This window comes from Oceanivirga miroungae (assembly GCF_902505095.1).
GTDB classification, from domain to species: Bacteria; Fusobacteriota; Fusobacteriia; order Fusobacteriales; family Leptotrichiaceae; genus Oceanivirga; species Oceanivirga miroungae.
Window position 1 is genome coordinate 1,038,086 of sequence record NZ_CABWIB010000001.1, and the last position, 57,671, is coordinate 1,095,756.

Annotated in this window: 58 protein-coding genes and 1 tRNA gene (2 of these 59 running past the window's edge); 2 read left to right on the forward strand and 57 right to left on the reverse strand. The window is 26.1% G+C overall.

Translation table 11 applies throughout. From position 1 onward, the window contains the following. From OMES3154_RS05055 to OMES3154_RS05105, 11 genes are all read right to left on the reverse strand, one after another. Window positions 1-638, reverse strand: the start of a protein-coding gene (locus OMES3154_RS05055) for a hemolysin family protein (protein ID WP_156683701.1). The gene continues 643 nt to the left of window position 1, outside the view; only the first 638 of its 1,281 coding nucleotides appear in the window; its start codon is at window positions 636-638; its stop codon lies off the left edge, out of view. A 17-nt stretch (window positions 639-655) separates the two neighbouring features. After that, window positions 656-1,552 carry a site-specific tyrosine recombinase/integron integrase gene (xerA, locus tag OMES3154_RS05060; protein WP_156683702.1) on the reverse strand — a complete coding sequence of 299 codons (897 nt, stop codon included), beginning with the start codon at window positions 1,550-1,552 and terminating at the stop codon, window positions 656-658. Further along, window positions 1,552-3,774 (reverse strand): type I DNA topoisomerase, encoded by a 2,223-nt coding sequence (topA, locus tag OMES3154_RS05065; protein ID WP_156683703.1) that lies wholly within the window; start codon window positions 3,772-3,774, stop codon window positions 1,552-1,554. Before topA ends, xerA begins: the two co-directional genes overlap by 1 nt. Further along, on the reverse strand, window positions 3,771-4,601 hold the full coding sequence (locus OMES3154_RS05070) for a DNA-processing protein DprA (protein ID WP_156683704.1): 831 nt from the start codon (window positions 4,599-4,601) through the stop codon (window positions 3,771-3,773). The genes topA and OMES3154_RS05070 overlap by 4 nt, the downstream gene beginning before the upstream one ends. 7 nt (window positions 4,602-4,608) lie before the next feature. After that, window positions 4,609-5,307: a tetratricopeptide repeat protein gene (locus tag OMES3154_RS05075; RefSeq protein ID WP_156683705.1), complete on the reverse strand. Its 699-nt coding sequence runs from the start codon at window positions 5,305-5,307 to the stop codon at window positions 4,609-4,611. A gap of 8 nt (window positions 5,308-5,315) precedes the next feature. Further along, the gene (gene asnS / locus OMES3154_RS05080) at window positions 5,316-6,686 is read right to left on the reverse strand and encodes an asparagine--tRNA ligase (RefSeq protein WP_156683706.1); all 1,371 of its coding nucleotides are present in this window, start codon (window positions 6,684-6,686) and stop codon (window positions 5,316-5,318) included. A gap of 59 nt (window positions 6,687-6,745) precedes the next feature. Next, a complete protein-coding gene (locus OMES3154_RS05085; RefSeq protein WP_156683707.1) occupies window positions 6,746-8,467 on the reverse strand; it encodes a DUF2207 domain-containing protein in 1,722 nt (573 codons plus the stop codon). A gap of 339 nt (window positions 8,468-8,806) precedes the next feature. After that, the gene (locus OMES3154_RS05090) at window positions 8,807-9,109 is read right to left on the reverse strand and encodes a hypothetical protein (RefSeq protein ID WP_156683708.1); all 303 of its coding nucleotides are present in this window, start codon (window positions 9,107-9,109) and stop codon (window positions 8,807-8,809) included. Window positions 9,110-9,150: 41 nt separating this feature from the next. Next, the gene (locus OMES3154_RS05095; RefSeq protein ID WP_156683709.1) at window positions 9,151-9,609 is read right to left on the reverse strand and encodes a DUF441 domain-containing protein; all 459 of its coding nucleotides are present in this window, start codon (window positions 9,607-9,609) and stop codon (window positions 9,151-9,153) included. 1 nt (window position 9,610) lies between these two features. Next, entirely contained in the window at window positions 9,611-10,741 is a 1,131-nt protein-coding gene (locus tag OMES3154_RS05100; RefSeq protein ID WP_156683710.1) for a pyridoxal phosphate-dependent aminotransferase, read from the reverse strand. Window positions 10,742-10,878: 137 nt separating this feature from the next. Beyond that, window positions 10,879-12,576, reverse strand: a complete 1,698-nt coding sequence (locus OMES3154_RS05105) for an AAA family ATPase (protein ID WP_156683711.1) — start codon at window positions 12,574-12,576, stop codon at window positions 10,879-10,881. 125 nt (window positions 12,577-12,701) lie between these two features. On the opposite strand from OMES3154_RS05105, the gene OMES3154_RS05110 reads away from it, so the two are divergent. Then, window positions 12,702-14,027, forward strand: coding sequence for an alanine/glycine:cation symporter family protein (locus tag OMES3154_RS05110; protein WP_156683712.1), 1,326 nt, complete (start codon window positions 12,702-12,704; stop codon window positions 14,025-14,027). A 42-nt stretch (window positions 14,028-14,069) separates the two neighbouring features. Here OMES3154_RS05110 and OMES3154_RS05115 read toward each other — a convergent pair whose 3' ends face one another. The 34 genes from OMES3154_RS05115 to OMES3154_RS05280 form a co-directional block, all read right to left on the reverse strand. Beyond that, window positions 14,070-15,248 carry an MFS transporter gene (locus tag OMES3154_RS05115; protein WP_156683713.1) on the reverse strand — a complete coding sequence of 393 codons (1,179 nt, stop codon included), beginning with the start codon at window positions 15,246-15,248 and terminating at the stop codon, window positions 14,070-14,072. An 82-nt stretch (window positions 15,249-15,330) separates the two neighbouring features. After that, window positions 15,331-15,570: a hypothetical protein gene (locus OMES3154_RS05120; protein ID WP_156683714.1), complete on the reverse strand. Its 240-nt coding sequence runs from the start codon at window positions 15,568-15,570 to the stop codon at window positions 15,331-15,333. Window positions 15,571-15,630: 60 nt separating this feature from the next. Beyond that, window positions 15,631-16,326: a GH25 family lysozyme gene (locus OMES3154_RS05125; RefSeq protein WP_156683715.1), complete on the reverse strand. Its 696-nt coding sequence runs from the start codon at window positions 16,324-16,326 to the stop codon at window positions 15,631-15,633. Further along, complete coding sequence (gene serS / locus OMES3154_RS05130) at window positions 16,323-17,597, reverse strand: serine--tRNA ligase (protein ID WP_156683716.1); 1,275 nt, start codon at window positions 17,595-17,597, stop codon at window positions 16,323-16,325. Before serS ends, OMES3154_RS05125 begins: the two co-directional genes overlap by 4 nt. A 12-nt stretch (window positions 17,598-17,609) precedes the next feature. Further along, window positions 17,610-18,254 carry a hypothetical protein gene (locus OMES3154_RS05135; RefSeq protein WP_156683717.1) on the reverse strand — a complete coding sequence of 215 codons (645 nt, stop codon included), beginning with the start codon at window positions 18,252-18,254 and terminating at the stop codon, window positions 17,610-17,612. 67 nt (window positions 18,255-18,321) lie between these two features. Then, window positions 18,322-19,194, reverse strand: coding sequence for a DNA-binding protein WhiA (whiA, locus tag OMES3154_RS05140; RefSeq protein WP_156683718.1), 873 nt, complete (start codon window positions 19,192-19,194; stop codon window positions 18,322-18,324). Continuing rightward, a complete protein-coding gene (locus OMES3154_RS05145) occupies window positions 19,187-20,533 on the reverse strand; it encodes an MATE family efflux transporter (RefSeq protein ID WP_156683719.1) in 1,347 nt (448 codons plus the stop codon). The genes whiA and OMES3154_RS05145 overlap by 8 nt, the downstream gene beginning before the upstream one ends. A 43-nt stretch (window positions 20,534-20,576) precedes the next feature. After that, a complete protein-coding gene (locus OMES3154_RS05150; RefSeq protein WP_197271510.1) occupies window positions 20,577-21,128 on the reverse strand; it encodes a PTS sugar transporter subunit IIA in 552 nt (183 codons plus the stop codon). Continuing rightward, window positions 21,106-21,537, reverse strand: a complete 432-nt coding sequence (dut, locus tag OMES3154_RS05155; protein WP_156683721.1) for a dUTP diphosphatase — start codon at window positions 21,535-21,537, stop codon at window positions 21,106-21,108. Before dut ends, OMES3154_RS05150 begins: the two co-directional genes overlap by 23 nt. Further along, on the reverse strand, window positions 21,537-22,571 hold the full coding sequence (mreB, locus tag OMES3154_RS05160; RefSeq protein ID WP_156683722.1) for a rod shape-determining protein: 1,035 nt from the start codon (window positions 22,569-22,571) through the stop codon (window positions 21,537-21,539). The genes dut and mreB overlap by 1 nt, the downstream gene beginning before the upstream one ends. A gap of 8 nt (window positions 22,572-22,579) precedes the next feature. After that, complete coding sequence (gene frr / locus OMES3154_RS05165) at window positions 22,580-23,137, reverse strand: ribosome recycling factor (protein WP_156683723.1); 558 nt, start codon at window positions 23,135-23,137, stop codon at window positions 22,580-22,582. 12 nt (window positions 23,138-23,149) lie between these two features. Beyond that, window positions 23,150-23,854 carry a UMP kinase gene (gene pyrH / locus OMES3154_RS05170; RefSeq protein WP_156683724.1) on the reverse strand — a complete coding sequence of 235 codons (705 nt, stop codon included), beginning with the start codon at window positions 23,852-23,854 and terminating at the stop codon, window positions 23,150-23,152. Window positions 23,855-23,900: 46 nt separating this feature from the next. Then, window positions 23,901-24,806, reverse strand: coding sequence for a translation elongation factor Ts (gene tsf / locus OMES3154_RS05175; RefSeq protein ID WP_156683725.1), 906 nt, complete (start codon window positions 24,804-24,806; stop codon window positions 23,901-23,903). Between the two features lie 2 nt (window positions 24,807-24,808). Next, the gene (gene rpsB / locus OMES3154_RS05180; protein WP_156683966.1) at window positions 24,809-25,546 is read right to left on the reverse strand and encodes a 30S ribosomal protein S2; all 738 of its coding nucleotides are present in this window, start codon (window positions 25,544-25,546) and stop codon (window positions 24,809-24,811) included. Between the two features lie 133 nt (window positions 25,547-25,679). Then, on the reverse strand, window positions 25,680-31,952 hold the full coding sequence (locus tag OMES3154_RS05185) for a S6 family peptidase (RefSeq protein WP_156683726.1): 6,273 nt from the start codon (window positions 31,950-31,952) through the stop codon (window positions 25,680-25,682). A gap of 97 nt (window positions 31,953-32,049) precedes the next feature. Continuing rightward, a complete protein-coding gene (locus OMES3154_RS05190) occupies window positions 32,050-33,357 on the reverse strand; it encodes a C1 family peptidase (RefSeq protein WP_156683727.1) in 1,308 nt (435 codons plus the stop codon). Window positions 33,358-33,366: 9 nt separating this feature from the next. After that, window positions 33,367-33,930, reverse strand: a complete 564-nt coding sequence (locus OMES3154_RS05195; protein ID WP_156683728.1) for a hypothetical protein — start codon at window positions 33,928-33,930, stop codon at window positions 33,367-33,369. Then, entirely contained in the window at window positions 33,909-35,057 is a 1,149-nt protein-coding gene (tgt, locus tag OMES3154_RS05200) for a tRNA guanosine(34) transglycosylase Tgt (RefSeq protein WP_156683729.1), read from the reverse strand. Before tgt ends, OMES3154_RS05195 begins: the two co-directional genes overlap by 22 nt. Before the next feature lie 12 nt (window positions 35,058-35,069). Next, the gene (locus tag OMES3154_RS05205) at window positions 35,070-35,561 is read right to left on the reverse strand and encodes an NUDIX hydrolase (RefSeq protein WP_156683730.1); all 492 of its coding nucleotides are present in this window, start codon (window positions 35,559-35,561) and stop codon (window positions 35,070-35,072) included. 3 nt (window positions 35,562-35,564) lie between these two features. Then, window positions 35,565-35,963: a hypothetical protein gene (locus OMES3154_RS05210; protein WP_156683731.1), complete on the reverse strand. Its 399-nt coding sequence runs from the start codon at window positions 35,961-35,963 to the stop codon at window positions 35,565-35,567. A 4-nt stretch (window positions 35,964-35,967) separates the two neighbouring features. Next, window positions 35,968-36,552 carry a TetR/AcrR family transcriptional regulator gene (locus OMES3154_RS05215; protein WP_156683732.1) on the reverse strand — a complete coding sequence of 195 codons (585 nt, stop codon included), beginning with the start codon at window positions 36,550-36,552 and terminating at the stop codon, window positions 35,968-35,970. Between the two features lie 16 nt (window positions 36,553-36,568). Next, window positions 36,569-37,798 carry a branched-chain amino acid transport system II carrier protein gene (brnQ, locus tag OMES3154_RS05220; protein ID WP_156683733.1) on the reverse strand — a complete coding sequence of 410 codons (1,230 nt, stop codon included), beginning with the start codon at window positions 37,796-37,798 and terminating at the stop codon, window positions 36,569-36,571. Between the two features lie 9 nt (window positions 37,799-37,807). After that, window positions 37,808-38,998 (reverse strand): sodium/glutamate symporter, encoded by a 1,191-nt coding sequence (gene gltS / locus OMES3154_RS05225; RefSeq protein WP_156683734.1) that lies wholly within the window; start codon window positions 38,996-38,998, stop codon window positions 37,808-37,810. Then, a complete protein-coding gene (gene acpS / locus OMES3154_RS05230; protein WP_156683735.1) occupies window positions 38,995-39,330 on the reverse strand; it encodes a holo-ACP synthase in 336 nt (111 codons plus the stop codon). Before acpS ends, gltS begins: the two co-directional genes overlap by 4 nt. After that, a complete protein-coding gene (locus tag OMES3154_RS05235) occupies window positions 39,321-40,088 on the reverse strand; it encodes a TatD family hydrolase (RefSeq protein WP_156683736.1) in 768 nt (255 codons plus the stop codon). The genes acpS and OMES3154_RS05235 overlap by 10 nt, the downstream gene beginning before the upstream one ends. Further along, a complete protein-coding gene (locus OMES3154_RS05240) occupies window positions 40,088-40,711 on the reverse strand; it encodes a C40 family peptidase (protein ID WP_156683737.1) in 624 nt (207 codons plus the stop codon). The genes OMES3154_RS05235 and OMES3154_RS05240 overlap by 1 nt, the downstream gene beginning before the upstream one ends. Window positions 40,712-40,723: 12 nt before the next feature. Continuing rightward, window positions 40,724-41,170: a D-aminoacyl-tRNA deacylase gene (gene dtd, locus OMES3154_RS05245; RefSeq protein WP_156683738.1), complete on the reverse strand. Its 447-nt coding sequence runs from the start codon at window positions 41,168-41,170 to the stop codon at window positions 40,724-40,726. Next, window positions 41,170-42,498: a ribosome biogenesis GTPase Der gene (gene der / locus OMES3154_RS05250; protein ID WP_156683739.1), complete on the reverse strand. Its 1,329-nt coding sequence runs from the start codon at window positions 42,496-42,498 to the stop codon at window positions 41,170-41,172. Before der ends, dtd begins: the two co-directional genes overlap by 1 nt. Before the next feature lie 10 nt (window positions 42,499-42,508). Continuing rightward, complete coding sequence (locus OMES3154_RS05255) at window positions 42,509-43,087, reverse strand: IMPACT family protein (protein ID WP_156683740.1); 579 nt, start codon at window positions 43,085-43,087, stop codon at window positions 42,509-42,511. After that, entirely contained in the window at window positions 43,075-43,785 is a 711-nt protein-coding gene (locus tag OMES3154_RS05260; RefSeq protein WP_156683741.1) for a site-2 protease family protein, read from the reverse strand. Before OMES3154_RS05260 ends, OMES3154_RS05255 begins: the two co-directional genes overlap by 13 nt. Beyond that, window positions 43,778-44,242, reverse strand: a complete 465-nt coding sequence (locus OMES3154_RS05265; protein WP_156683742.1) for an STAS domain-containing protein — start codon at window positions 44,240-44,242, stop codon at window positions 43,778-43,780. Before OMES3154_RS05265 ends, OMES3154_RS05260 begins: the two co-directional genes overlap by 8 nt. Window positions 44,243-44,254: 12 nt before the next feature. After that, on the reverse strand, window positions 44,255-45,118 hold the full coding sequence (locus OMES3154_RS05270) for an Hsp33 family molecular chaperone HslO (RefSeq protein ID WP_156683743.1): 864 nt from the start codon (window positions 45,116-45,118) through the stop codon (window positions 44,255-44,257). A gap of 259 nt (window positions 45,119-45,377) precedes the next feature. Then, window positions 45,378-46,379 carry a nucleotidyl transferase AbiEii/AbiGii toxin family protein gene (locus OMES3154_RS05275; RefSeq protein WP_156683744.1) on the reverse strand — a complete coding sequence of 334 codons (1,002 nt, stop codon included), beginning with the start codon at window positions 46,377-46,379 and terminating at the stop codon, window positions 45,378-45,380. A 2-nt stretch (window positions 46,380-46,381) separates the two neighbouring features. After that, entirely contained in the window at window positions 46,382-46,981 is a 600-nt protein-coding gene (locus tag OMES3154_RS05280; protein ID WP_156683745.1) for a DUF6088 family protein, read from the reverse strand. A 449-nt stretch (window positions 46,982-47,430) separates the two neighbouring features. On the opposite strand from OMES3154_RS05280, the gene mscL reads away from it, so the two are divergent. Next, a complete protein-coding gene (mscL, locus tag OMES3154_RS05285) occupies window positions 47,431-47,862 on the forward strand; it encodes a large-conductance mechanosensitive channel protein MscL (protein WP_156683746.1) in 432 nt (143 codons plus the stop codon). 4 nt (window positions 47,863-47,866) lie between these two features. Here mscL and OMES3154_RS05290 read toward each other — a convergent pair whose 3' ends face one another. The 12 genes from OMES3154_RS05290 to OMES3154_RS05345 form a co-directional block, all read right to left on the reverse strand. Beyond that, window positions 47,867-48,076, reverse strand: a complete 210-nt coding sequence (locus OMES3154_RS05290) for a zinc ribbon domain-containing protein (RefSeq protein ID WP_156683747.1) — start codon at window positions 48,074-48,076, stop codon at window positions 47,867-47,869. After that, window positions 48,066-48,668: a ribonuclease HII gene (locus OMES3154_RS05295; protein ID WP_156683748.1), complete on the reverse strand. Its 603-nt coding sequence runs from the start codon at window positions 48,666-48,668 to the stop codon at window positions 48,066-48,068. The genes OMES3154_RS05290 and OMES3154_RS05295 overlap by 11 nt, the downstream gene beginning before the upstream one ends. Beyond that, complete coding sequence (locus tag OMES3154_RS05300) at window positions 48,655-49,554, reverse strand: RluA family pseudouridine synthase (protein ID WP_156683749.1); 900 nt, start codon at window positions 49,552-49,554, stop codon at window positions 48,655-48,657. The genes OMES3154_RS05295 and OMES3154_RS05300 overlap by 14 nt, the downstream gene beginning before the upstream one ends. Window position 49,555: 1 nt before the next feature. Then, a complete protein-coding gene (locus OMES3154_RS05305; protein ID WP_156683750.1) occupies window positions 49,556-50,341 on the reverse strand; it encodes an SDR family NAD(P)-dependent oxidoreductase in 786 nt (261 codons plus the stop codon). Beyond that, the gene (locus OMES3154_RS05310; protein WP_156683751.1) at window positions 50,341-51,135 is read right to left on the reverse strand and encodes a MetQ/NlpA family ABC transporter substrate-binding protein; all 795 of its coding nucleotides are present in this window, start codon (window positions 51,133-51,135) and stop codon (window positions 50,341-50,343) included. The genes OMES3154_RS05305 and OMES3154_RS05310 overlap by 1 nt, the downstream gene beginning before the upstream one ends. A gap of 1 nt (window position 51,136) precedes the next feature. Continuing rightward, entirely contained in the window at window positions 51,137-51,778 is a 642-nt protein-coding gene (locus tag OMES3154_RS05315) for a methionine ABC transporter permease (protein WP_156683752.1), read from the reverse strand. Then, window positions 51,771-52,742: a methionine ABC transporter ATP-binding protein gene (locus tag OMES3154_RS05320; RefSeq protein WP_156683753.1), complete on the reverse strand. Its 972-nt coding sequence runs from the start codon at window positions 52,740-52,742 to the stop codon at window positions 51,771-51,773. Before OMES3154_RS05320 ends, OMES3154_RS05315 begins: the two co-directional genes overlap by 8 nt. Before the next feature lie 240 nt (window positions 52,743-52,982). Continuing rightward, entirely contained in the window at window positions 52,983-54,059 is a 1,077-nt protein-coding gene (locus tag OMES3154_RS05325; RefSeq protein ID WP_156683754.1) for a M24 family metallopeptidase, read from the reverse strand. Between the two features lie 12 nt (window positions 54,060-54,071). Beyond that, window positions 54,072-55,643, reverse strand: a complete 1,572-nt coding sequence (gene rny / locus OMES3154_RS05330) for a ribonuclease Y (RefSeq protein WP_156683755.1) — start codon at window positions 55,641-55,643, stop codon at window positions 54,072-54,074. 12 nt (window positions 55,644-55,655) lie between these two features. After that, entirely contained in the window at window positions 55,656-56,036 is a 381-nt protein-coding gene (locus tag OMES3154_RS05335; protein WP_156683756.1) for a hypothetical protein, read from the reverse strand. A gap of 56 nt (window positions 56,037-56,092) precedes the next feature. Next, window positions 56,093-56,167 (reverse strand) — tRNA-Cys (locus OMES3154_RS05340). A gap of 92 nt (window positions 56,168-56,259) precedes the next feature. Continuing rightward, window positions 56,260-57,671, reverse strand: partial view of a hypothetical protein gene (locus OMES3154_RS05345; RefSeq protein WP_156683757.1) — the 3' portion only. 688 nt of this gene lie beyond the right edge of the window; the window shows 1,412 of its 2,100 coding nt (coding positions 689-2,100); its start codon lies off the right edge, out of view; the stop codon is at window positions 56,260-56,262.

Below are 57,671 nucleotides of genomic sequence, written 5' to 3' on the forward strand. Positions count from 1 at the left end.
ACCTCTCTTGCTGATTTTTCATCAAACTCTATAACATTTTCAAGTATCTCTTTTTCTGTTTCTTGTAAATCTCCTGTATTTAATACAGCTTTCATTTCTTCTCTACTTAAATCCTCTGATTCATTTTTATTATTTAATCTTAGTATAAATATTACAAAGTTAGTTGAGTATGTAAGAACAGCAATTAGTGGTGTAAATATTATAGATATTAAATTTAATATTCCTACAACTTTTAATGATATTTTAAGCGGATTTTGAAGTCCTATTCTTTTTGGAACCAATTCTCCAAAAACTAATGTAATATATGAAAGTAGTAAGGTGATAACTACTAACGAAATTTGACTAGAATAAGCAATATTTAATTTATCTAAAACTTTACTTAAATGTTCTGATAAACTAACAGCAGCTGATGCTGATGCAAAAAAACCTGCTAATGTTATTGCTACTTGTATTGTTGATAATAACTTACTAGGAGAATCTATCATTTTTTGCAATTTAATTGCCTTTTGATTATTTTCCTCTATAAGTGGTATTAATTTAGTCTTGTTTACTGAAACAATAGCTATTTCAGAACAAGAAAAGAACGCGTTTACTAGTACTAATATAACTATTAAACTAAGCTGCGGTAAAATGTCCATTTTTCCTCCATTTATTTTTATTCTTCATTTGCAAAAGGATGTGTTTTTAAATACATATCTCTTAATTTTTTCTTACTTACATGTGTATAAAACTGTGTGGTTGCTATACTTTGGTGTCCTAATAGTTCTTGAACATATCTAATATCAACTCCACTGTTTAATAATTCTGTTGCAAAGCTATGTCTAAATGTATGCGGTGATACTTCTTTTTGTATTCCACTTTTTAGTGAATAAGCTTCTATTATTCTTCTTAAAGATCTTGTAGTTAACTTCCCACCTCTTGCATTTGAAAATAATATATCTTTATTATATTTATTATTTGCCTTTTTTACTCCTATATACTCCTCTAAATATTTTTTAGCAGTTACACTAAAAAAGGTTATTCTTTCTTTATTCCCTTTTCCTATTACTCTTAATTCCCTATTTTTAAAATCTATTGTAGTCTCTACTAAATCAAGTAACTCAAAACTTCTTAAGCCACTACTATATAAAAGTTCAATTATAGCTCGATCTCTTAGTCCTATTATTGAATCTAGACTAATGACCTCTCTTAGTTTTTCCATATCTTCTTTAGTTAAATAATTAGGTAACTTATTCTCAAACTTAGGTGTATTCACATAAATTGCAATGTTTTCTTCTAATTTATCAACACTTACTAAGTAATCAAAAAAACTTCTAATCGCTGATATTTTTCTATTTATCGTTCTTTTCGATGACTTTTTAGAATAACTCAGATAAGCTATATATGATCTTAAGGTCATTAGCTCTACTTCATTAAAACTAACTATACCTTCATTATTACCTAGATATTCTATTAACTGAGATAAATCATTTTTATATGATCTAATTGTATTTGGGCTTTTTCCTAATATTACCTCATTGTAGTAAAGAAAATCATTTAATAACTTTTCCATTATTTTTTACCTTTTTTTATATTTTTTATATTATTACAATTTGGATAATTACTACATGCAAAAAACTTACCATATCTACCTTTTTTTATAGTAAAGTCTGACGAACATTTTTCACATTTACCAATAGCTTTTAATAGAGCACTATCACTTTTTATTTCTTTTTCTATTAAATCTTTTAGGATATATTTATCATCTATAATTTTTACTTCCCCTTTTTTTAGAAGATTTCTTATACTAGCACTTAAAGATTTTCGTATATTATCAGTCTCATAATTCTTACTTTCAAGATATTCGCCAAATCTTCCTTTTTTTAATAGAAATTCTACACCATTTTCTGTGTAATCTGTTTTGTGCCCATTTTTTTCTTTTAATACTTTTTCTAATTTATCTTTAACAAATACTTTACCTGCATTTATTTCATCATTACTAACTTCAACTGCTTTTAGTGATAACTTTTCATCCTCATTAGTTGTAGATATTAAATATTTTCCAAATCTACCAGATTTTAAAATCATGGCTTTCCCATTTTTATCTAGTACATCTGATAATATTATTCTATCTTTTAGCTTATCAATTTCTTTTTTGTATTTATTAACATCATTTTCTATATTTTCATAATACTTTTCTAATACATTAATATATGTTTTTTTACCATCTGCTATTTCATCTAAATCAGATTCCATTTCACTTGTAAATTCAGTATTCATAATATTTGAAAAGTTTGATACTAATTCATTTTTTACTTCGTACCCTAAAATGCTAGGTACTAATTTTTTATCCTCTTTTGTCACATATTCTTTATTAACTAATGTATCTATTATATTAGCATATGTTGATGGTCTTCCAATACCCAAGCTTTCTAGTTTTTTTACTAAGCTAGCTTCAGTAAATCTACTTGGAGCTTTTGTTATACCATCTTTTACATTTAATTTTTCAATTTCTAATTTATCATCTTTTTTAATATCTGGTAAATCACTAGTTTTAATATCCTCTTCGTCTTTTTGATATTTATAGTAACCATCAAATACTACCTTATTTACTGTTCCACTAAATTCCAGGTTTTTATCATTAGCTGTTATTTGTAATTGTTCATATTTCATATCAGCAAATTGAGAACATATAAATCTTTTCCAAATTAGTGTATATAGCTTATATTGATCACGACTTAAATATCCTGCTATTTTATCAGGCTCTAATTCTAAATAAGATGGTCTTATACCTTCATGGGCATCTTGACTCCCTTTTTTATTATTAAATACATATTTACCTACATACTCTTTACCATAATTATTTTCTATATACTCTTTAGCTTCTTTCATAGCTTCACCTGAAACTCTTACTGAGTCTGTTCTCATATAGGTAATTAAACCTTTTGTAACTCCTGCAATATCAAGTCCTTCATATAGTTGCTGCGCTATTCTCATAGTTTTAGATGCACTAAAACCTAAATACGAAGAAGCTAGTTGTTGTAATGTACTTGTTTTAAATACCATAGGTGGTCTTTGAGATTTATTTTTAATCTCAACGCTAGTTGCTAATAAGTATTTATCTAAATCAACATTAAAATTTTTATCAAATATTTTATCTACTTTTTTATTATCTACTTTTGATAATTTAAGTTCTATACCATTTTTTAAAAGAACTGAAAATTCTCTGTATTCTTCTGGTGTAAAGTTTTTTATTTCATCTTCCAAATCACATATTATTTTTAAACTTACCGACTGAACTCTACCTGCACTTGCATTTTTATTTACAGTTCTCCAAAGTAGTGGACTTATTTCATATCCTACTAATCTATCTAATAATCTTCTTGCTTGCTGAGAATCCACTAAATTTATATCAATATCTCTTGGTTCTTTTATAGCTTTTTTTATAGCAGTAGCTGTTATTTCATTAAATACTATTCTTCTTATTTTTTCATTTTCTTTAATAGCATTTGATATATGCCAAGCTATTGCTTCTCCCTCTCTATCTAAATCGGATGCAAGATATATAACATCAGATTTTTTAGCTTCTTTTTTTAATTCTGCTAGTATAGGCCCTTTCCCTTTAATTGTAGTATATTTAGGTTTAAATCCATTTTCAATATCTATACCTAAGCTTGTTTTAGGTAAGTCTACTAAATGACCAAAAGAAGCTTTAACTTTATAGCTTTTACCTAAAATCTTTTCTATAGTTTTAGCTTTTGATGGGGATTCTACTATTACTAAATTTTTTTTCACTTTAACTTCCTCCAAGCATATTCACTTGCAATATCATCTGCTGATAATACAAGTTTTGCCTTATTTTCCATTATTAGTTTATTACATAATTCACTCGATTTATTTAAAATACTCCCAGGAATTGCATAGATTTCTCTTTCATATTCTAGGGCATAGTTTACTAAAATATTTGATTTTCCTTTAATATATGATTCTGTTATACACACTGCTCGACTTAGCCCTACTATTATTCTATTTCTTTTAATAAAATCTTCTTTTTTTATTCTCTTTTCAATTGGAATTTCACTAATTATACACCCATTTTCACATATTAAATCCTTTAAATATGTATTTTCATAAGGATAAAATGATAAAATATTTGTGGGTATAACTGCTATTACAGGTATATTTTTGCTAATTGCCCTTTTTACAGCAATTGTATCAATACCATTTGAAACTCCATTTACGATAGAAACTCCTTCATAATTTGATAATTCATCAACTATTTTTTCTGTACTAATTTTACCTATTTGGCTATTAATACGTGTCCCACTTACCGTTACTATATTTTCAATATTTATTTCATTTCCAATATAGTAAAGATATGGTGGAAAATCAGAAATTTCTTTTAAATACTTTGGATAATTACTATCCATATATGACATTATCTTATACGGTTTATCTTCTATTTTAAAACTATTTTTATACGCATATTCTAATTCATATTTTATTTTATCTTTGTATAGATGTTGCTTTTGTAATAATTCATCTACACTACTATTTTCAAGCATTAAAGCTCTTATTTGGTCTTCACTTAATTTTGAACAAATTAAATCTTCCCATTTCATACATCCTCTATTCTAGGGTTTCTAATTCTTCGATTTGTTTTAATATTTCTGGGGAATTAACATAGCTTGCATATTTTTTTAAATTTCTACTAGCTCTGTAGAAATCTTCTTTTTGCTTATAGGATATAGCTATTCCTAAGTACGCTTTATATACACTGCTATCTTTATTTAATACTTTTTCATAAAGAGCTATTGCTTTATCATAATCTCCCATCATTCTTCTAGCAGTTGCTGCTATAAAAAGATTTTCTATATCTTCACTTGGGTCTTTTTCAGATATATTTGCTGCTCTTTCTATAAGCCCTAATCTTATATAGTACCTAGCTAATTCATTTATTATCATAGAATCAGGTTCAATCAATATTTGCTCTTCATATTCATTTAACTTATAGAAAGTTTCTTTGTCTTTTTGGTATACAACGGGACTTACTGGTAAATTTACTTTTTTATCTTTATCTTCAATTTTTTTTACTTCTACATTTTCATCTTTTTGGGGTAGTTTTTCTTCTATAGTTTGTAAAATAGAATCTAGTATTAGTATATTGTCCTCTGTTAATTCTGTTTTATCTACGTTCATTGCAATTTCATATGCTTTTTCATACTCATTTTTTTGCATTAATTTATCTATATTAGTTAAATCATCTAAAAAATTAGAAAAACTAAATAAGGATAGTAGAAGCGAAAAAATCAAACTAATTTTTTTCATTTTTTCTCCTAGTATTCTAGTTGTCTTGTTGTTCTAGCAAAAGGTATTACATCTCTAATATTTGGTATTCCTGTAATATACATTAGAATTCTTTCAAATCCTAGACCAAATCCTGAATGCGGTACTGATCCATATTTTCTTAAATCTAAATACCATTCGTATTCAGCGTAATTTAATCCTTTTTCATTTATTACTTTCATTAATTTATCGTAGTCTTCTTCTCTTTGTGATCCACCTACTATTTCTCCTATACCTGGAGCTAATAAGTCAACAGCTCTTACTGTCTTATTATCGTCATTTAATTTCATATAGAATGCTTTTATGTCTTTTGGATAATCAGTTACAAAAACTGGTCTTTTAAATATTTGTTCTGCTAAATATCTTTCGTGTTCAGTTTTTAAATCCATTCCCCATTCAACATCTATTTCAAATTTATTTTTTGATTCTTGTAATAATTTTATTGCTTCTGTATATGTAACTCTTGCAAAACCATTATCTAAAATATTATTTAATTTATCATGTAATCCTTTTTCGATAAATTTATCAAAAAAATCCATTTCATCTTTAGCATTATCATAAACATATTTTATTACATATTTTATCATTTCTTCTATAATATCCATGTTTACTTCTAAATTTGCAAATGCAATTTCTGGTTCTAACATCCAGAATTCAGCAGCATGTTTTGTTGTATTTGAGTTTTCTGCTCTAAATGTTGGTCCAAATGTATATGTGTTTCTAAAAGCTGAGTTGAATGATTCAACATGTAATTGACCTGTAACTGTTAAAAATGCAGGTTTTGCAAAGAAATCATCTTTATAGTCTAACTTTTTATTCTTGTTCATAAAGTCTAATGTTGTTATTTGGAACATTTCTCCAGCACCTTCAGCATCAGTTCCAGTTATTATTGGAGTATGTACATATATAAAGCCTTTTTCTTGGAAAAATTTGTGTAGTGCATAAGCTAATATTGATCTAACTCTAAATACAGCATTAAATGTATTTGTTCTAGGTCTTAGATGTGATATTGTTCTTAAATATTCAAAACTATGTCTTTTATTTTGAAGTGGATACTCAAGCGGTGTTTTATTTAACACTTCTATTTTGTTTGCTTTTATTTCATAATTTTGTCCACTACCTATTGATTTTACCAATTTCCCTTCTACTATTATTGATGAGTAAACATTTAACTTAGAAACTTCTGTAAAGTTATCTAACTGTTTATCATAAACAACTTGTATAGGATTAAAAGCTGTACCATCATTAAATTCTATAAATCCAAATTCTTTTTGGTCTCTATTTTTCTTTACCCAACCTTCTAATTTTACTGTTTTATCTTCATATTTAGAAATTTCTTTTGCTAAGATTCTTAATTCCATTTTTCCTCCTAAATTTTGTTTTAATTAAATATTATATCATAAATTCTACATTATGTATATCACCAGCTACTTCCACCGCCTCCAGAAAATCCTCCACCTGAAAATCCAGAGCTTGAAAAGTTACCTGAATTACTGTGTCTTATATTTTTATTTTCTAACTTTGTATTTTTAAATATATCCTCTTTTATTCTATTATCTATATACGAAAGATTATAAATGTATGGATAATATATATATGGATATGCATATTTAATATCCTTATTAAAGCTTATTAATTTTTTATCTAAATCATTTAAAAATTTTGTAGTAAGCCCTATTGCTATCATATATGGCAACATTTTTTTGGCATGATTTATTACGTCTTTTTCAGTATTAAATTCATCAAATATATTTTTTTCTACATTTTCATAAAACATTATATATCCTAATATATTTTGATATACTTTTATACCTTCACTTGTTTTTGTCTCAATTTTAGAACTAAGGTAAAAAGAAATAAGAAAGCTAATAAGCAGTATAAATATACTTATATAATCAAGTACCTCTGTACTAAAGATATTAAATAATATGGTGATAAAAGCTAAAAGTATTGTAATTATTCTATATGATATATTTTTTTTAGCTATATTTTTTTCATAAATTTTATCAATTAAATTATCTAGTGATTCACTTAGCCTAGCTGTATTTTTAATGCTTTTAAAAATATCTTCACTATATTTACTAAAACTATTTAAAGCTAGTTTTTCACTAGGGGATATATTCTCTAATTTTTCAAATTCCATATATTCATCTTTTATATAGAAGATTTTTTCCTTATCATAAACCCATTTTTCATCTTCTAAAAAGACATTTTCATTTTTTTCGTTTAAACTTTTCACATATTCTACTTCTTCATATTTATCTTTTTTATCTAAAATTCCTTTTGTTATTAAAGACATGAAAACTATGGTTAAAGTACTATAATTAGTATTATTTGCTATTTTTTTTGCTAGTTCTGGACTTATTTTTTCATCTATTCTAAACTCTGGTTTTATTACAAGTCTACTTTTTTCACTTTTTATTTTTAAAATCATAAGTATTATTAGTATTATTACTATTACAAATATACCAATATTATACTTAATATTTTCATATGTTTTTAGTATGTTTAAAGTTCTATCATACTTTGTAAATGTTGGAGAATTTAGATTTAATAAAAAGGTTAATCCTTCACCTTCTAAAAACTTATCCTTATTTCTTATATTATTATTATTTACTATATAATTATTTGTGTTAGCCTTATATGGACCTGTATATACTTTTAAATCATTTATTTGATTAGAGCTAAAGTATAAATCCACATTAACATTTTTAATAGGCATAGACCAAAAATTACCTACAGCATTTAAGTATATTTGACTTAATTTACCATCTGTTCTCACTATATTATATATATCATACTCAAGCACATATTTTTTTATTTTATTTTTTTCTAGGTATTTATTTTTATCACCTAATACATATGTATTGTATCTATTATGTTTTATAGTAAAACCATTTGTGTTTGACTTAAAATTTTTTATTCCTAATTTATTATACCCTAATATTGAATCGGTATTATCATATATTATATCTAATTTTATTCCATGTCTTAACTCGTCTTCTGGATTATATTCTATTATCTTTTTTATATGAACACTTTTATCATTATTTAATGAAACTTTAACATCCATATTTTCTATATATTCAGAGTAAGTTAAACTAGATATAAATATAAGTAAAAAATATACTATTTTTTTCATATACCCACCTTTTTAACTTTTTTTATATTCTACAATTTATACTACATTTTGTCAAAATAAAAGAAGATAGGTCTTTCTCCTACCTTCATATTATAGTTGTTATTTTCTCTTTTTTAATAAATTATTTATTTTAAATACTTCTTTTCTATTTATAGCTAATGCTAAATAATTTAATATACTTTTAAAATCTAACTTTAATTTTACTTATTCTATCTTGTTCTAATAAAGAGATTAAGTCTTTTTTTGTCTTTATAGTAATTTCTGTTTCTTTTATATCTTTATCAATAGATATTACTACCTTAATTTCTTACTCCTCCCTTTATCTAAAACCATTTCTAATTAAAGATAAGTCGTCTGATTTTCAATCCACTTTTCTATTATTCTTATATCATTTATAAATATATGAATATTTTTAAATTGACCTAATTTTTTTAATTTAATATCTGTATTATTTGCATAAACTACTAAATATGGCTTTAAAATGTCTTTTAATTCAATTTCTAAATTCTTTGAAAACATTACAATAATAAAGTCTGCTTTATCTATATCATCTACAATATCATAGTTTTTAGATAACTTTATTTTCAGCATCAAATAATATTTATAGTCTTTTTTATTATGGTAAATATATATTTTTATCATTTTTCTCCTTTAAAAAAAGTTATTAGATAAATTCTAATAACTTAGTTTGTAATATATTCTATTATCTTTAAAACAATATATGTAAGTCCGCTAGCAACAATTGGACCAACTGCAGATCCTCCTATAAATACAACTCCAGCTACTACACCTAATGATACAAATACAACTATTTGTGGTTCAATTTGCTGTAAGTGTATTCCCTTAGTAGCTACATAAGCTGCAAACATACCTACTAGTATTGCAATTATTCCTTCTTTACTTTTTAGTGTTAGTGGTATTTCTTTTAGTCCAACTTCAGATGTTGCAATAGGTACTAAAATTGCAAGGGTTATTATAAAGATTCCTAACTTTAAGCCTTTTGATCTAATGCTTGGTAAAAATTCATTACTATTAGGTATAAGTTTTAATATTATTAAACTAATAGCTGCATACATTACTATCTTATTTTTACTAACAAAGCCAATTAAAGCTATTAGGAATAAAAATATGTAACTTTCCATTTTATTCCCCTAAATATTTAGCAATTCTTCTTATAGCTTCATCTAAAACTTCTTTATTGTGTGTTACTGATAATCTAACATGATTTTCTACATTAAAACAAATTCCTGGAACAATTCCAACATGTGTATTTTCTAGTATCTCTTCACAAAAATCTACTGAGTTTTTACTAGATAACTTTTTATACGATGCAAATAAGTAAAAAGCACCAGCAGGTTTTATTACATCAAAGCCAAGTTCTGTTAATTTTTCTGCCATATATTCTACTCTTTTTTTATTTTCACTAACAACATCACTTCTATCTAAGCATTTATTCATAGCAACTATTGCTCCATATTGAGAAACTGTAGCTATACCTGTTGTTGTATATTGGCTAACTTTAACATAGTTCTTAATATTTTCTTCACTACTTAACATATATCCAATTCTATAACCTGTCATTGAGTGAGATTTAGAAAATCCGCTAATAATTGTTATTCTATCTTTCATATCAGTATATCTAGCAAATGAATTAAATTTTTCAAATGATAATTGAGCATATATTTCATCACATAAAAGTTGTATATTAGGATATCTTTTTAATAAATCTACTATTTTATCCATTTCATCTAATCCTAATACTAATCCTGTTGGATTATTTGGGTATGTTAGTATGATTGCACGAGTTTTATCAGTTATATGCTTTTCTATCATATCAGATGTTACTCTAAAACCATTTGATTCTGTATCTATATATACAGGTTTCGCACCTTCCATTAGTATATTAGGTTCATATCCTGGATATGCTGGAAGTGGAATTATAACCTCATCACCATCAGTTAATACACTACGAGAAAAAACAGCTATACCCTCAGTTGCACCAACTGTAACTATACATTCTTTTTCATTATAGTTTGACATATATAGCTTGTTGTAATACATTGGAATTTCTTTTCTTAATTCTGGCATACCTCCTGTTGCAGTATATCCTAATTTTTGAGTTTTAATTCTATTTATCATTTCATCTTTTATAACTTGCGGCACATCTTGACTAGGCTCACCTATTGTAAAATTAATTCCATCATCAAAACTTCTCATTTTTATTGCTATTTGTCTTATTTTAGAAACTTCTAATTTTTTAACTACTTCTCTCATTGTTCCTCTTTTCTTATAAATAAATTAATTTAATAATACTTAACTAATTCTATCATTATTTTCATATTTTATCAATGAAATATTAACACTCCAGGTACTAAAAAAGAATGTCTTATTTATAAAACATTCTTAATTACTTAATATATTACATCACTTACATCTTTTATACTAACATCATAACCATTAAATACAACTGTAAGGGCTATCATGTCTTTTTGCTGATTTTCATTAAAGTATGTTACATACTCTTTTCTTTTAATTTGTTCTAGTGCTTCTTTGTGTTTTTTCTCTATATCTTTTTCTGTTCTAGCTACTTTAAGTTCTAAAAGAACTGACCTCCTATTTTCTGATTTAAATGGAATAAGCGCTATATCTAATCTTCCATTACTTACATTTTGTTCTGTTTTAACTGTATATACCCCTAATAGGTTTATTAAAACTGCCAAAGAATTTCTATATGTTTTTTCATCATTTTTAATATCATAATGATAAACATCTTTAAATAGTTTTTTTGTTTGCTTTTCCATATCTGGTATGTTTAAAGTAGAAAATGCTTTTTTTGTGTCAATATAGTTTTCATCGCTACCATCATTTAATATTCTAGTAGTTAATCTAATAATTTCATCTTGTACTTCAACATTTGGAATAACAACTGCTGCTTTATCATTTTCTTTTTTAGTTGCTGTTAAATAACCTGCATAAAGTAAGAAAGTATAAAAGGCTTCCTCTTTATTTAGTTTATCAATATTAAACTCTTTATCTATAGATATCTCTATTTCTTTTTTATCTATTAAACTTAAAAGTTCTTCTGATAATTGCTTTTTATCAAATCTTTTTTCTAATATATGTGTTAATAAATTTTGTGAGCCTGTTTCTACCCACTTAAAAGAGAGTGGTGTATTTTTATTAAGTTTTAATTCATCAAATGTTTTTGAAATAGAATCAGGATTATATAACTCTAATCCTCCTATTTTATAGCCATCAAAGTAATTTTTAAGTCTTTCTCTTTCAGATTCTAAATCTAGTAACTTAATATATGGATCAATTTCATCTTGTGTAAATCCAAAGTAGGAAGTAAATGGCATATTAGGTGAATCTAGTACATTTGAAATATATACATTATTCATTGCAGAAAATACTGAGTTTTTAGTAAGTTCTGTAACTCCAGCTAATACTGCAAAATGTAAATTTCTATTCCCTTTTAATGCTCTACCAAAAAATGTTCTATAAAATGAAATAACTTTATCAATATCTTCATGATTTAACATTTCTAAAACAAAGCTATCATATTCATCTATTAAAACAATAGGTTCTATTTTGTAGGTATAATAGTATAAGTCTATGAAATATGACAATAGATCTTGAACTATATTAGCTGTTGGTTCATCTTTGTATATATTTTCTTTAATCTCTAATAATTCTTTTTTTGTAATATCATCTATATTAGGATTTAAGATAAATTTATCAATTTCATCATCAAAAGTATATATGATTGATTGCAATAATTCATTAAAATCAGTAACACCAGGATTTTTAAAATCCAAATATATGATAGGTCTTGTACCTAGGAATTTGATTTTATCAGTCTTAGCAATTTTTTTATCAGAAAAAAATTCACATGCCCTATCCTTAGACTCAATATTAAAAAAATAGTCTATAGTTTGAAGTGCAACACTTTTACCAAACCTTCTAGGTCTTGTGACTAGTACAACTTCTTTTTCTCTAATTCCATCTTTATCAATTAACTCATCAATTATCATTGTTTTATCTATATAGAAAGTGTCATTACCAATCTTTTGTATATGCATACCAGTTTTAAAATTTATATCTATCACTCTAACTAACTCCTCTCTACTATATTTTAATATATTATACAATAAAAAATTTTTTTTATCATTTTTTTATATACTACAAATAAAATATATGCTACTATACTATCAAATATTAATTAGGAGGTTTTATGAACGAATTAAATTTATTTATTACAAATATTAGCGACTTTGTATGGAACTCTATTCTCATATTTTTGCTTATAGGGACTGGAATTTTTTATACTATTAAATTAAAACTTGTACAAATAAAAAAATTCAAAGAAGGATTTTTAAGAGTTGTAAAAGGAGCTAATCTAAATGGAGAAAAGGTTGAAAAAGATGGTATGAGTTCATTTCAATCTCTTGCTACTGCAGTAGCAGCACAAGTTGGTACTGGAAATCTAGCAGGGGCAGCAACAGCTATTACAGCAGGTGGTCCTGGTGCTATATTTTGGATGTGGCTAAGTGCATTTTTTGGAATGGCTACAGTTTATGCAGAAGCTGTACTTGGCCAGATATATAAAAAAAAGATTGATGGCGAACTTATAGGAGGCCCTGCATTTTATATAAGTGAAGGGTTGGGAAATAATAAGTTTAGTTCTATTTTAGCAGCAGCTTTTAGCGTTTTATGTATATTAGCATTATCTTTTATGGGAAATGCTGTTCAATCTAATTCAATAGCTGCAGCTTTTAGTAATGAATTTCCAATATCACCTATTTTTGTTGGTATAATAATAGCTGTTATTTCAGGATTTATTTTCTTTGGTGGAACTAAAAGAATTGCATCATTTACTGAAAAAGTTGTTCCCATAATGGCAGGACTATATGTTATAACTTCTTTAATTATTATATTAGTGAATATAAGTCATGTACTCCCAGCTTTTAAAATGATTATCGTAGGAGCATTTAATCCATCAGCTGTTGTAGGGGGAGCTATGGGAATTACCATAAAACAAGCAGTTAGATATGGGGTTGCAAGAGGTTTATTTTCTAATGAGGCTGGTATGGGATCAACTCCACATGCTCATGCTGTAGCGAAAGTTAAAAATCCAAGTGATCAAGGGGCTGTTGCTATAATTACAGTTTTTATTGATACCTTTGTTGTATTAACTTGTACAGCGCTAGTAATTCTTATAAATGTAAACTTAACTGAAAATAGTGCTTCTGGTATTGCTTTAACTCAATTAGCTTTTAAATCTACACTAGGTAGTTTCGGTGGATTATTTATTGCAATTTGTTTATTTTTCTTTGCACTATCTACAATAATTGGTTGGTATTATTTTGGATTATCAAATATTAAATACTTATTTGGGCATAAGGCAATAAATATATATACAATAATTGTTATTATCTTTATTCTTTTAGGTTCTTATGCCAAAGTAGATCTTGTTTGGAACTTATCAGATTTATTTAATGGATTAATGGCATTCCCAAATTTAATAGCACTTTTAGTTTTATATAAGTTAGTAAAATAGTTAAAAAGGCAAGTTTTATCTTGCCCCTTTTTTTTGAATTTTTTAATTAATCTTTTTTCTTAGTAAATTAATAAATAGTATCTGAATTATAAATGCTACTAACGCTAATAATTGGTAAGAAACATTTAAACTAAATAGATCTCCTATTTTTCCTACTACAGGGAATACCACTATCATAGCTAAGCTAAAAAACATACTTTGAAAAGATAATACAGTTGCTCTTTGCTTACTAGGAATTAATGAATTTAAGTAATTACTAGATACTACAAATATTGCACTCTCATTAATATTTACTATAATCATCCCTAAGATTGTTAGACTATTTATAGATATTAGAATAAATCCTATTACATATATAAATGGTAAAAATATCAGTAAATTTCTAATACCAAATGTTTTTTCTAATTTAGATGTAAGTAATACAAAGATACCTGTTAAAATACCTATAGCTGCTAGAACTATCCCTATTTCAAAGTTATTATACCCTTCAATTTTTAGTAAATTTTGACTATAGTAAAAGCTTGTTATTGCAAATGAGGCAACTAATTCTATACAAATTATTATTACACTAATTCTTGTATCATTTTTAACTACGCTAATACTATCTAAAAATTGCTTTTTAAATGTTTTATACACATTAATTTCTCTATCTACTTTACCTATGCTAGGTTCTGTAAACATCATACTTTGTAAAATAGAAATAACTGTTACTACTGCTGCAATTTGGTAGGTTAAAGTATATGAAATATTTGCTAAATACCCACCTAATAGTAGCGATACTGCTCTTGCTACTTGTAAAATCATTTCACTATTTGATTGAATTTTAATGTATTTATCCTCTTTTTTTAATTCTTTTAAACTATCATATACTAAAGCTTCCCCTGCACCTGATTCTAGATTATTACCTAATGCACTAAATACAAAACTTAAGGATATAATTTCTATATTATTACTAGATAACATTAAAAGTAAACTTACCAAATATAATACTCTACCTAGTGTTCTTGATGTTTTTCTGCCGTATATATCAGCAATAGCCCCTGTTGGAATTTCCATAGTAAATGACGTTATATGATATATTGTTTCCATTATTCCTATTTGAAATAAAGAAAAACCTTTTGCTGCTAAATATAAAACCCAAACAGCGTGAGTTAAACTAAAATTTATTAAAAACCAGAAAATATAGTTTTTATAAATATTTTTATTTAATTTTTTTTCCATTCTTTTTTCCCCTTATTATTCTATTGTTTTATATAAAATTTTAGTTTTGTTCTTTTTAATTCTTCACCATCTTCTTTTCTCCTTATCTATATTTTCTTATACTTGGCGAGATAATCGCAAACAAAGTAGTAAGTAAATATACTATTGTTACATACTTATCTGCTATTATACTAGCTATAAAAAGGGAGGTAAAGTATATAAGTTTTAATAAAATATTTCTAAACGAAAATACTCTTGCCATTACATTTTTATATGTTGATTTTTGAATTAAACTCTCTTTAATAACATTTCTAAGTTGAGCTAGTATACCTAAAAAAGTCACATTATTTACTCTTTTTTTATTTAAAAAATGATGTGCTTTTTAATTCACACCATTTTATTATTATTTAATATAATATTCTAAATCATATCTTAACGCATTTTTATCTGTAAATCCTTTGATACCTGATACTCTACCCCTATTTGAATATTGCCAGATAATCCATCTATTATCTTCTTCTATTTCAGGATAGTATTTAATATCTCTAATCCAAAGCTTATTTTCCTTCAATTCATTTTTTATATATTTCTTATATGTGTAGTAATTAGTATAAATTATAACTTTTCTTTCATAAAATTTTTCTATATAGTAAATAAACTCTTTTACTTGCTTTAACACACTATTTTTATCATCACTTTTTGATAATTCCACATCAATTATAGGGGCAAAAGTATTTTTAGTTTTACCTACATTTGATATATACCAAAGTGCTTGATCTTTACCACTACTTTTAGTTGTAAAGTAGTGATATGATCCCACATAAAATCCATTCATTCTAGCTCTATTTATGTTATAGAAATAATCCTTATCTAAAAAGTTACTCCCTTCAGTTGCTTTTATTAAAATAAATTTATATTTTTTATTTACCTTATCCCAATTTATTCTATCTTGGTGATGAGATATATCAAGTCCTTTAATAGCATACTTTGATGCTAGTATATCATTATGATATATTATTCCTAAAATTTCTAAATTTAGAATAACTAATAAAATATTTATAACTATTATGAAAATAATAGCAATCTTTAATTTCCTCATTTACTTATTACTTTTAATCCTCCCATATAAGGAACTAAAACATCTGGTATAGTAATACTTCCATCTTCATTTTGATAATTTTCCATTATAGCAAGTAATGTTCTACCCACTGCAAGTCCTGATCCATTTAATGTATGAACAAAGTAGCTGTTATTATCTTCTTTACTTCTATATTTTATTCTTGCTCTTCTTGCTTGGAAATCTTCTGTATTTGAACAACTTGATATTTCTCTATATTTATTTTGGCTTGGCACCCAAACTTCTAAATCGTATGTTTTAGCAGCACTAAATCCTAAATCTCCACTACATAAAGCTATAACTCTATATGGTAATTTTAATTTTTGAAGTATAGATTCAGCTGATGCTACCATAGATTCTAATTCATCATATGAATTTGATGGATGTGCTAATTTTACCATTTCAACTTTATTAAATTGATGTTGACGAATAAGCCCTTTTAAATCTCTTCCACCAGAACCAGCTTCTTTTCTAAAACAAGCTGTAAATCCAACAAATCTTTTTGGTAACTCATCTTCTTCTAATATTTCACCATTATATAGGTTAGTAATAGGTACTTCTGCTGTTGGAATTAAATACATTTCTTCATCTGATATTTTATACATATCTTCTTCAAATTTAGGTAATTGTCCTGTACCTATCATCATTTCTTTTTTAACTAATTGTGGTGCTAATATTTCTGTAAATCCATTTTCTTCTGTATGAGTATCTAACATAAATGATATTAGTGCTCTTTCAAGTCTTGCAGCTTGCTTTTTATATACAGTAAATCTAGAACCACCTAATTTAGATCCTCTTTCAAAGTCTAATATATCTAGGTCTATACCTAATTCATCATGTGCCTTTACTTCAAAATTAAATTTAGGTATTTCTCCCCATCTTCTTATTTCTACATTGTCATCTTCATCATTTCCAATTGGTGTAGTTTCAGATAATTTATTAGGTATTGTATATATTAATTTTGAAAACTCTTCTTGTACTTCATTTAATTCATTATCTATTTCTTTTATCTTATCATTTACTTCTTGCATTCTAGATATTATATGACTAGCATCTTTTTTCTCTCTTTTATATTGACCTACTAATGCACTATTATCATTTCTTTCTTTTTTTAAAGCTTCAATTTCTACTAATAAATCTCTTCTTTTAACATCTAACTCTAGTAATTTATCTAAATCAAAGTCGCTATGTCTAGCATTTAAATCTTTTCTAATTTTTTCTGAATTTTCTCTTATGTACTTTATATCTAACATATCCCAACACTCCTATTTCATTTTATTTAAACATATATATATATATTCTTTTACTTCTGTCATTTTTTTATTTGCTTTTAAATCTAATTTCTGTAGATTATATTTTTCAACTCTAGAATTTTGTTTTTCATATATTAACTTATATAAATTTGTTACATTACTTTCAAAAAATTCTAAACTTTTCTTGTCATTAAAATCTATATAACTATTTGTAGATTTAATAAAATACACTATTAAGTTTTTTAAAATATATGGATTATATCCATATTTAATATCCATAAGTTCAAATAAATACGTTTTTATCAGTTTATTTTCATCACTACTAATTAAAGATAACTTATATAGTATATCAAAAAGATTTTTTTTATCTCTTAAATACATCTCATTTGCTAATTCCAATGTATGATATTTATCTTTATTTACAAGTGATCTAAATAGTCTATCCTCTATCACATCTTTATCTAAGTGTGATATTCTTTTTATTTTTTTATCTTTTTCTATAAAAACATCTTTTAATTCTTTTTCTAATAAATCAGTATTATCAAAGTAAATCATTTCATATACAAAACTTGGCTCTATATACATTACACTTAAATCTTTTTTTACTTTATAATATGTTGCTTTATTATTTCTTAACTTAAACTTTTCAATATCCATATCTTACCTATCTTTTCTAATATTTAGTATATTATAGTATGAATCATATTTTATTTCTAGCATTTTTTTATTTATTCATTATTTTTTCATAAATTTCTTCTAATTTTCTAAATCTATTTCTTAAGCCTGATTTTGAAATATTTAATTTATCTGCTAGTTCTTGTAATGATAATTCCTCATTTTCAATTCTAGCATTCGCTGTTTCATATAGTATATCACTTAAACTATTAAGTCCAATTTTTTTATCTATTTTTTTTATCATTTCAACTTGTTTATTTGCTGTCTTTATTTTTTTAGTTTCATTTGCTATTTCATAATTTATACTTCTTGAAATTTTTAAATTCATTTCTTTTTTTATTGTTATATCTTCATACTTAAAAAAGGCATTTACTGCATCTAGCTTTATTAAAATATCTAGAATATTTTCTCTATTTCTAACATAAACTATTTCTTTACTTTTTTTATTTGTTACAAAAACATTTACACCCATTTTTTCTAGTATGTCATATAGAACTAGTGAAGAATTTTCATTTTCTATAAATATATCAAGTGAATATGCTTTTTTAGGATCTCTTATATACCCAGAACTTATAAAATAGCCTTTTAATATCCATATGTCATCTAAATCTTGAAATAATTTTTCTAATTTTTCTCTTTGATTTTCAATTTTTATTAAATATATTTTTTGATTTGCTATCTTATTTGATTTAATATAACTTATACTATATTTCAATTCATCTACCATTTCTAAATTTTCCTCAACTCTACTAGCTATATAGACAAGTTCTGATTTAAAATATATATTTTGTGCCTTTAGTGAATTTTTAGAAAATAGCATGCCATATAGTTCTGACAAAGCTTGCTTTTTATTTTCTGGTTTTAAATTTAAAATTTCTTTTTTTACCTCTGTTGAAAAGGATTTTTTACTTTCTTTATTCATTTATTCCCGTTTCCCACTTGATATTTAATATGATTATAACAAATATAGCTCCTGCTAGAAAATTTGATACAAAATTCCCATAGAAAAATGAAGAATATCCTATATAATCTTCTGTTAACTTTATAAATATATATCTAAATAACCATATTCTTGAAAAACTCATTATAAGCGGTATAATATTTCTACCTAAAGCATTTAATACTGCTTGAGATACTGTAAAAATACTAAATGGAACTATTGAAAAGGCATATATTTTAAGTCCTTCTTTTGCAATTTTAGATATTATTTCATCTCTTGTAAATAAATCAATATAAAAATCTAAAAATGGTAACATTAGTATTAAGCCTAGTAATGCTACTAATAATACAATTACTATTCCATAGCTATATGCTTTTTTTGCTTTTTTAACATTTTTAATTCCAATATTTAAACTGATAACAGTAGTTATCGCAATAGAAACACTTGCTGGTGCTTGAAATATTATTGCATTAAAATATCCTGCTATTCCAATTGCAGCTAATAAATCTTGTCCATATTTTCTCATTTCAAAGTTTATTAGTAAAAAACCTAGTGACATCATCATATAGTTTAGCATACTTGGTATACTTATTCTTATTGTTTCTCTAATTAAAGGTTTATCTATTTTAAATCCTTTAAGACTTAGTGTATATAAGTATTTTTTAACAAATAAGTCATAGTACATCCATATTCCAGTTACAATATATGCAAAAAGTGAAGCATATACTGCTCCTTTAACCTCAAATCTTAGTAAGTTTAAAAATATATAGTTAAAGAATATTTTTAAAATCAATAAGACTAACATTCTATAAAAAGGTGCTTCAGGATTTCCAACTGAATTTTTTATAGAGTTAAATATAGCTGCTAAAAATTGAAGTGGTAATACAAATGAATATAGTATTACATAGACTAAAATATCATTTTGCATTTCAACTGGTGCTGTGACTGATAAGAAAAATGCAAAGCCAAATGATACTGGTATTAAAAGTATACTCATAAAAATACTTAGCATTAATATCTGCACTGATTTATGCTTTACACCTTCTGTATCTCCTTTACCTACAGTTTGACCAATAATAGCCATAGCAGCAACACCAAGTCCTTGGCTTAGTCCTAACAATGCTCCTATCGCTGGCTGAACATATGTTATAGCTGCTACTCTTTTTGCACCTATAATATTATTTAAAAATAAACCATCAGTAAAACTTATCATAGATGCTAACAGTGTCATAATAAGTGTTGGTATTGTTAAAAGTATTATACTATGCCATAAATTCCCGTTTAATATTAAGTCTCTTCTTTTTTCCATGCTAATTAGCATAATATACCTCCAATAAATATTTTTGGCATACTATTTAGTATGCCTATTTATTTTCTATTCTTATAATTTCTTTTGTTTTATCTACTTTAGTATTTGTAAATGTTGCTACATTTGAATATTCATCAGAATCTAATACTACAATGGCTGTTATTGGATTATACCCTTTTTCTATAATTAAATCTAAATCATAAGAAACTATTGCATCTCCAGCTTTTACCTCATCACCTTCATTTAATATTTTTGTAAATCCTTCTTGTTTTAGAAAAACTGTATTCATTCCAAAATGTACTAATATATCTACACCCTCTTTTGTTTCTATAGTAAATGCATGTAGTGTATCAAATAACTGTACTATTTTACCATCAACTGGAGATAAAACTTCTCCACTTTTACTAGGTATTATAGCAACTCCCTCACCTAACATCTTTTTAGCAAATGTATCATCTGGTACATTTGAAATATCAACACATTCACCTTCTATAGGTGCAAAAACACTAACTTCTAGTGTATTATTATCTTCTTCTTTTTTATTTTTTTTATTAAAAAAATCAAATAAGCCCATAAAAACTCCTTTATTTGGTACCTGTACTTCCATATCCACCAGTACCACGATTTGTATCATTTAATTCCTCAACTAAATTAAATTCAAATTTTTCATATTTAGTAAATACTATTTGTGCTATTCTTTCAAATTTTTCTACTACTCTATCTAAATTTCCATGATTATGTAATGCTACCATTATCTCACCACGATAATCCGAATCGATAACTCCAACCTTATTAGCAGGTGCTAAATCTTTTTTTAGTGAAATTCCACTTCTTGCATAAATTAATCCTACATATCCACTTTCTATTTCCATAGCAATTCCTGTATGAATTAACTTTGTTTCACCAGGTTTTATTACAATATCCTCATCAAGTAAGGCATATAAATCAGCACCTGCTGATCCTAGTGTTGCATATTTAGGCATAATTGCTCTTTTGTCTAATTTCTTTATATTCATTAATTTTCCCTCATCAATAGAGTTTTTAATAAACTCTTATTATCAAATGCAAGTCCTGCACCTACTACTACTGATTCTAGTGGTTTTGCCGCTCTATTAACAGGGACTTTACATTTATCTGAAATATACTTATCTAAATTCTTAATAAATGCTCCACCACCAGTTAAAATTATACCATTATCAAGTATATCTGTTGCAATTTCAGGAGGACACTTACTAAGTACATCTTTTGTACTTTCTAAAATCTTATCTATACTATGTATTATAGCTTCCCTTACTTCATTGCTTGAAATTTCCATTTCTTCTGGAATATTTGTCAAACTATTTCTACCCTTAATTTTCATGCTTAGGTTTTCTTTTTCATCTAGTAAAATAGCACTTGCTAGATTTTTTTTTATTTTTTCTGCGGTTCTATCTCCTATTACTAAATTAAGATTTTCTTTAACATATTTAACTATATCAGAATCAAGTGTATTACCTGCAACTCTTATTGAATTACTAACAACTATTTCATTTAATGAAATTACAGCTATATCTGTACTTCCTCCACCAATATCTATTACCATTCTACCACTAGGAAGTGATATATCGACTCCACTTCCTATTATTGCTGCTCTTCCTTCTTCTATTAAGTATGTTTTTTTTGCGCCTACTATAGATTCAAAAAGAGCTCTTCTTTCTACAGTTGTAACTTCTATTGGTACACATATCATTATATCTGGTTTAAAAGGTGATACTCCATATACTTTTTTTAAAAAAGCATATAGCATATCTCTTGCAGCATCTAAATCAGATATAACTCCCTCTTTTAAAGGTTTAATTACTTCTAAACTTATAGGGTTTTTCCCTATCATTTCTCTTGCTTCTTTTCCTACTGCTATAATTTCATGAGTTTTTTTATCTCTAACTATTACACTTGGTTCATCTAATACTGTTTTTCTTTTTCTAGTATCATATATTAAAACATTAGATGTCCCTAAATCTATTGCCAGATTTTTATTAACCCTAAAAAAATTAAATATGTGTGATAACATAATATCACCTAAACACTCATTAATTCTTTTTCTTTATTAGCTAAGGCATCATCTACTAATTTTGCATACTTATCAGTTAATTTTTGTACATCATCTTGTGCTTTTTTAGATTCATCTTCTGTTATTTCACTATCTTTTTGTAATTTTTTTATCTTATTATTAGCATCTTGTCTTATACTTCTTATTGCTATTTTTCCTTCTTCAGCTTCTTTTTTTACAACCTTTACATATTCTTTTCTTCTATCTTCAGTTAATTCAGGTAAAACTAATCTTATTACTCTACCGTCATTACTTGGATTAAATCCAAGATTTGCTTTTTGAATTTCTTTTTCAATAGCAGGTATTAAAGATTTATCCCAAGGATCAATTACTATAAGTCTTGCTTCTGGTGCACTTAATCCTCCAACTTGATTTAAAGGAGTCATTTGTCCAAAGTATTCAACTGATATACCATCTATCATTGATACATTTGCACGACCAGCTCTTACGTGTGAAAATCTTTCCTTTGTATTAGCTAATGATTTTTCCATTTTTTCTTCTAATTCTAACATTATTTCTTCTAACATTTTATTTCTCTCCTACTTAACTATTGTTCCTATTTTATAGCCTTCAACTAGTTTTAACATATTACCTTCTTTAGTAGCGTCAAATACAATTATTGGCATCTTATTTTCACGACATAATGATAATGCAGTCGCATCCATTACTTTTAAATTTTTAACTATTGCTTCTTCATAAGAAATTTCATCATATTTTTTAGCATCTTCATATTTCATTGGATCTTTATCATAAATACCATCAACTTTTGTTCCCTTTGCTAAGATATCAGCATGTATTTCAATTGATCTTATAGCTCCACCAGAATCTGTTGTAAAGTATGGCATTCCTGTTCCTCCACTAAATATTACAATTCTCCCTTTTTCTAAATGTCTTATTGCTCTTCTTCTAATATATGGTTCTGCAACTTCTTCCATACTAATTGATGTCATTACCCTAGTAGGTACTCCTTGACTTTCAATAAAGTTTTGAAGTGCTAAACCATTCATTATTGTAGCTAACATACCCATAGTATCTCCAGTAGCTCTATCGATACCTGCATCAGTTCCACTTAATCCTCTAAATAGATTTCCTCCGCCTATTACAATAGCAACTTGAACACCTTTTGAATGTAGCTGTTTTATTTGTTTTGCAAAAGATAATAGGATTTTTTCATCATATCCATTTTCTTTTTCTCCTGCTAAACTCTCACCACTTAATTTAAGTAATATTCTTTTATATTTCATATATACTCCTAATTTACAAAAAAGGGGGTATAAAACCCCTAATTTTTTATTTTCCTGCTATTTGAGCTGCAACTTCTGCTGCAAAATCTTCTTCTTTCTTTTCAATTCCATCTCCAACTTTGAATCTTATAAATTCTACTAATGTCATTGGTTTTAAGAAATCTTCAACTTTTTTATCATCTCTAACATATTTTTGTTGATTTAGGCAGTTTTCTTCGTAATATTTTCTTAATTTACCTTGTATTATATTTTCTACAACTTCAGGTTTAAGATTTTTACCAGTTTGTTTCATTTCTTCTTCAAATTGAGTTCTTAATACGTGTTCTTCACGTTCTAAATCTTCAGGTGTTACTAATGATTTATCTAAGAACTTAGGATCCATAGCAGCTATATGCATTGCTACTCCTCTTAATTTTTCTATATTTTCTGAGTTTACTTCACCTTTTGAATTAACTAATACTCCGATTTTTCCACCCATATGTAAGTAGTCAACTACTAAACCATCATTTGATGCATGTAATTTAGTAAATCTTCTAATATTCATGTTTTCACCGATTTTTGCTATTAATTCAGTTAACATAGTTTCAACAGTTTTACCATCTACAGTAACTGCTTTTAATTCTTCAACAGTTTCAACTGATTCTTTTAAAGCTATTTCTATAACTTTTTTACCAAAGTTTACAAAGTCATCATTTTTAGCAACAAAGTCTGTTTCAGAGTTAAATTCTAATATAGCACCAGATTTATTATCATCTGAAACTAATGTGAAGATTAACCCTTCTGCAGCTACTCTTCCTGATTTCTTAGCTGCCTTTGATATACCTTTTTCTCTTAACCAGTCGATAGCTAATTCTATATCACCATTGTTTGCTTCTAATGCTTTTTTACAGTCAAGCATTCCTGCTCCTGTTCTTTCTCTTAATTCTTTAACTTGTGCTGCTGTTATTGCCATTATTACCCCTCCACTACTACTTCTTCTATAACTTCTTCAGTACCTTCTGGTTCTAATCCACCTTGTCCTTCTAAGATTGCATTTCCGATTACGCTTGTGAATAATTTAATAGATCTTATTGCATCATCATTAGCTGGTATTCTGAATGTAACTAAATCAGGATCAACGTTAGTATCTACTAAAGCAATTACAGGGATTCCTAATTTTTTAGCTTCTTCTAGTGCTAAAAATTCTTTTTTGATATCTATTACAAATATTGCAGCAGGTAATGAATTCATTCCTTTTATACCACCAACATTTTTTTGTAATTTGGACATTTCTTTTCTTAATAAGCTTGCTTCTTTTTTAGTGTAATTAGTGTCTAATGAACCATCTTCTTCCATTTCTTCTAATTCTTTTAATCTTCTTACTCTTCCTTTTATAGTTTGTAAGTTAGTTAAAAGTCCACCTAACCATCTTTGGTTTACATAAAAACTTCCAGTTCTTTCAGCTATTTCTCTTATAGCGTCTTGTGCTTGTTTTTTTGTACCAACAAATAAAACTTTTCCACCTTCTGTTGTAACTTCTCTTACAAATTCATATGCAGCTTCTGTTGAAGTTAAAGTTTGTCTTAAATCTAAAATGTGTATACCATTTCTTTCTGCATAAATATATGGTTTCATTTTAGGGTTCCATCTTTTTGCTTGGTGACCAAAATGTACACCAGCTTCTAATAATTGTGTCATGCTTATTACAGCCATTTTAATTCCTCCTATTTGGTTAATATCTTCTCTTTTAATTTTTAGTGCAAACATTTGTCCACCTAGCACTAAATACCTAAAAGATGCTTTTTCAATAAATATTAGCATAAATCCTTTATTATTGTCAAGCAATCTAGTACTTAATATTTATACCTAGTTTTATTTTATTGTTAGCATCATCATTTGCTCTTATATAGTTTTCATATTCAGTAAAAACACTTAAATTATTAGTCAGTAAATAAGCTAATCTAAAGTTAAATTTATTAGATATCCTACTGTTAAATTTGCTTTTTATAAGTTCATCTTTATTTTTAATAAAAGTATCATTAAAGTTAATCATTACAGTATCTGATAAGTTAAAATTAAATTTCTTATAATTAAATTCATAACTATTTCCATAATATATACTAAGTGGATTTTTGTATATTATTTCTGATACATTATCATAATTTTTTGTTAATGTTTCATTTATTAGTTTATTATATTTATATCCAATATATTTATTTATACTTATATTTTTATTTTTTATAGAAAAGTTAATGTTTGATTCATTATTAAGATATGTTAACTTTGTTCTATTCTTATCATCAAATGCTACAGTACTTACACCTAATTTAGTATTTATAGAAATATTTTTATATTTTGTACCAATTCCAAAATGTACCCTATTTATATTGTATTTTTGTGTAATATCTTTTTCATCTTCAACATTTGTTTTTATAGAATTTGAAGTATTTGTGTATGATAGAATTGTAGATAATTTAAACTTATCTATATCAAAAACTTTTTCAAATTCTAGATTGAATCCATGTGATATTAACTCATTTTTATAAATAGTATTATCATATGCTTTAAATTCAGTATCCTTTTTAGTTTCAAATATATATTGTTTTTTAATATGATTTTCATATGAATTGTTTAAAACATCTACTGAATTTTCATTTATATCATCTAATAAATATAGAATATTTATTCCAAGTGATCTTAAAATTTTAAATAATTCCACACCAGATTCACTTTTTTTAAACACATATTTATAGTTTTTAGAATCATTATATAACTTATCAAAATTTAATATATTTAGATTAACATTTGAATTAATTAATTTAATTTTACCTTTATTTAAATAGTCAGAGACAGTTTTACTTAAATTTAATATTACATTAATTTCACCTTTTATATTTTTAACATTAAAAATATTATTGCTTACCTTACTTAAATTTATTGTAAATGTAGAATTATTATTTTCATAATTTTCTATGCTTAATTTAGGATCAGTTAAAGTAACACTTGAATTTTTTAAAGCTAAGCTTTTTATGTCAATAACTCCTTCACTTTCTAATATTTCTAAATTAGCTTTATCAACTTCTAAATTTTTTATATCTTCTAAATTTTCTTTATTTAAAGTATACTTTTTACTATTATCTTTTAAAATTAATTTATGATTATTATTATTTTCAAAAGACTTAGATGTTAAGTCAAACTCATTATCGTTAGAAATAATTACATCTTCATTCTCTAAGATATATTTTAATATCTTACTATCATTTTTAACTTCTATCTTACCAACTGTTGTTTTTATAGCTCCAGTATAATTAGATGTGTCATTTAATGATAATAAATTATTTGATGTATTTTCTAATAATCCACTCCCTTCTAGGCTTGCATTAAATGTTGATTCTGATTTTAATTTTAAATTACTATTATTTAAATTAAATGTCCCAGTAAATTTCTCTATATTCCCACCTAATGTTAATGAATTGGTATCATTTAGACTTAATCTAGCACCACCTTTAAGATTTTGTGTTAATACCTTTTCTTCATCTAAATCAATTTTCACATCATTTAATATTTCAAGATTTCCAGTATTATTTAATTTAGAAACTTCGAACACAATTTCATGTTTAGGATTTAATATTAGATTACCTTCACCTAGTACTTCTGATTTTAATTTATAGTCATCTCTTATGAAGTTTAGTTCTAAACTAGAATCTTTTGAAACAGCATATTGCTTATTATCTAAAATTTCTTTTTTAAGAGTTAATTTCCCTTTGTCTACATAAACCTTGTTATAGTTATCAAATACTGCTGCATCTGTAATTATAAGGTTTCCAGCACCTTCTTTTCTAATAACTCCATTGCCTATATTTCTAGCATTAATATCTTCTATTTTTCTATCATCATCTGATTGATTTTTATTAGATCTTAAAATTAGCTCACTATTTCCTTCATTTATAATTTTTGCATGTGTGTTATATGCGCTAGTCCCATCTAATGTAAGTCCACCATCTTTAACATTAAATGTTGCTTCATATTTAGACATATCTTTAATTATTAAATCTTTATTTCCTATCTTGTCAGCATTTAAATTACCACTTAACTTATAGTTTAGTGTTCTATCTTCTTCTTCTGCAGCATTTATATCAAAAACCATATTTCTTGAGTAGCCCCCTTTTTCAAGATAAACTTCCCCTGTAAAGTCTTTAAAATTGCTATTTATGTCAAATTTAGCATACTCTTCTCTTGACAGTATTAACTTACCAGAACCTGAAATATTAGATTGTAATTTTATACCTGATGAATTATTCCAAAATTGCCCTGTCCCAATATTTAGTATATTTCCTTTGTCTATATTAATTGGATTTTTAAAAGTTACCCCTGATCCACCACCATCATCTGAATATCCTTCTACTCCTACTATAATACGAGAATTAGTCCCAACTACTTCTATAGGTGCATTATCATTCTCATTATGATGATCTCTTAATACAAGAGCTGAATTTTCTAAATTTATCTTATTTACATTTGATGATAAAATATTGCTACCGTTTCCTACTATAAATGTTCTAGAATTTTTTAGCGTTAACTCATTAGTTTTGTTTGCCTCTAGATTTTCAATATTAAAGTATTGATCTTCTATTTTTAAATTAGAATTATCATTAAGTACTATTGACTTATAGTTTGATCTTACATCTTTAACACTTTTAGATTTATTAGCTCCTTCATTTAACTCACTTTTTGTACTTAGTGTTAAATTACCATCTTCTACAACAATTTTATTTACATTAATATTTTCTTTATTTTCTCTTTCTATTGTACTTTCATTTTTAGATGTAATACTTGATTTAATACTCTTTTTAGTGTTTATTCTCGAATTATCTAATGATATACTTACATTTTCATTAATAGAATTACTATAGTTATTTAGTGTAGCATTATTTAAACTTATACTTGTATTTTCGCTAAATTCATTAGCTTCATTTGTTAATTCTAAAGTATGAGAATTATTTAATATATTTATATTACCTAATATTTTAGGTTTTATAACAGTATCTTTTGATATATTTAAAGTAGAAGTGTCACTACTTGTATTTTTAACAACACCAAATTCATTACTGTCATCACTTAAAGACTTATCTAGATTATTTGAATTAAGATCTATTATTCCACCATCTTTAACTACCACATTATTATTACCATTTATTGAATCTTTTGCTAAGTTTAAAGTTATACTACCATCATTTTTACCATCTTTATTTCCAATAACTTTTATGTCATTTAATAATTTATTATCTGAACTTATATTAACTACTCCACCATTTTGATACTGTGCATCTACATTTATTTCTTTATTTTCAAATCCAGTTGCATTAATATTTAAAGTTCCTTCACCACTAAATTTATACAAGTCTTTATTAGTAACTATACTGCCAATATTTACAGTAGTATCCTTTTTAGCACCTATTGCGTAGTCTTTTTTTACACTTACACTTTCTTCATTAGATTCATATACTAAAACTCCACTTGCATTTTCTTTTAAAAGATTGCTATTGTTTTTGTCAGTATATGTCCCATAATTTAATGATATTATAGGGATTTCTGCATTTTCTTGCACATTTTTAAATATTAGATTAGCTTTTTTATTTGTAGTTATATTTAAATTTTTATTTTCTTCACTTATACCATCTATTATTATAGTTGAGTTATGTACTCCATCTCCAACTACTATGTTTCTTGATGTGTTATCATCTTTAAGACCTTTTAGAGTTATAGTTCCAGTATCTCCACCTAAATTTAATTTAGTTAAACTAGAATCTATTTTGCTTCCTTCTGTACCTATAACAATATCAGAAAATGAACCTATAAATAGATTACTGTAATTTTTGTATTCAGTTGGAATACTTTCTATATTTTCATTAAAACTAATAGTTCCCTTACTAGATCTATCTACTCTATTTAAAATATTAGCTAAATTAGCATTACCATTTATAGCTAGTACAGAATTATTTGATATAGTAGTATGAGAATTCCCTAGTGAATTTTCATTTTCTACATAAAGTTTCCCACCTTCAATAGAAATTTTAGAATTATTCTCAGTATTTTCTACACTTGTTATTTTTGCAGTTCCTTCTCCAACTTTTAAAATATTTCCATTACCTTTAATTTTTGAATTAATTTCTATATTATGCTCTTTTTCTAAATCCATTTTAAGATTAGAACCAGCCTCTAGAGAAAGACCACCTTTTAGCTCAATTTTATTAATTTCGCTATAATCTTGTCCTACATAGTTTATTTTTTCAGGAATCTTACCTTTAGCTTCTAATAAGATATTAGAATTTGCTTTTGCATTAATATTAGCATCTATCTTACTAGCTCTTTTTACATTTAATGTCTTATTATTATTTACATTAATATTTGCTGCTTTTATCTTAACTTCTTTAAATTGATCATTTTCTACATAATTTTTATTTGTTGTTACTAAATTATCACCAACTACTGTTATACTTCCATTATTTATATTAATATCTCCTTTAATATCAGTATCTCCTCTTAGTTGCCAATTAGAATCTGATATATAGTCGATATCCATATTATCTTTAAAACTACCTAAAAATACTCTATTTCCAGTTGGATTAAAAGTAAATTTAGATTTTTCATTCTCATTAGTATTTTTAAAAGTTGCACCTTTATCTATGTGGTATATATCATTGAAATTTAGATTATGTCCATTTAAATCAACAATACCTCCTCTTAGTCCAAAGTAAATATTATTCTCTTTAATTTGACCATCTTTATCTAAAAAAACTTCTGCTTGTTGAGCTAATTTAATATCAGATGCTGCGTATCCACCAGTTTGAGAAAGTATTGTTTTACCATCTCCTAAAAAAAGTTTCCCTTCATTATTTCCAGTTCCACTTATTTTAAGTGTTCCTTCTCCTATTTTTCTTACAATAATACCCTCATTTATATTATTTTCCATAGTTAAAGTAGCACCATTTTCTACTATATATCCAGCAGTTTGTAAATTACCATTTCCTTTTATTGTTGCATTATGTTTAAACTCAAATCTTGCTATTTTAGTATCTAGGTTACCATTTACAGTAATTTGTGTATTATTTGCATTAAAAACTTGGTTTTTGTCAGATATTAATTCTTCTGAGTATGTGTGATTGCTTATCGCATTTATTGTTCCTGATTTTATTAGATTACCTTTATATTTATCAAATACAGTTTTTTTGCCACCTACAATTAATCCACCGTTATTTATTTCTACAGTATCATTATCAATTTCAGTACTTATTTGCTTTTTATACTCATCTATCATAGTTTTAGCTGATCTATATACAGAGTATTTACCATATGCATCATATGGATCTAATGATCCTCCAGAATTAGATGCTACTATTTTCCATGTGTCATCACTTGTATCATAGTAAAATATTGGAGATCCACTATCTCCTCTTAGTGCCTCTGCATCTAGTGGAGTTAGTTGTTTTTTTTGCAAGGTTACAAGAAAGGCTCTGTCATGATTATTAAGATTTTCAGTCCCACTTATATGATTTAGTCCACCTGTAAATTTACCATAATCAGTCCCTGCAATAGATCCACCTTCTTCTCTTGCAAGCTTATTAGTTCCTGCACCTGCTCTTGCAACAAGGTTTCCTCTAACTACATCTTTTCCATCAAAAACCTTATTATGTTTTGCTTCAAAGGCTACTTTTTCACCTCTACCAAAAGAATAATCAGAACCTATTTTAAATTTTATTGCTAATTTCGAATCTTCTGAGAACTTACTTAAAATATTATCGTCCTTACTTGCTTCAAATAGTTCTACATCTTTTCTTAGATGTCTTTTAGTAAATGATAAACTTGATACATCATTAACGTGATCTGCTCCTGTAAATATTTGGGAATCATCCCATAAAGTCCAGTGAGTATTATCAGTTAGAGAATCAAAATTAGGAATCGCTTTTTCTATTACTCCTGATCTTGTCCCATCTTTTTTATATACAATTACATTTTTTCTACCTATTTCAAATTTTGAATTATTTAATGCAAAATCTTCATATTCACTTATATCTATATCTGAACGTCCTAATATTGAAAAAGAATAACTAGAAAGCACTAGATATATATATATTATTAATTTTCTATACTTATTAATTTTTCTTCCTCCTTTTTTTAGTTTAAAAACAGTATGGATAAACTATACTGTTTTACTATTATCCTAAATAATTATCATACCAAGGTAGTACGATTTCTTCTTTTTCAAACGCAGATAAATATTCTTCTGATATGTATTTTTTATCTACTACACATTCATAGTTATGTTTTTCAAACCAATCATCTGACATAGAGAATATTCCTTTTTTACCTATTTCATCTCCCCATGAGTTTTCTACTTTCCATGTTTTTGCGTTTTCATTTTCGTCTAAATCAACCCCAACAAAAGTCATAGCATGTGTTAATACAGACGCATTTGTTAATAGTCTATCAGCTTTACTAAATTCACCTAATTCAGTTAAAGTATTATCATAGTCAAATAAGTTAGGATCCATTATTCCTGTTTTATAGTGTGATTCTTTTGCTACATCACATGCAAACCAAACTGGAATATTATCCTTTATAGATTTTATAGTTGCTTTTTTTAATTCTTCCATGCTAACTGTTAAATAGCTTGTAGGTCCATATTCATATACACTTACTGTATATGGAACTCTATAAATTCTACCTACTTCATAGTTTTCTCTTGGATCATGCACTATTTGTATTTTATCTTCTACATTTACTCCAACATATTCACTTAAGAATTTTTTAGGATCCATATCTTTTATACTATGAAATTTTTTATCTTTATCATAGTATTCATAACTGAATTCTTTTGGTGGTAAACCTATAGCTTTTACACAAATATTGTACACATCATATAAGGCTTTTTCTTTTATCTTTTCTATTTTTTTATCTGATTTTTCTTTTCTTATTTCAACAGCTGCTTTTTTTAATCTTAATTCTAACATCTCATTTAATCTAGTTGTATCAGATGAATGGAATGTTTCTGGCATAATTTCTTTTGGAACTACACCATATTTTAATACTAAACCTTGGAAGAAATTCCAGTACCCACCATCTTCTGCAGGATTACTTACTATATACGATGCTAATCTATCCATAATATCTAAATCTTTTGTTTCTACTACATATTCTAAATACGAATTAGATTTTTCAATTTTGTCATAAAATTGTAAGTAACTTTGAGAAAATTCAAAATTTTCAACATTTAATTTTTCTTTTGTCATTGCTCTTAGTACATTTAATCCCGAGAACATCCAACATCTTCCTGATCTTTTTTGGTTTGTTACATCTTGATTTTTCACTTCATTTGAAAACACAAAATTATGTTTTCTAAGTACATTTTGCTTTAAACTTGCTTCATCTATACCAACTCTTGCTATTGCATTTTCAATAACTAAATTTGTTTTATCTTCGTTGTACATTTTTTCAAATTTATCTAATAATTTTAAATCTACCATGTTATTTTCCTACTTTCTAATTAATTCTATTTTATTTTTTATTCCCTTTATTTCTAAAAACTCTTTATTATCTTCAACAATTAACTTTATTGTTTTAGCTTCATTTTCATAATAGTTATCCTTTTTATACAAAGTATCTATTTGATTGTTTACTTTTAAACTTTTTTCACCATTAATATCTGCTATACTAAACTCTATACCTGCTATACTCTCATATTTAACATATACTATTGGTTTAGATGATAAAATATGTTTTTTTGTATCTAAATTTAATTTAGCTCCTTTTTCATCAAATACAAAGTCTACATTCTTCTTTTTATTTAAAAATATTTCATTTTTACTTTTTGTTAAATTTATCTCTTTGTCATTTTTAAAAAATAGAGTAATTGTTTTTAAATCGTCCTTACTTAGTAACTTTACTTTATCTCCATTTTCTAAGTAGAATACCTTTTCTATGGGTATAATATTCTTTTTAATATTTAACTCTACTATATTATTATTTTTTAAATTAAAGCAAGAATATATTAGTGAAAATAGTACTAATACTTTAATTATTCTTGTGGTTTTATCCATTCGCTTTTTTCTCCTTGAGTGTAATTTTTAATAAATTCTTCTTTAAATTCCTTGAATCTATTTTCTTCTATTGCTTGTCTTGCTTCATTCATTAAGTTTAATAAGAACCATAAATTATGATATGTAGCAAGTCTTTGTCCTAGTATTTCATTTGCTTTAAATAGGTGTCTTATATACGCTCTTGTATAATTTCTACAAACATAGTTATCAGCTACATCTAGTGGTCTTGTATCTTTACTATATTTTGCATTTTTTATAACAAGTCTTCCGTATTTTGTAAATACTGTACCATGTCTTCCTATTCTACTAGGGTGAACGCAATCCATCATATCAACACCATGCTCGACAGCTTCTAGCATATCAAGTGGCTCTCCAACTCCCATTAAATATCTAGGTTTATCCTCTGGTAGTTTTGGTGTAATATGTTCTAATATTTCATACATTTTATCTGTAGGTTCTCCTACTGCAAGACCTCCTATAGCATAACCAGAAAAATCATCATCATATTCTTTTAGCTTATCTAAACAGTAATCTCTTAAATCTTTATATATTCCACCTTGAACTATGCAAAATAGTCCTTGTGTATCTTTATTTCTGTTAGCATCTATACATCTTTTAGCCCATCTAACAGTTCTGTCTATTGATGGAACTAGATATTCTTTTGTACTCATACCTGGCGGGCATTCATCTAATACCATCATTATATCACTACCTAAGTTATTTTGTATTTCTATTGATTTTTCAGGTGATATAAATCTTTTAGAACCATCTAAATGTGAACTAAAGTATGCTCCTTCTTCTTTTATTTTTCTAATACCTGCTAAACTAAATATTTGAAATCCACCACTATCTGTTAATATTGGTTTATTCCAATTCATAAATTTATGTAAGCCTCCTAGCTCATAAATTAACTCATCACTTGGTCTTAAATGTAAGTGATATGTATTTCCTAATATAATTTGAGAAGTTATTTCTTCTAATTCCTCAGGAGTCATTGTTTTTACTGTTGCCTGAGTCCCTACTGGCATAAATACTGGGGTTTTTATTTCTCCATGTGGAGTTGTTATTATACCACTTCTAGCATTTTTATCTTTATGTATTAACTTATACTTTATCGGTTTATCCAATATTATTCTCCTTTATTTAAAATATTCTATTAAAAATGCAGATTTTAAATCAACTATCTTATCTAAAGCTTCATCTACACTCATTTTTACTATTTCTATATCTTCTGTTTCATCTAACTCTTGTTTATGAAAAATTGCATCTTCATTTAAAATAACTTCATAAAAATACATTTTTTCTGTTGAATATGAAGGTATTACATAGTAAAATTGTGGGATTTTTTTAAATGATTTAATATCTTCTTTTTTTATCCCAAGTTCCTCTTTTAGTTCTCTTAATGCTGCCATATCTTCATTTTCACCATCATCAATTAGACCGGCTACAACTTCAATTTGATAGTCATTACTACCTGGTCTATATTGTTTTACTAAATATACATTTTCTTTTTTACTATCAAATACAACTAATGCTACTGCATTAGATTTATCAAGATATTCTAATTCAATATCTTTCGTCGGATGCTTTTTTTTAGCTCCCTTTAAAAACACAAAATCATTTACATTCATAACTTATCCTTTAAAATGTTTTATTGCAAAAATAGATTTTAAATCAACTAACTCATTAATTGCCTTTTTAACATCTATTTTTACAAATTTATCATCATATAAATCTTTTTCTAAAACTACTTCATAAAAACATGTTTTTTCTGTTGTATAACCTGGGCTTAAATAATAGCAATTTTTCATTTTTCTTACACTCTTTATATTCCCTATCTTACTAAGATCACCAGAGTATATCTCATACTGATAACTTGAAAGTGCTACCCTATATTTTTTTACTAAATAAACATATTCTTTAGTACTATCAAAAATTACTACTGATATATTTTCATCTTTTTTAATATACTCTAAATCAATTTCTCTTGTAGGGTGTTTTATTTTATCCCCTTTTAAATAATTAAATTCCATAAAATCACCTAGCTATATTAAAAATTTTATCAAATAAAGAGAAAAACGCTAAAACTTCTTTACTATCTTTATTTAATTTTAATCTTAACATAGTTCCTTCCATTTGATTTAATATTATTTTTGCTGTCATTTCAGCATCTAAATTCATATACTCTAATTTACTTTTTTTTAGCATTTCAAGATATAATATAAGTCTTAGTTCAATTTTTCTATAATTATCTAATATCTTTTGTCTTACCTCATCATTTATATCAGACATTTCAATTGCTAAATTTCCTAATATACTTCCTCCATGATACTGGTTTTTTTCAATACTTAAAAAGTATTTCTTAAAAAATGTTCTAAGCTTTTCTATTTCTAAATCATCTACATTATAGTCAAAAAAATTAAGTAATTTATCTGTATGGTATTCTATTACATTTATAAGTAAATCTTCTTTATTTTTAAAATAGTAATAAAATGAGCCTTTTGGTATATTACATTCCTTTAGTATCATACTAAGTCCTGTGTTATTATATCCATTGTAGTAAAAAAGCTTAGCACTTTTTTTTATTACATCATCTCTTTTTTCTAAAACACTTAATTCCATGATCCACCTCTTAGATTTATTTTTTAATATATCCTAAACTAATTATACTAGATATTAAAAACGCTATAATAGTAGGAATTATCCACGCCATTCCTATACTATTAAAAGGCATAAAGTTATAGAATCTATCTATTATTGCAAATACCAATGTTGTATATGTTGTATATTTTATAACAAATCTATTTATATATCTACCTTTAAATAGCGATAAAATTATTAAAACTATTAGTACTGGATAAAATACAAGTAAAATAGGTACTGCCATTTGTATTATTATATCAACACTTAATTGTGATATTAAAAATGATACAAATGTTATTACACAAACAATATATATATATTTTATTTTTTCTTTAAATATTTCATAGAAAAACTCGCTAACTGCTGATATTAATCCAATAGCTGTTGTAAGGCAAGCAAAAGATATTATTATCCCTAATACAATATTCCCAAATTTCCCTAGTAATATTCCTGAAATTTTAACCATTAAAAGAGTTCTATCTAAACTAGCCTTGTCAGCTATGTTTATAGTTTTACCTAAATACATAATACCTGTATATACTACAAATAAGCCAATTGCTGCAATTATAGAGGCATTTATACTAATTTTAACTGGATTTTTTTCATTTTGTACAGAATGATAAATAAATCTAGCAAAAATTATAGCTGCAATGGCATCTAATGTGTTATATCCTTCTAAAAAAGAAAATGCAAAAGGATTTTCTATAACAATTCCTACTGAATTTTTATCTACATTAAATATTCCAAAAATTATTAAAGTTACAATAGATATCAGTAAAATTGGTGTTAAATATTTTGCTATTTCTGAAACCACATCATTTTTATTTATTGAAAAAAGTATACATATTACAAAAAATATTAAAGTAACAACAAATCCACTAAAATTTGGAAAAAATGGTTTTACTCCCATTTCAAAAGTTGTAGCCGCAGTTCTTGGAATTGCAATTATTGGTCCTACTGATAAAAATGCTAGTATTAAAAATGTTTTACTGAATTTTTCACCTAAAGGCTCAAATATTTTTAAATAATCTCCATCACTTTTTATAACTACTATAAGGCCTAATAATGTTAAACCGACTCCAGTTAAACTAAATGCTACAGCTGATGATAAAAAGTTTTCACCAATTTTTGCTCCTATATAGCTTGGTAAAAATACATTACTTGCTCCAAAAAACATTGAAAATAGTCCAAATCCTAAAATAATTGTTTTTTTAATATTCCCCATAATCTCCCCTTACATTAAATTGCTTAAAAATGCTGTTATTACTGTTACATTAACAAAGTCGATAAATAACGCTCCTACTAAAGGTACTGTGAAAAATGCTATCTTTGAGTATCTATATTTATCGCACAGTGTTTTCATATTTGTTATTCCATTAGGTGTTGCTCCCATACCAAACCCTATATGTCCGCTAGCTATAATAGCTGCATCGTAATCTTTTCCCATCATATTAAATGTTATATATCTTACATATACTGCTGCTAATATTACTTGAGCTATAAGTAGTATTATAAGAGGACCTGCTAAGTCTATTAAATCCCATAACTTTAAATTAATAAGTGCCATTGCTAGAAATAGATTTAATGAAATATCTGATACAATAGTTATTTCATCAAATACTTTTTCTTTTTTATCATATTTATCTAATAAATTTCTAATTATTGCTGCTGCTATCATAGGTCCTAAATAGTATGGCAACTTATTTAATCCCATTTTTTTAAATAATAAATTAAATATTGTTCCTATTGACATAGCTAGTAATATTGTGAAAAATGCTTTTGCAAACTTATCACCATCTAAATAAGGTTTTTTATCTTTTAATATATCAATATTTTCTTCAAATGTATCTTCTGGCCTAGCTAATAGATTTTTCTTTTCAATTAAAGATTTAGCTATAGGTCCTCCTAAAATAGATCCAGCAATAAGTCCAAAAGTTGCCGCTGTTATTGCAACTGTAAATGCTTTTTCATTGTTTAACGTACTAGTAATAGCCGCACTTGTTCCATGTCCTCCAGTTAATGATGTCGATCCTGTCATAAAAGCTACTAATGGATCAATTCCTAAAGGTTTTGCAAGTACTATTGCTAAAATATTTTGTAAAAATATTAAGCCACTTGCTGCTATTAAAAATACTACAACCTTTTTACCACCTTGTTTTAAAAGTTTTAAACTTGCGTTAAATCCTACACTTGTAAAAAACATAGTCATAAAAAAGTTTTGTAAGGTCATATCAAAAGAAAATGTAGCTATGTTATTCTCCTTTAATATCAGAGCTATTATTGCAAATATTAATCCACCCACAACTGGACTAGGTATAGAATACTTTTCTAATATATTTATTTTCTTTCTTAATTTTCTTCCTATTAGTAAAAATAGAATAGCTATACCTATTGACTGTATCATATCTAAATTTAGTGTTATCATATTTTCCCTTCTATTAATACCATTGCAATTGCAATAGTTTTTTCATGCGAAAGACTTAGTTTTATATCACAGTCTTTGTAATTTATGTAAGGCGCTCCATATTCATCATTTAAAACTTCAATATCTAAAAAAGATATATTTCTAAAGCCTTTTTTTAAAGCTTTGGCTACTGCTTCCTTTGCAGCAAACCTTGCTGCATATGATTCGTATTTATTAAATTTTGATTCACAATAGCTTATTTCTTTTTGTGTAAATACTTTTTCCTTAAAACCTTCTTTTAAAAGAGCCTGTTTTATTCTATCGACATCTACTATATCTACACCTATTTGCATATTTTATACACCTCATATGCATTTTTTGTAGTTATGTCTATTACATCTTGATAAGACATCTCTTTTATTCTAGCTATTTCTTCTGCTACATAATGCGTGTAAATAGGTTTATTTATTCTTCCTCTAAATGGTGTAGGCGTTAAATAAGGGCTATCTGTTTCCAATACAACTTTTTCAATAGGTACTTTACTTAACATTTCTTTAGTTTTTCTGCCATTTTTAAAGGTTAAAACCCCACCTACTGATACATAATATCTATCTAGTATTGGTAATACTGCTTCATAACTTCCTGGGTAGCAATGAAGTACACCATACACATCTTTATATTCATCTAAAATTTCTATAGTATCTGCTAGTGCTTCTCTTGTATGAATTACAACTGCTTTATTTACTCTTTTTGCAAGTTCAATTTGCATTCTAAAGAATTTTTTTTGGACTTCTTTTTCATCTGTCATCCAGTGATAATCTAGTCCTATTTCACCTATACCTACTATTTTTTTATTTGTTTTAGCTAAATTTTCTAATTCTAGTAACTTTTCATCTGTAATTTTACTTATATCTGTTGGGTGAAATCCAATACTAGCATAAATATTGTCATTTTCATTTGCTATATTTATAGCTTCAATTGAACTATCATAATCCCAACCAGAACAGACTACAAATTCCATATTTTCTTTTATTTCTTTTATTATTTCTTCTTTATTATCCTTATATTGTATATCATTTACATGGCAATGAGAATCTACTAACTTATACATTATATTTCCCTAGCCTTATCTACTCTAACTGCGTATTTATAGTATTTTTTCCAATAAACATTATTTAAACTAGATAATATTACACCTTTTGATGATGAAGCATTGATAAATAAAGAATTTCCAAGATAAACTCCTACATGATTTACTCTATTTTCAGGTCTAAAATATAGAAGGTCTCCTGGTTTTAGTTCTGAGTTATCTACTCTTCTACCTTTTTTTACCTGATCAACACTAACTCTAGGTAACTCATAATTATTAAAAACTGATCTATAAACTCTTCTTGTTAGGGCACTGCAATCAATTCCATTTTTAGAATCTCCACCCCATTTATACTTAGTTCCTTCCCATTCTTTAAATGATCTCATTAAAGCTTCGTATAAAATGATATTATCTAATGCTTCATAATCATCATAAACCTCTTGTAAAAGCTCATCTGATTTTACCTTTATATAGTTTTCATCATAAACATATGATGCATCATAATTACCTGGATCATTTGCAAAAATGTCAGCTTCTAGTAAATCTATTACAATTTCATTTTTATTGCTATTATTTTCATTTTCATTTGCATATATACTAAAACTTAGTATTATAGGCAGTATAGCTATAGCTAATTTTTTCATATTCACCTCTTTTTAATACTCCAAAATTACATTAAGTGGTCCATCAGCTAAACTTGTTATTTGCATATCTGATTTAAATTCTCCACTTACAACTTTTTCGTACCTATTTTTTAATTCTTTTAAAAATTTATCATATATGAGTTTTGCACTTTCTGAATTTAGTGATTTTGTGAAATCCAAGCTAGTTCCCTTTTTATTTCTTGCATATAAAGAAAAATTTGAAACTATCATAATTTCTTTATTCTCTTCAACTACATTTTTTTTAAGTTTCCCACTTTCATCTTCAAAAAATCTAAGACTTAGTATCTTATTAATACTTTTATCAATTACTTTTTCATCAATTTTTTCATCTTCTATGCTAAACCCAACATATACAAGTATTCCCTTTTGTATGGTTCTTTTTATCTTATTATCTATTAAAATATCTGCGTATTTTACTCTTGATACTAATAACTTCATTATTTACTTCCAAAAGAATCATTTTTCTTATTAAATACAATCTCAATTGGAGAACCATCAAATCCAAAGTACTCTCTTAACTTATTTTCAATATATCTAGCATATGAAAAATGTATAAGTTCTGGATTGTTTGAGAAAAATACAAACTTAGGTGGCTCAATCCCAACTTGCGTTGCATAGTTTATCTTAACAGCTCTACCTTTTCTAGTAGGCACTGGATTTTGTGCTATCATATCTGATAATACTTGGTTTAACACTCCTGTTGATATTTTTTTACTATATTCATTTATTATCTTATCTGCTAAATCTAATATTTCATTAACTCTTTTACCATTTAATGCTGATATTGTAATAACTGGTGCGTATGCTAAAAATGGAATTTCTGCCTTTACTTTTTCTGTATATTCTTTTACCGAATTATTAGTTTTTTCTAACATATCCCACTTATTTATAGCTATTATTATTGGCTTTTTAGCTTCATATATTAGTCCAGCTACTTTTTTATCTTGTTCTGTTAAAAGTTCATTTACATCTAACATTAAAACACATACATCAGCTCTATTTATAGCTTTTATTGCTCTTAAGATACTATAGTATTCTACATTATCATCAATTTTAGATTTCTTTCTAATACCTGCTGTATCTATTATTGTATATGGCATTCCATTATACATAAATTGTGAATCTATTGAATCTCTTGTAGTACCCGCTATATCACTTACTATATTTCTTTCTTTATTTAGTATCTTATTTACTAAACTTGATTTCCCTGCATTTGGTCTACCTAAAACTGCTATTTTTAAACCTTCATCTATAGTTTTAAATTTATTATCTTCAAATTTTTCAACTACTAAATCTAACATATCTCCTAAGTTTACTTTATGCTCTGCTGATATTGCAACAACATCATAAAAACCTAATGCATAAAATTCTAATATATTATCTTTTTCTTTCATATAGTTATCTATCTTATTTACAGCAACTATTACTTTTTTATCTTTTTTTCTTAAAATTTCTGCTATTTCTTCATCTAGACCAGTAATTCCTACTTTACCATCAACAACAAAAATTATTACATTAGCTTCATCTATGGCAACTTTAGCTTGTTCACGAATTTTACTCATCATAAATTCATTATTTCTTGGCTCAAGTCCACCTGTATCTACTAAGGTAAATTTTTTATCTAGCCATTTTACCTCTCTATATAGTCTATCTCTTGTAACTCCTGGTTCATTGTTTACAATAGATACTCTATCTCCTATTAATTTATTAAATAGTGTTGATTTCCCTACGTTAGGTCTTCCAACTACTGCTACTATTTGTGACATTTTTTCTCCTTTATATCTTAATTATCATAATATCTCTTAGTTTTTCAAATTCTAAAAGTTCTTCTTTACTTAATTCTAATTTCATATTTATTTTTTCTAAAAAACTTTTTTCTAATACATCTAATTCATTATCTCTTATTAATTTTTCTACTAAATCTAATTTATCATAAGAAAATGAAATTAAATATTCTTCTTTTTCTACATACTCTATTAACTCTATACTTTCGTATAACTTCGTTGCAACTTTTGCATAAGCTCTAATAAGACCTCCTGCTCCTAATTTTATCCCACCAAAATACCTAGTAGCTATCATTACAAAGTTATATATATTTTTTCTTTCAAATATTTCAGCCATTGGTTTTGCTGCAGTATTTAAAGGCTCTCCATCATCATCATATTTAAAATGTTCTACCCCATTTTCTATAAGTCTATATACATAAACATTGTGTGTTGCATCTTTATGTATCTTATTTATATATTCAATAAAATCTATTGCTTCTTTTTTAGTTTTAACTACTTTTAGATAGCCTATAAACTTAGATTTTCTTTCGACAAATTCTATTTGTGAATCATTTTTTACAACAACCATAAAATACTCACAATACTTCTATATATGTATGAAAATATATTAGTATTTAATATGATTATTATTATTAAAAATGATACTATAGGATTTGATTCAATTCTATCTAGCATTTGTTTAATTTCATAAGGTACTAGAAGTCTTAATATTCTGCTTCCATCTAAAGGTGGAACAGGTATAATATTAAAGGCTGCTAAGCTCACATTTATTACAAACATATTAATCATAAATAGTCTAATATACTCATTATTTACATATTTAAATATTATTGCAGAAAATAAGGCAAGTAATATATTCATACTTATTCCAGCAATACTTACTAAAAATAGGGAAATATTCTTATTTTTTAATCTATATTCATTTATTGGGACAGGTTTAGCTGATCCTATAATTATAGGTGAATTAATTAAAAGTAAAATTGCAGGTAATAATAAGCCATTTAAATCAAAGTGTTTTATTGGATTTAAACTAAGCCTACCATTTATTTTAGCTGTATCATCACCAAAAAGGTAAGCTACATACCCATGAGCTAATTCATGTGATACTACTGCCATTAAAAATGCTAAAACTTTAAATATAGAGTTTAGTAAACTTTTACCAGTGAATATAGAAAAGAATATAAATAAGATTAGTATGTATTTTATATACGGGTATTTTAAATCATAATACTCTAACATATATCTATATTTTCTAAATTTATTCATCTTTTTTACCCACTACTTTTCTCATTTGTTCTACAACTTTTTCAAATTCTTTCTTATTTTCTTCATTTAAATCTGATAATATTTCATGAAGTTCTAATATTTGTTCTGGAGTTGCCATTTTACTTTCAATAACTTTTCCATTTACACTAGTAGTATTTTCATTTAATATTATTAAAAACTTTAAAATCCCAGTTTGTTTTAGTAAGTTTAATACTAATTCACATGGGTTTATTATAGTTAAATATTTATTATACTTTGTCTTATATAGCATTGTATACTTTGCAATTAGGCCTAAAAAAGTACTATCTAAGTAAGTTACTTTTGTAAAATCAAATATTGGAACATTTTTTGCTTCATCTAATATTTTAGTTATTTCACTTACATTTTTCATTGTAGCTTTTCCATCTAACCTTATTATATCTACACCATTATTTGTCGATAAAATTATTGTATCCATATTCTCCCCTTATTAAAAATCCATTAACCTATATACTCTATTACAAAAACCACATACTGTTTCAATATGTCCTTTTTCTTCTAATATTTCTTTTATTTCTTCTTCTTTTAAATTAGCCTTAACTAAATTTTTAAAATATTCATAACTACACATACATTCTAATTTTAGATCTTTATTATCTAATAACTTGTATTCTTCAATATTTTCAAATACTAAATTTGCTACCTTTTCTAATGTAAAATCATGTTCTAATAACTCGTTTAAAGAATATATTTCTTTTAATTTTTTTTGATATTCCTTAAATACATTTGTATCTGCTCCTGGCATTTCTTGAATAAATAAGCATGAACTTCTTTTTAATTTTTGTTTTTCATCATATACTATTCCAGTTTTTAATATTGTATTTAACTGTTCTGAATTTAAATAATAGTCTTCTATAGCTTCTTCTATAGACTCTTTTTCATCTATTGGTATTGTTGTTATATATGGTGTTTTGAGACCTAAATCATTTTCTATCATTAAGCTTCCTGTCCCTATTTTATATAACTGACTAAATTCTTCTAAACTTTTTGCGTTATTTATCTTATAAAGTAAATCATTATCTATTTTAACTGCTCCCATTATTTTTCCATCATATCTAGCAATTACTTTTGCATCTCCCAATAAACCGTCAGCTTTTAGAACAAATAATATTTTACCATTTTCATTTTTAATATTCATTGACATTATGCTAGCAATATTTACTAAAGCAATTGCAGAAGTTAAAAACATTTCGTCATATTCTGAATATTTTATTAGTTCTTTTACTAAGTTAGTTGTATCAGCTAGTATAAGTCTTACATTTTTTGATGTTGCTACTAAAATTTTTGACTCCATATCTACCCCTTCATTTATTTTTTACTTTTATTTTAGCATATTTTTAAAAAAAATATAAGGGTTCAATGTAGCGTTTGTACATTCTAAAATGTATAATTCAAATTTAATATCTCACTTTTATCTTAATAAAACTGCTATCTGTTTTTGTATTCCTAATTGTTTTACTACAAATAACCAAATCTTTATAATCTTTATAAAAAATAAGGACTATAGAATATACCTTTAGTCCCTATTTCTACAAACATTATATTTTTCTGCTTTATTTAATTTTGTGAATTTCTTTCTCTAGTTCAATTATTCGATTCATAACTTCATCAAAGTCCGGATAATCTCCAAAAAACATTTCTATCATATTCTTATAGTCTTCTTCTATTTCTTTTAATCTATAAGTATCTGGCACAAGTCTTATACTTTTGGAATTAGCTTCTTCATAATTCGCCCATTTTCTCGGATAAAATTTTTGTTTAAAAGCAACCACCTTTTCAAGAAGTTCTAAACTATTAAGGGCTCTATCCTTATAATTAGAGTTTGCAATACAAAACAAATCATAATAATGTCTAGCATATCGCTTAGGCATTGAAAGAGTTTTTGGTCTATTTGCTTCATGGTGAAGAATAGTTACTTTTTCCCAAAATGTTCGTTCTGGAAGGACTGTTTTAACCTCTATAAAATCACCATCAAAAAGTACCGGATAAATTTTCTTTAAATCTGGCACTATAGAAACCTTCTCAGAAGGCGTCCATGCCGCAAGAATTCCTATTTCCAATCTTACTGCATGTGTTAAATATGAAAAACGAAATGCTTTTGGATATTCAAACAAAATAGTTTGTGCATCACTTTCATCTATACTTACCTTAAATTCATCATTTAATAGTTTTTTTAAGTCTTTATTTATCTGAGGTAAAAATTCATTCTTTAAAAAATCTTGAGTCTTTTTATTAGAATTTTTATTAAATTTATCTTGTTTTGTATTTGTACGATTTTCCCATGGTTCATCAAGGCTATACCCAATAACTCTCCAATCCAATATTAAATCAATATCTTCAGAAAATCTGTGAATTAAATTAAAACATTTTGATAAACTAGTTCCACCTTTAAAAGTAAAAGCATTTTTCCATTTACATTCAGAAAAAAGATAATTAAGTATAAAGCACACCCAATAGTCTTTTTCAAGAACCACTTCATTTATACCAATTTTTTGAGAAGCATTTATTATAATTTGTTCTAATTCATCTTTTGTAATTTTCTTAAATTCAAACATATTTATTCCTCACATATTCTCTTTAAAAGTTGATATACCCAAATGCTTGTACTTTTTCCATACTCTATCAAAGCCTTTTTTTCTTTGTTAGATATTTTTTTTCTTAAAAAATCAACCTGCCTATCTGTAATTTTATCCTTTCCAATTGACTTAATAGCCTGTATAACCATTGCTGTAAATGTTGGCATTTTTGAAATATCTCCATTGTTACTATGTTTAAATTCGAGAGTTATATTTCCAAACTTAAAATTAGCATACCTCCCATCAGATATGTATGTCCATTTAGACGGAACTTGAGTAGATAAACCTAATAAATTAAGTGCTGCATTTCCTGATGGTGCAATCGTCCAATTATATTTTCTAGAAAGAGCATTTGCAACTTCATTTATAGATGGAGCTTCGTATTCTCCAATCAATTCAATATATTTTGGTTTATAGTAAATTCCATTCATAATACGTCTTATCTTTTTATCTTCTACAAGTCGATTCAATGTACTACGAATTGTTTCATAAGAAGCAATATCAAAAAAATCATTTGATATAAAAACTTTATTTGTACTTAAGTTATCTATTCTATTAATAATTTGGTCTTTGTAAGTCATATAATATATACCCCCTTTGCACCAAATATTATACAATATTTGGTGCAATATGTCTAGGTTAGATTTTTATTTTAAAATACTCGTTTTTATTAGAATACAGATAATTATAAAAAAATAGCTTTAAAGTTTTTTATCATTTATACCTAATCTTTTTTTTATTCCGTTTAGTACTTTAATACTTTATTTTATTAGTTTTTCACATATTTTTACTTTTAATATAATAAGTATATTGAAGTAAAGACTTTATTCCAGCTTGGTCTTTTGTAATGTATAAACGCCTTTGCACCAAATATTATACAACATTTAGTGCAATAAGTAATATACATTTTTATAAAAAAATCCACTCTATAGGTGGACTATCTCATATTTATTGCTTTTTCTAATTTTCAATTGCTAAATTATTCGAATAGTGCTAAAATGTGCGTATAAATTTTAAGGAGGTATATATTATGTGGAATGATTTTAAGAAATTTATTTCAAGAGGTAATGTTATTGATTTAGCAGTAGGTCTTGCAATTGGAGCAGCATTTGGTGCAATAGTTAAATCATTAGTTAGTGATATTATAAATCCAATTGTTGGTTTATTTATAGGTAGTACAGACCTTAGTCAATACAAGTATGTATTAAGAAAAGCTAGCGAAAACTCAAAAGAAATAAGTATTAACTACGGTTCTTTCATATTAGCCGTACTTAACTTTTTTATAATCGCTTTTATTCTATTTTTAATAATTAGAGCATACAATAAATTCAAAGAAGAATTAGAAAGTATAACTGCTAAAGAAGAAGAAAAAGTTGAAGAAGAAAAAGTAGTTAAACTTAGCCTTCAAGAAGAATTATTAACTGAAATAAGAAATTTATTACAAGAAAAAAATAACAAGTAAATTTTTAACATTTACTTGTTTTTTTCTTTGAGTATTTATCCAATATTTTAGCATTATATATTTCTGTACAACCACAGTCTATACATATTTTTATATAAAAAAGTTCTTTTTTTGTTATTGGTATAAACGAACTAATAGGTGAACTTGTAGTTATCGTTGCAGATTTAACTTCATAATTCATACTAGAACATTTTATACATTCATCAAACTTCATTATCCCTCACCTCTAAAATTTTTTTCAAAAATGATTTTCTATGTTTATCGGTTATTCCATATTTTATAATAGCCTCATAATGTTTTTTCGTTCCATAACCTTTATGATTTTCAAGGCCATAATTTTTATATACTTTTGCATACTCTTTCATCATATTATCTCTATATACTTTAGCAATGATTGATGCGAGTGATACAGTTAAATTTTTAGAGTCTGCTTTTACTAAAAATTCTTGTTTACCATTATAACCTTTAATCAACTTATTTCCGTCGACTATTACCATTTTATCTTTTATATCTAATTTCTCAAGTGCACGATTCATAGCTAGAAAGGTTGCATTTAATATATTAATCTCATCAATTTCTTTTTCAGAAGCAATACCTACAGCATAAAGTATATTATCAGATTTTATTATTTTTTCATAAAGTTCTTCTCTTTTTTTCTCGCTTAACTTTTTTGAATCATTAATTTTTTCAAATATATCTCTATCTTTATTAATATCTTTTATGTATGCACAAACTGCTACTACTTCTCCAAATAGTGGCCCTCTACCTACTTCATCAACACCTATTACATCACTATATTCTAACATCAAAATCACCTAAGTCAAAATTTTTTAAAGTTTTTATCATATCATCTGGCATTTCACATTTTAATTCTATTACATTATTTGTAATAGGGTGAGTAAATTTAAGATAATAACTATGTAGTTGTTGTCTTTTTTTAGAATTATTATCTTTAGTGTATAAACTATCGTAAAGTACTGGATAGTTTAACTCTTTTGCATGTACCCTTATTTGATGTGTTCTACCTGTTTCTATGCTAACCTTAACTAATGATATTTTATCATTAGATTTAATTTTTTCAAAATGGCTAATAGCTAGTCTTCCTTTATCTGTATTAGAACTCATTTTCTTTCTATTCTTTTTATCACGACCAATATAGCTTTTAACTGTTATTTTATCGTATTTAAAGTTTCCTTTTAAAATTGCTAGATACACTTTTTCTAAGTTATGACTTTTAAACATCTCCTGAAGTTTTAAATGAGTGTCATTATCTTTTGCAATAATTATTAGTCCACTAGTGTCCTTATCTAATCTATGTACTATTCCAGGTCTTAGTTTATCTATGTCAGATAACTTTTCAAATTTATTAACTAAACTACCAACCAAACTATCGTCGTTTGATGTTTCACTGGGGTGTACAACTATACCATAAGGTTTATCAACTACTGCTAAGTATTCATCTTCGTATATAGTTTTAATCTTTATATTATTTTCAACTATTTTAAGTTCTTTTTTTTCTATAACTTCTATTTCCACTATATCATCTAACTTTAATTTATAGCTTAGCTTAGTTTCTTCTCCATTTACTAATATTTTAGATTTTGAAATAATATTACGAGATAAGTTTAAACTACTTGATAAAAACTTATCTACTCTAATATTTTCCATTCCATCTATAACTTTTATTTTCATTTTATTTTTTCTCCATTATTTTACTTACTACAGCTATTGTCATAGCCTTTGGAGAAAACTTAGTAAGTATTACCATAATCTTATTCATAATTCCTGGTATTATTTCTGCCTTATTTTTATCTAAGTTTTTCATAGCAATTTCTGCTACTTTTTGTGCAGACATCGATTTTAAATTATTAAATAAAGAAGAAGCTTCTAAACTTGATGATTTAATAAAATTAGTTTCTGTTGGTCCAGGACTTAATACTGATATATTTATATTTTTACTATTCTTGTATTCATATCTAATGGCTCTTGTAAATGATAAAACATAAGCTTTAGTTGCATAATATACAGCCATTTGTGGCCCACTTGTATATGCTGCTGTTGATGCTACATTTAAAAGATAAGATTTTTCTTTTTGTTTTGTAGCTATTTTTAAATAAAGTCTCGTTAGATTTGTAAGTGCTTGTATATTTAGTTTTATCATATTATCTTGTTTTATTTGACTTGTTTCTAAAAATTTACCAAAATCACCAAATCCTGCATTATTTATAAAATACAAAAGATTGTATGAAGATATATATTCCTCTATTTTTTTTATATCTTCTTCTTTTAAATTTATTAAATTAATAGGCATATAAAATACCTTATTTTTAGTAATTTTTTCTAAAGTTTCTTTAGTTTTAATTAAATTTTCTTCATTACTTGATATTATTAATAAATCCGTATCTTTTTTTGCTATTATTTTTGATATCTCAAGTCCAATTCCACTTGTTGCACCTGTTATTATTGATATATTTTTCATTAGAATGCCTCAACTACTTCACCGTTATATTTAGAATTTATAAACTCTTTTACTTTTTGGCTTTGTAAGTGTTTCATAAGTTTTTTAATTTTTTCAGTATTTTCATTTCCTCTAAGAACTGTAACTATATTTGCATATGGAGATTCTTTACCTTCAACAAATACAGCCTTATCTTTTGTTATTTTACTAGCTAGTGCATTATTTGTATTTATTACAGCTAATTCTACCTCATCTAATCTTGGTCCTATTTGTTCTGAATTTAATTCTGTAATTACATATTTTTTATCTATTGATTTTATATCTTCTAAACCAGAATCTAATTTTTTACTATCTTTTAATTTTAAAATACCTGCTGTTTCAAGTAAGATTAATGATCTTCCTCTATTTGTTGGATCATTTGGTATTAAAATAGAAACTGTTTTTAGTTTATCTAATTCAGATATACTTTTTACTTTTGATGAGTAAATCTTTAAAGGTTCAACATGAACTGTCCCTGCTGATACCATGTCTATATCATTTTTCTTACCAAATTCTTCCATATAAGGTACATGTTGGAAAAAGTTAGCATCTAAGCTTTTATCTTTTAAGGCTAAATTAGGTTGAACATAGTCATTAAATACAACTATTTCTAAATCAATTCCATCTTTTTTTAGATCATCTTTTATTAAAGATACTATTTCTTCATGTGGTATAGGAGATACTCCTATTACTAATTTATCGTTTCTATCATTTGAACAAGCAACTAAAAGTAAACTAAATAATGCTAATGTTAATATGTTTATAATTCTTTTCATTTTATTTTCCCCTTTTCTTTTCAATTTTTTTCACAATCTTTGTTCCAAAGTATTGTATTATCTGTACTATTACTACTATGTATATTGTTGCAACATACATTATCTCTTTATTTCCTCTTTGATACCCTTTTATTATAGCCTCATTACCAAGACCACCTCCACCTACTACTCCTGCCATTGCAATGTACGATACTAAGGATATTAATGTAAGTGTTAATCCATTTATTATGCTAGGCATTGCTTCTGGTATTAAGATTTTAAGTATGATGTCTTTTGGCTTTGCTCCTATTGATATACCCATTTCAATTAAGCCTTTATCTACCTCATTTAAGCTTGATTCTATTATACGAGATATAAAAGGGGCTGTTGCTATTGCTAGTGGTATTATAAAAGCAGTTGTCCCATAAGATTTTCCTACTAAAAATCTAGATAATGGTATTAGTAAGACAATTAATATAATAAAAGGTATTGATCTTGTTATATTTATTATCAAAATATCAACTATTTTATGATAAACTAAATTTTCTTTAATCCCTCCTTTTTTACTAACCGACATAGATATACCTAAAGGTATTCCAATTAATGATGCTATTAACATTGATAAAAATAACATATATATTGTTTCTATAATTGACTTAAGCATTTAAAACCTCCACTTCTATCATATTACTATTAAACCATTTAACTATATCTTCTGATTTATCGCTTTCAAATTGCACTATTAGATACCCGACTTTTTCTCCATTTGATAATGTATTTATCTTTCCTCCAATTATGTTTATATCCACATTAAATTCTTTAGAGGCTAAAGATACATATGATTTAGTAGCATCTTTTCCTAAAAAGTGAAGTATATATGTACTTTCTCTAGGTAGGTCGTCATCTAATATACCTATTAATTTTTTAGTAAATTCTTTTTTAGGTTTTAAAAATATTTCTTTTACATCTCCACTTTCAATAATTTCTCCATCTTTTAAAACTGCAATTCTATCGCACATTTTTTTTATTACTTCCATTTGGTGTGTAATCATAACTATAGTAATATTTAACTCTTTATTTATTTTTTTTAATAAATCTAGTATATTATTAGCAGTTATCGGATCTAGAGCACTTGTTGACTCATCAGATAAGATTATACTAGGTCTTGTTATTAAAGCCCTTGCTATTGCTACTCTTTGTTTTTGACCACCACTTAATTTGTTGATATAGCTATTTTTCTTATCTTTTAATTCAACTAATTCTAAAACCTCATTTATTCTTTTTTCTTTTTCCTCTTTAGTTATACTTTTATCTAGTTCTAATGCTAGAGAAATATTTCCATATACTGTTCTACTACTTAGTAGGTTAAAGTGTTGAAATATCATTGATGTTTTTTTTCTAAGTTCATAAATTTTATCATCACTTGCATTTTTTAAATCAACATTATTTACATAAATTTCTCCACTGTCAATATCCTCTAATTTATTAAACAGTCTTACTAGTGTTGATTTACCAGCTCCACTAAGTCCTACAACTCCAAATATTTCACCCTCTCTTATCTCTAGGTTTATATCTTTTAAAACAGTTTTACTGTCATATGACTTAAATACATTTTTAAGTACTATCATTTTTCCTCCTTTAAAAAAAAATTCAGGCAGTGCCTGATTTTTTTAAATTTGCCTGGCACACGCAAATAGCTTGTACCATAAATATGTTACAAGCTTATATTACATGTCCATCATCATATTTTTTGCAAATTTTTTCATATAAATTTCTCCTTTTAATTTCGTTTAACTTATTATACTCACTTATTTTATTTTTGTAAAATATAATATATTTATAGTTTCATTAAAATTATTTATAGTTAACTAATTAGGCTTTATCATAATTAATTCTCTTTTGCTTTGTGTTAATAACTCATAACCATCTTTAGTAATTAGTAAATCATCTTCTATTCTAACACCGTATTTACCTTCTATATATAATCCTGGTTCTATAGTCATTAACTCATTAGCTACTAATTTTTCATTACCTAACTTAGAGCAATATGGCATTTCATGCACTTCAAGTCCAAAACTATGACCTAAACTGTGTCCAAAATATTTTGACATATTTCCATTTTCATCAAAGTAATCTCTTACAGCTTGATCTACGTCTTTTCCTACAACACCCTCTTTAACCATGCTAAATCCTAAACTTTGTGCATTGTATACCATGTCATATAGATTTTTTTCATCTTCTGATATATTATCTCCAAAAAATACTGTTCTAGTAATATCTGAAGCGTAACCTTGATATAGACAACCAAAATCCATAACTATAAATTCATTTTTCTTTATCTTTTTATCACTTGCAACCCCGTGTGGCATAGATGATCTATGTCCTGAAGCTACTATTGTTTCAAATGATTTATCATCTGCACCATTTAATCTTTGTACATATTCTAGGTGAGCTGCTATTTCTTTTTCTGTCATTCCCTCTTTTATTATCTTTATTGTTTCTCTAAATGCTATATCTGAAATCTTTGCTGCCATTCTTAATTTTTCTATTTCTTTTTCATCTTTAATTTTTCTAGCTTCTAGCATTTCTTTACCTGCTGGTACAAACTCGATACCAACAAAGAGTTTTTTGTACATTTCAAACTCTGCTACAGTCATAGACATATCATCATAACCTAGTCTTTTTACCTTATTTTCAACTAGATGCTTATAAAATATTTCTTGTCCATCTTTTCCTATTTGGTAAAAATCATAATTATTAGGTTTTGTTTGCAGTGTAGCTTGTTCTACATATCTAAAATCTGAATAAAAATTTTTCTTATCTTTAAAAACTATTGCCTGCCCTGTTGTTCCAGTAAATCCTGTAAAATATCTTTTATTAAAATAATCTGTTAAAAACATTGCATCTATATTTAGTTTATCTAATATTTTTCTTTCTTTATCCATTTTTTATCTCCCCTATTTTGCGTAATCAACTGCTCTTGTTTCTCTTACAACTGTTACTTTTACTTGACCAGGATATTGCATTTTTTCTTCTATTTCTTTTGCTACATCATGGCTTAATAAGATAGCTTCATCATCATTTACTTCTTCAGCTTTAACGATTAATCTTAATTCTCTACCTGCTTGTATTGCATAAGAATTCTTTATACCACTATGACTATTTGCAATTTCTTCTAATTGTTCTAATCTTTTTAGGTAGTTTGTTAAAGTTTCTCTTCTAGCTCCTGGACGGCTAGCACTTATTGCATCTGCTATTTGAATTATAGTTGCTTCTAAACTTAATTTTTCTACTTCATCATGGTGAGCTTCAACAGCATTTATTACTTCTACTTTTTCTTTTGAGAATTTTCTTAAAAATTCTGCACCATTTATAGCATGTGATCCCTCTTGCTCATGAGTAAATGCTTTCCCAATATCATGGAATAAACCTGCTCTTTTAGCTGCATTAACATCTGCTCCTATCTCAGCTGCTATTGCTCCTGCAATGTGAGCTACTTCTATAGAGTGTCTTAATACATTTTGACCATAAGATGTTCTATACTTTAATTGACCTAAAACTTTTAGAACTTCTTTAGGTAGTGTCGGAATTCCAAGTTCCATTATTGCACCTTCTGCTGCTTCATATATGCTATCTTCTACTTCCATTGTAGCTTTATCTACTAATTCTTCAATTTTTGTTGGATGTATTCTACCATCTTGTATTAATTTTTCAAGAGCTAATCTTGCAACTTCTCTTCTAACACCATCAAATGATGATAATATTACTGTTTCTGGAGTATCGTCTATAATTAAATCAACACCAGTTGCAGCTTCTATGGCACGAATATTTCTACCCTCTTTACCTATTATTCTACCTTTCATATCTTCATTAGGAAGTTCAACAACAGTAATTGTAGCATCAACAACGAAATCGCTTGCACCTTTATTCATAACTGTAGCTAAAACATTTCTAGCCATTCTTTCTTTTTCTCTTTCAAGAGTATACTCATAATCTTTAATTTTTAAAGCTTTTTCATGAGTCAGACTATTATCTAATTTAGTTAGAATAATATCTCTTGCTTCTTCTTTGTTTAGCTCTGCTATTTTTTCTAATTCAAGTTCTTGTCTGTCAATCATTTCTTGAAGCTCATCTTCTTTTTGTTTTACTTTTTGTCTTGCTTCATCTAACTTTTGCTCTTTTTCTTCTAACTTGGCATTTTTAAGATCTAGATTTTCTTCTTTTTTAACTATTCTTGCTTCTTTTTGAATAATTTCTTGTTTCATTTCTTTTATCTCTAAATCTAATTCTTTTCTTTTCTCTAAAATTTCTTCTTTAATTTTTAAATTTTCTTCTTTTTTAAACGCTTCAATTTCTCTAGTTAATTCTTTTTTATTTGCTTCAAATCTTCTTTTTGCATCTATTATTTTTAGTTCAAGTTCACTTAACTCACCAAACTTTGATTCATATTTCTTTTTAGAACTAATTACTAACATAACAGATAAAACTATAATAACTAAAGGTAAAATTGATAATATATAGTATAACATTTACCCTCCTTTTTATTTTTCATATATGGAGTATATTTTCCAGATATCATCATATTTTTTCCAAACTACATTAAAATAGTAGGTATCAAAAGAATTATTAATAAGTAAAAGACTATTTACCTTATCTTTTGTAACTACCCTAACGCTTTTATTTGGTATAAATATATTAATATTTTTTATATCATATTTTTTTATTTCTTTTAATATAATATTATTTCTTATTCCATACACAAAAAATTCATCTATTTTATTTTTTTCATTAAGCTTTAGTACATTTAAAAGCTTAGTTTTACTTTCATTAAATGTTTTAACAACATCACTTTCTGAGAATTTTTGTACACTCGTACATGATACTATTAAAAAAATTAATGAACCAATTAAATATTTTTTCATAAAAAACTCCATTGTAATTTTAACATAAAAAAAAAGCCTAGTCAATAGCTTTTAGTTGGAGGCAGTAATCGGAATCGAACCGATGTACAAGGTTTTGCAGACCTCTGCCTAAGCCACTCGACCATACTGCCACACAAGAGTTATTATACACAAATTAAGATAATATGTCAACCAAAATAAAAAACTACTCCCGTAGGAATAGTTTTTATATTTATTTTACTAATTAGAATTTATAAGTTAATCCAAAGTTTGCTTTTGCTTCGAATGTGCTGTGTTCGAATTTACCAAATTTAAATCCAGCTATGCTAACTTTTTCTATTTTAGTCTGGAATAATGTAGCATAATCAGTTACATCACTATTATCATCTGATAATTTAGTTTCAAGTTTTCTACTTATAACTTTTCCATCTTTATCTTTTTTAGCAACATACGCATATGAGAAATTATTTGATAATCCAGCACCTAAATTAAATACTAAACCTTCAGAAATTTCTTTTTCAAATTTAGCTTCGATTCCTGGTTTTACAGATAAGAAATCAGGTGTTTCATCTATTTGTTCATATTTGTATTCTGTTTTACCATTTGAATTAAGTTTAGCTTCTTGTTCCCATGCTTGTTTAACATTTAAAGCTAAGCTAGGCATTACAGAAACTTTAAATCCTTCTATATCTTTATGTAAATCAGCTGATAAAGTTAATTCATTTGAAACTGTCATGATCTTAGCAAGCGGTTCTTTCTTAATAGATTTATTTTCATCATCAAATCTATATCCTTCAAGGTGGAAATATCCATAATTAAATGTATCTTTTGCCATTAAATCAAGATATGGTTTAAACATATATTTAACATCCGCTTCTAATTTAGCATCAACTAATCCAGGTATTACTAATGTCTCACCATCTTTCTTAGTTTTTGTAATATTAGTTTCTATTAATGAAGGGAATTCTGGAGTCTTAATATATTTTTTAGTTTTACCTTCTTCAGCTACACTTTTTTCTTCCATTGCTTTTATACCTTTTAGGTATTCTAAGTTTAAATTAACACTTGGAGTTACTTTAACTTCTAATTTATCATTCTTGTAAGCTGTTTCTACAGATAATTTAGTAGCATTTGTAAATCCTTTAAGTTCTTTTTTATTACCTTTATTAAAGAAAATTTTATCTAATTTATTAAAGAAAATTTCATCTAAACTTTTATTATTATCTGCTAAAACTAAAGCTTCTTTTTCAGCATCCTTTTCATCTGTTTTTTGAACTAATGCTTTATTTCTAATTAATTCAAATTCAGTACTGAATTTAGGAGTTACTGTTACATCACCAAATGTTGCTTTAGCTTCAACTTCTAATCCTGATTTGTTTCCAAAATCTTTAGCTCTTACTTCTTCGATATCAAATTCTGTGTATAATTTAGATTTTAAATCTACACCTTTAACCTTTGCAGAAGCTCCTAATTCTAATTTTGGAGTATAGTGTCTATATACTTTATCTTTTGTTTCATATTTATATCTATCTTCTTCTTTTGGTGCATCCTTCTTAGCTTCATCTAATACTTTAACTACTTTCTTTCCACCTTTGAATGAAATTTCTACTGATGGAGTTGCATATAAATCAATTCCTTTGAAAACATATGAGTTTT

What these genes read in the sequence shown, in the direction of transcription:
- OMES3154_RS05240 (WP_156683737.1), bottom strand. Translation starts at nt 40,711, where the DNA reads ATGAAAAAATTAGCTATAGCTATACTGCCTATAATACTAAGTTTTAGT.
- OMES3154_RS05305 (WP_156683750.1), bottom strand. Translation starts at nt 50,341, where the DNA reads ATGAAAAATATATCAATAATAACAGGTGCAACAAGTGGAATTGGACTT.
- OMES3154_RS05215 (WP_156683732.1), bottom strand. Translation starts at nt 36,552, where the DNA reads ATGGAATTAAGTGTTTTAGAAAAAAGAGATGATGTAATAAAAAAAAGT.
- OMES3154_RS05100 (WP_156683710.1), bottom strand. Translation starts at nt 10,741, where the DNA reads ATGAGAGAAGTAGTTAAAAAATTAGAAGTTTCTAAAATAAGACAAATA.
- serS (WP_156683716.1), bottom strand. Translation starts at nt 17,597, where the DNA reads ATGTTAGATATAAAGTACATAAGAGAAAATTCAGAAAAAATTAGAAAA.
- OMES3154_RS05150 (WP_197271510.1), bottom strand. Translation starts at nt 21,128, where the DNA reads ATGGAAGTACAGGTACCAAATAAAGGAGTTTTTATGGGCTTATTTGAT.
- asnS (WP_156683706.1), bottom strand. Translation starts at nt 6,686, where the DNA reads ATGGAATTAAGAATCTTAGCAAAAGAAATTTCTAAATATGAAGATAAA.
- OMES3154_RS05265 (WP_156683742.1), bottom strand. Translation starts at nt 44,242, where the DNA reads ATGGATACAATAATTTTATCGACAAATAATGGTGTAGATATAATAAGG.
- OMES3154_RS05085 (WP_156683707.1), bottom strand. Translation starts at nt 8,467, where the DNA reads ATGAAAAAAATAGTATATTTTTTACTTATATTTATATCTAGTTTAACT.
- mreB (WP_156683722.1), bottom strand. Translation starts at nt 22,571, where the DNA reads ATGTTATCACACATATTTAATTTTTTTAGGGTTAATAAAAATCTGGCA.
- OMES3154_RS05115 (WP_156683713.1), bottom strand. Translation starts at nt 15,248, where the DNA reads ATGGAAAAAAAATTAAATAAAAATATTTATAAAAACTATATTTTCTGG.
- OMES3154_RS05270 (WP_156683743.1), bottom strand. Translation starts at nt 45,118, where the DNA reads ATGGAGTCAAAAATTTTAGTAGCAACATCAAAAAATGTAAGACTTATA.
- dtd (WP_156683738.1), bottom strand. Translation starts at nt 41,170, where the DNA reads ATGAAGTTATTAGTATCAAGAGTAAAATACGCAGATATTTTAATAGAT.
- OMES3154_RS05075 (WP_156683705.1), bottom strand. Translation starts at nt 5,307, where the DNA reads ATGAAAAAAATTAGTTTGATTTTTTCGCTTCTACTATCCTTATTTAGT.
- OMES3154_RS05280 (WP_156683745.1), bottom strand. Translation starts at nt 46,981, where the DNA reads ATGACTTACAAAGACCAAATTATTAATAGAATAGATAACTTAAGTACA.
- OMES3154_RS05095 (WP_156683709.1), bottom strand. Translation starts at nt 9,609, where the DNA reads ATGGAAAGTTACATATTTTTATTCCTAATAGCTTTAATTGGCTTTGTT.
- OMES3154_RS05125 (WP_156683715.1), bottom strand. Translation starts at nt 16,326, where the DNA reads ATGAGGAAATTAAAGATTGCTATTATTTTCATAATAGTTATAAATATT.
- brnQ (WP_156683733.1), bottom strand. Translation starts at nt 37,798, where the DNA reads ATGGGGAATATTAAAAAAACAATTATTTTAGGATTTGGACTATTTTCA.
- OMES3154_RS05300 (WP_156683749.1), bottom strand. Translation starts at nt 49,554, where the DNA reads ATGAAAATAAAAGTTATAGATGGAATGGAAAATATTAGAGTAGATAAG.
- OMES3154_RS05295 (WP_156683748.1), bottom strand. Translation starts at nt 48,668, where the DNA reads ATGTTAGAATATAGTGATGTAATAGGTGTTGATGAAGTAGGTAGAGGG.
- dut (WP_156683721.1), bottom strand. Translation starts at nt 21,537, where the DNA reads ATGAATATAAAGAAATTAGACAAAAGAGCAATTATGCCTAAATATGCA.
- gltS (WP_156683734.1), bottom strand. Translation starts at nt 38,998, where the DNA reads ATGATAACACTAAATTTAGATATGATACAGTCAATAGGTATAGCTATT.
- frr (WP_156683723.1), bottom strand. Translation starts at nt 23,137, where the DNA reads ATGTTAGAAGAAATAATGTTAGAATTAGAAGAAAAAATGGAAAAATCA.
- OMES3154_RS05325 (WP_156683754.1), bottom strand. Translation starts at nt 54,059, where the DNA reads ATGGATAAAGAAAGAAAAATATTAGATAAACTAAATATAGATGCAATG.
- acpS (WP_156683735.1), bottom strand. Translation starts at nt 39,330, where the DNA reads ATGCAAATAGGTGTAGATATAGTAGATGTCGATAGAATAAAACAGGCT.
- der (WP_156683739.1), bottom strand. Translation starts at nt 42,498, where the DNA reads ATGTCACAAATAGTAGCAGTAGTTGGAAGACCTAACGTAGGGAAATCA.
- OMES3154_RS05145 (WP_156683719.1), bottom strand. Translation starts at nt 20,533, where the DNA reads ATGCTAATTAGCATGGAAAAAAGAAGAGACTTAATATTAAACGGGAAT.
- OMES3154_RS05070 (WP_156683704.1), bottom strand. Translation starts at nt 4,601, where the DNA reads ATGAAATGGGAAGATTTAATTTGTTCAAAATTAAGTGAAGACCAAATA.
- OMES3154_RS05205 (WP_156683730.1), bottom strand. Translation starts at nt 35,561, where the DNA reads ATGAATGTAAATGATTTTGTGTTTTTAAAGGGAGCTAAAAAAAAGCAT.
- OMES3154_RS05195 (WP_156683728.1), bottom strand. Translation starts at nt 33,930, where the DNA reads ATGGATAAAACCACAAGAATAATTAAAGTATTAGTACTATTTTCACTA.
- OMES3154_RS05290 (WP_156683747.1), bottom strand. Translation starts at nt 48,076, where the DNA reads ATGAAGTTTGATGAATGTATAAAATGTTCTAGTATGAATTATGAAGTT.
- xerA (WP_156683702.1), bottom strand. Translation starts at nt 1,552, where the DNA reads ATGGAAAAGTTATTAAATGATTTTCTTTACTACAATGAGGTAATATTA.
- OMES3154_RS05320 (WP_156683753.1), bottom strand. Translation starts at nt 52,742, where the DNA reads ATGATAGTACTTAAAAATGTATTTAAGTCATATGACAGTAAAACTGTT.
- OMES3154_RS05110 (WP_156683712.1), top strand. Translation starts at nt 12,702, where the DNA reads ATGAACGAATTAAATTTATTTATTACAAATATTAGCGACTTTGTATGG.
- mscL (WP_156683746.1), top strand. Translation starts at nt 47,431, where the DNA reads ATGTGGAATGATTTTAAGAAATTTATTTCAAGAGGTAATGTTATTGAT.
- tsf (WP_156683725.1), bottom strand. Translation starts at nt 24,806, where the DNA reads ATGGCAATAACAGCAGCACAAGTTAAAGAATTAAGAGAAAGAACAGGA.
- OMES3154_RS05135 (WP_156683717.1), bottom strand. Translation starts at nt 18,254, where the DNA reads ATGGATATTGAAAAGTTTAAGTTAAGAAATAATAAAGCAACATATTAT.
- OMES3154_RS05310 (WP_156683751.1), bottom strand. Translation starts at nt 51,135, where the DNA reads ATGAAAAGAATTATAAACATATTAACATTAGCATTATTTAGTTTACTT.
- OMES3154_RS05335 (WP_156683756.1), bottom strand. Translation starts at nt 56,036, where the DNA reads ATGAAAAAATATTTAATTGGTTCATTAATTTTTTTAATAGTATCATGT.
- pyrH (WP_156683724.1), bottom strand. Translation starts at nt 23,854, where the DNA reads ATGAAATATAAAAGAATATTACTTAAATTAAGTGGTGAGAGTTTAGCA.
- rny (WP_156683755.1), bottom strand. Translation starts at nt 55,643, where the DNA reads ATGTTATACTATATATTATCAATTTTACCTTTAGTTATTATAGTTTTA.
- OMES3154_RS05275 (WP_156683744.1), bottom strand. Translation starts at nt 46,379, where the DNA reads ATGTTTGAATTTAAGAAAATTACAAAAGATGAATTAGAACAAATTATA.
- OMES3154_RS05210 (WP_156683731.1), bottom strand. Translation starts at nt 35,963, where the DNA reads ATGGAATTTAATTATTTAAAAGGGGATAAAATAAAACACCCTACAAGA.
- OMES3154_RS05260 (WP_156683741.1), bottom strand. Translation starts at nt 43,785, where the DNA reads ATGAATAAATTTAGAAAATATAGATATATGTTAGAGTATTATGATTTA.
- OMES3154_RS05315 (WP_156683752.1), bottom strand. Translation starts at nt 51,778, where the DNA reads ATGCTTAAGTCAATTATAGAAACAATATATATGTTATTTTTATCAATG.
- rpsB (WP_156683966.1), bottom strand. Translation starts at nt 25,546, where the DNA reads ATGGCTGTAATAAGCATGACACAATTATTAGAAGCTGGTGTACATTTT.
- OMES3154_RS05190 (WP_156683727.1), bottom strand. Translation starts at nt 33,357, where the DNA reads ATGGTAGATTTAAAATTATTAGATAAATTTGAAAAAATGTACAACGAA.
- OMES3154_RS05235 (WP_156683736.1), bottom strand. Translation starts at nt 40,088, where the DNA reads ATGTATAAGTTAGTAGATTCTCATTGCCATGTAAATGATATACAATAT.
- whiA (WP_156683718.1), bottom strand. Translation starts at nt 19,194, where the DNA reads ATGAATAAAGAAAGTAAAAAATCCTTTTCAACAGAGGTAAAAAAAGAA.
- OMES3154_RS05255 (WP_156683740.1), bottom strand. Translation starts at nt 43,087, where the DNA reads ATGGTTGTTGTAAAAAATGATTCACAAATAGAATTTGTCGAAAGAAAA.
- OMES3154_RS05090 (WP_156683708.1), bottom strand. Translation starts at nt 9,109, where the DNA reads ATGATAAAAATATATATTTACCATAATAAAAAAGACTATAAATATTAT.